The following is a 57,671-nucleotide window of genomic DNA, read 5'->3' as shown; positions in this document are numbered from 1 at the left end:
TACAGGGCACGCTGAGCTACGGTTTACCCTGGGATAGCACGATATATGGCGGCACGCTGGCATCCGCAGATTACTGGGCCGGAGCACTGGGGATCGGAAAAGGGTTCGGTGAATTCGGCTCGCTCTCTTTTGACGCCACTTTCGCCCGTACGCAAATGCCCGGTAAGACAGAAGAAGGCGTGTCGCTACGCGCGCAATACGCCAAAGACTTTGCTTCGACAGGCACCTCATTCAGTTTGATGGGCTATCGCTATTCCTCATCAGGTTTTCGTGATTTCCAGGAAGCGAACGGGGACGTGAATACCTTTCGAATGGGGAGCGACACAATACGTGAAGGCAACAACTGGCGCTATGAACGGAACAAACGCAGCAAGGCGCAGGTGACGCTGAGCCAGCGACTTGACGACTGGGGAAATATAAACCTCTCCGCCTGGCAACAGGATTACTGGGGCGGCGACACCGAGCGCAGCGTTAACGTGGGTTACAACACCAGCATAAACAATATCAACTACGGCCTGAACTACAGCTATTCACGCGGCCCCTGGCACAATGAAAACGATCATATCGTCTCTCTGACGATGCAGATTCCGCTCTCACGTTTCCTGCCAGACAGCTGGATGACGGTATCCGGGAACAGCAACAAAAAAGGCGATACGACTTCGCAGGTGGGGTTATCCGGTTCAGCGCTGGAAGATAAAAACCTGAGCTGGAACGTACAGCAGGGCTACAACAGCAAAGGCTCGGATGCGATGGGAAGCGCTTCCGTCAATTACAAAGGCCGTCATGGCGAGTATCAGCTTGGTTACAACTACTCTCGCGATAACCGCCAGATGTCGGTTGGGGCGATGGGCGGCATTGTGGTTCACCCTTACGGCGTCTCGGCCACGCAGCCTCTTGGCGAAACTATGGCACTGGTGAAAGCGGACAACGCGGCGGATGTAAAAGTGGCGAATAACAGCGGGATTTACACCGACAGCAGAGGTTTTGCCGTGGTGCCGTATGTCACGCCGTATCGGCAGAACAGTCTGTCATTGGATACCGCATCGCTGAACCCGCATACCGATGTGCTGAATGACACCTACACCGTTGTACCGACCAAAGGCGCGCTGGCGCTGGCTGATTATCCTACCGTCACCGGTTATAAGGTCATGCTTCAGTTCACCGGGAAAGAGATTCCGTTTGGCGCGACGACCCGTATTAAAAATCACGACAACATTCCAGAAGGAATGGTTGACGATCGCAAACGCGTCTGGCTCAACGGCGTACCGGAAAACGGGACTGTGATCGTTAACTGGGCCGAGGGAAGTTGTCAGGCAACGTATCAGATAACGCAGATCGCTGACAAACCGCAAACAGTCATCGCGCAATGCCACTGATCTGGAGAGAAAGAAAAATGTATCGAATTTTAATCAGCTTAATTTTTACCTCGCTGGGATTATTTTCACACACCGCCCTGGCGTGGAACTGCACTACGGTTACGTCAACAACAACGATCTCACCGCAGAATGTAACTATCTCGCGGGATCTCCCTGTAGGCTCAATAATAGGAACACAGGTTATTACACCGACAATTAATGCCTTTAACTGTTGGGACTCCGCTGAGGGCGTTATATCCAGGCAGATTTTTGGTATCAGAGCCATCGGCACATTCGATTCGTCACTCAACGGGCGTCAGATATATAAAACGAACATTAGCGGCGTGGGGTATTCCCTGTCCGCCGCAACGACAAAATGTGCCGCAGGCATCGTGACCGTTACGGGAAGCAATACCATACGGGGAGACATAAATACCGCTAAGCTCTGTGAAAATATGGCGGGGATGGTGAACAGCAATTTGGATGGCGTGGTTATCGTGACGTTTTATAAGACGGCAGCCGAAACCGGGTCTGGAACCATAACGGCAAGAACCGTGGGATCGCTGGTTATGTTAAATAACGCGCTGCTGTGGCATTCACCCGAATCTTCCGTCAATATCAACGCGTTCACGGTTACCACGCCAGCCTGTAATCTACAAACGACGTTTATCCCCGTGAATATGCAGGACGTGGATAAACAAGCCTTTAATGGCAAAGGCACCACGCCGGGAGACGCACACACGCAGTCTTTCGATCTGCCGATGGTTTGTAACGCCGGAACAAAGGTCAGCGTTAAGATGGAAGGCGATATTTTTGATGCGAGCAAAGGCGTGCTGAAAACCATTGGCGGAAATAATGCCGCCACGGGCGTGGGAATCCAATTACTTTATAACAATCAGCCGATGGCGCTGGGTTCTGACGTCGCCGTTGGCACTTCATCCTCCGGCGGCGGATTCACGGTACCGCTGAAAGCGCGTTATTACCAGACCGGAGACACCATCACGACCGGTGCAGCGAATGGCGTTTTGTCATTTACCATGACATACCAATAAGACAGTGAGGGGGCGGCAAGACCGAAGCTGAACCACGTCCCCCCGCCATTTATTTTACCGGTTTTCCGTGGCGGTCGCCGGATTACGCAATTGCCCTATCAGCCGCTGCATGTTGTCCTCACAGGAAATCCCGTCAGGCCGGTTTGCAATACTGGCGATCAGACTCAGCAACTCGCTCTTGCTCTCTTCAAGCTGCTTCTGCATGAGTTCGATCTCCGCGATACGCCTCTCCAGGGATTGTATCAACCCCTCGTGATCCCACTTTTTCTGCTCCTGCGGTAAAAAGCAGCGGATCTGCCCAAGTGAAAAACCGGCACGCTGAGCGTTATCAATAATCTTCAGCAGATTCGCCACCTCCGCCGAATAATTACGATACCCGTTGCTCTGACGCTGAGGAGGACTGATCAGCCCTTCTGCTTCGTAAAACCGAATACGGGAGGGCGTAAGCCCCGTTACTTTTGCCAGTTCACCAATCTTCATACCGTTTACAGACCTCTCTTGACCTTAAAGTTAACTTTAAACTTATACTCTCTAAACGGTCAACAGAAGATCGTTGCCGGACGCGCGCGCAGACCCTGACGTTTCTCCTTTTTCCGGGAGCCAACGACCTGGCGCTACGCGCAAGACAAGTCTCTCCCTTTAACAACTTACTGAACCGGAGAAACGATATGGGTTACGTAACAACCAGCGATGGCGTTGATATTTTCTATAAGGACTGGGGACCGAAAGAGGGAAAAGTGATCTTCTTCCACCACGGCTGGCCGCTCTCCAGCGACGACTGGGATGCTCAAATGCTGTTTTTCGTGGACAAGGGGTTCAGGGTCGTCGCGCACGACAGGCGTGGTCATGGACGTTCCAGCCAGGTGTGGGACGGTCATGACATGGATCATTATGCCGATGACGTTGCCGCAGTCGTTAAGCATTTAGGCGTCCAGGGCGCAATGCACGTCGGGCATTCAACCGGCGGTGGCGAGGTCGTGCGCTATATCGTGCGTCACGGCGAAGATAACGTCTCCAGGGCCGTGCTGATCAGCGCAGTTCCGCCATTGATGGTAAAAACCGACAGCAATCCGCAGGGTACGCCCCGGTCGGTGTTTGACGACTTCCAGGCACAGCTGGCCGCCAGTCGGGCGCAGTTCTATTACGATATCCCTGCGGGTCCCTTCTATGGCTACAACCGTCCGGGTTCCAGTCCGTCTGAGGCGGTCATCTGGAACTGGTGGCGTCAGGGAATGATGGGGGGAGCCAAAGCGCACTACGACGGTATCGTCGCGTTCTCGCAGACGGATTTCACGGAAGATCTCAAGCGCATCACTATCCCGGTTCTGGTTATCCACGGCGATGACGATCAGGTCGTTCCCTACCATGATTCCGGCGTACTTTCAGCCGGGCTGCTCAAAAACGGTACGCTGAATACGTACAAGGGAGCCCCGCACGGCATCCCCACCACGCATGCAGATCGGGTTAACGCCGACCTGCTGGCCTTTGTGAATAGCTGATATACCAACCACGACGGATGGGCTGGCAAGTCAATTAGCAAAAAAAGGAGTCGCGGGCGGCTGCATTCCAGTTTAAAACATACGAACCTATGTTGAGGAGTCTGACCATGCTGGATCACCGCCCGAACTCACAGGATGATCGCCTGCGGCAGGACACCGCATCGTTGCGTCACGAAATTACCGCAAAAGTCAGAACATATACCGAACATCAGGAGCGGGTCGTCTGCCCGTTCCCCGGTCTGAGCGTAGCTGAACTCCACGGCCCAATGCCGCCGCTTTCTTATATTTACCAGCCCAGCGTGTCGCTGATCCTCCAGGGAGAAAAGCGCGTCACGTTAGGCGATACGGCCTATGTGTACAACGAATCCCGTTTTCTTCTGACGGCGGTCAATCTGCCAACCGTCGCCGAAGTGATGCAGGCCAGCACCGAGCGTCCTTTTATATCGCTGTTGCTGGAACTGGATTTATCTGTTGCGCGCGAAGTATTGGTTGATATGGAACAGCACGGCAATGACGTGGGATTCGCAGGCGAAGGACTTTCGCTCAGCCATGCCGACCGCTTTTTGTTTGACGCCATACTGCGCTACATCACGCTCGCAGAACACCCGCAGGATAAAGGGTATATCGGCAACCTGATTCATCGGGAAATTCTGTATCGCATTTTAACCAGCCCGGCAGGTATGACGCTGCGGGAAACCGTACTGACGGGATCGAGCAGCCAGAGGATATCTTCCGCAATCAACTGGTTACGCACGCACTATTCCCAACCGTTAAAAATGGAGGATCTGGCCGGGATTGCAGGAATGGGCGTTTCGACGCTGCATCACCACTTTCGTCGCATGACCAACATGAGCCCGTTGCAGTATCAGAAGCAATTACGGCTCCATGAAGCCAGACGCCTGTTGTTGTCAGATAATGTGGATGCCTCGACAGCGGCCATCAGAGTGGGTTATGAAAGCGTCAGTCAGTTTCACAGGGAGTACAAACGCCTGTTCGGCATCACGCCAATCGGCGATAAAGTGCAGTCGCTGAAAGGCGCAGAACGCGTCCGGGAAGCGGGAACGCTGACCGGGATACCGCGCTGATACACGCATATCGGACCGCAAAACAGCCGATCCGATATGCGTTGCTTACCGTCAGTTCGACAGTGAAGCCATATCAATCACAAAGCGGTATTTCACATCACCCCGCTCCATACGCTCAAAAGCCTGGTTAATCTGCTGGATATCGATGATCTCACACTCCGGGTACACACCTTTGCGGGCGCAGAAATCCAGCATCTCCTGCGTTTGTGCAATCCCGCCAGACGGTGAACCCGTGATGCGACGACGCCCCAGAATCAGCGGCAAGGTACTGAACCCTTCCATATTCCCCAGATTACCGACAATAACCAGCGCCCCTTCCACATCAAGTAGCTGAACGTAGGGTGAAACATCATGGCGCGTCGGGATGGTGTCAATAATCACATCAAAAGAGGACGCCGCGTTATTCATCGCCTCTGCGGAAGTCGAGAGCAGAACGTGTTCGGCGCCCAGCTCATGCGCCTCTTTCGCTTTTGACTCACTGCGGGTGATAACCGTCACCTCTGCGCCCAAAGCGGCCGCCAGACGAACCGCAAGGTGCCCCAGGCCACCGATGCCAATCACCCCTACGCGCGAGCCGGGGCCAACGTTCCAGGTCCGCAGCGGCGAGTAAACGGTGATGCCCGCGCAGAGCAACGGCGCCGCTCTGGCCGGATCAAGGCCTTCCGGCAGATTCAGGACAAACTCCTCGCGAACCACGATATGTTTCGAGTAACCGCCGTAAGTGACGTCTCCTGAGATGCGGTCACGCCCGTTATAGGTCACCGTCGGAAACTCACGGCACATTTGCTCTTCGTGCCTGCGGCACTGATCGCACTCCTGACAGCTATCGACAAGGGTTCCGACCGCCACCTGTTGCCCGACCTGATAACGCGTCACTTTACTGCCGACATCAATCACCCGGCCAATAATTTCGTGTCCGGGAATACAGGGGTAAATCGTCGCGCCCCACTCTTTCCAGTCGTCACGGGTTTGATGCAGATCGCTGTGACAGACGCCTGACCACAGGATCTCGATCGCCACATCATTGGCACGCAATGCGCGTCGTTCAAACGTAAAAGGGGCCAGTGGCGTAGTCGCGTTTAATGCAGCATAACCGATGGTTTTCATAGCAGCTCCAGTTGTTTGTTTTCCACCTGAAACTGTAGCGGCTTGATGAATGGCAGAGTGAGCCTAATCCTGCCGGATGATTGCCTGATACTCCCGACAGAACGTCTGTCACGAATCTCCGGGCATTGAATGGCCAGGGCGGACGCTGGCGCATCACGCCCAAGGCTCTTTTTCAGAAGAGGCTATTCCCCTTTTTCCACAATTAACGGCTCGATATCGCTTTCTTTTTTGATAACCAGCGAATCATCGCCACGCAGACACGTACCGCCATAGTTGCCGCCAACGGTGAAAGTGCAGACCTGAATATACTTCCCGGCCACGTTTGGCAGACACCACAACTGCTGATAAATGTTTTTCTGCGCGGCAAATTTCCCACTGGTTTTATCGAGTAACTCTTCCTGATGGCTCACCAGATCGATATTGCTGCCGCAGCGCCCGGCGATCGGTTTCACCGCATAACCGGTGCGCGCCAGTTCGTCATTAACCGTGAAATCGGTATCCAGCAAATAGCGGTGATGCGGGAAGAGCGACCACAGGATAGGCAAAATAGCCTTATTGCCGGGGATCACCGTCCACAGCGGTTCAAACACCAGCACTTCCGGTCGCAATAGCACATCAATCAACCGCACTTCATTTTCAGGATGGCCGGTACGAATCGGCACGGCGGCGTATTCCGTCTCGCTGACTTCACGCACCTGTTCAATTGCGGTTTCCCACGCCCAGGTTTTCCAGACGCAGTTCACCAGGCGGCCATCGCCGTCAATCAGCTGACCGGCATCGTCCCAACGCAGCGCATCCAGTCCCCGGAGAATTTTGCTTTCAAACCCGGCCTGGCGCAGCGCCTGCTGCATAAACTGGGCGTGATAGTTCTCCTCAATGTCCTTATCCTGCATGATGTGGACGAAAGGACGCGCGAGGCTGTGTTTCCATGCACCCGCCAGTTCGTTGATCAACCCTTCCGCCGGATTATGCCCCTTCCCGGTGTAGCCCTTTTCGGCCCAGCGTTCGAGGATCAGCCCCGCTTCGGTATGGCATGATGCGGAATCGGCGTTGTACTCGTACACCTTCAGGCCGCGTTCATCCATACAGAAATCCATACGACCGGTGATCATATGGTGGCGACGACGCTGCCAGGAGAGGCGCAAACGCGGCCAGAGGATTTTCGGAATGTCGAACAGCGCCAGCAGGTTATCGTCTTTCAGCACCTTGTCGGTGGCATGCAGGTACATCAGATGCAGCTCGTTGGTGGCTTTAATCAGCTCCTGCTCGGCGCTTTCCGTAATGGTGAAATACTGATGCGGGTCCTGATTAATCACATGCCCGTTCGCCAGCACATAGGCTTTTTGCAGCGGGTCCCGCTCATCCAGCCATTTGCCGTCAAACTGCCCTTTCTCTTCCAGCCGCGCGCCGCGAATCTTCAGTGAATCGTTGGCGATGTCTGGTTGAGGCAGGCTGTACTGCGTGTCCTCGGTCTGAATCATCCAGCCGAGGATCGTGGTGTCGTCAAAGGTATCGCGCAGGGTATAGCAGCCGTTTTCCACCACCATATCCAGCTCGCGGGTCCACTGTTGCCCTGGAGGCAGCGGCGTGTGGATCACATTCTGTTCGGCGATACGGATCTTGTTGTCCAGCAACTGGGTAATGATCGCCACATGGCCGGTATCTTTAAACTCGCCGCCGTTTTGCCAGATAAGCAGCGCGCCAGCGACCGGCGCACGGGGCGAACCATTGGGAAACGCCTGTAACGGCAGGATGTTGTCGTTCACCACTTCGCGCAGGAAACGCAGCGAGAAGATCTCCCACGCCATGCCGACATCCGTGAACACAACCCCATAATTGAGAAAGAGAAAGCGGCGGGCGAACTCAACGCACTGCCATTTATGGCCCATATACTCGTTGCCGATGTAGCTGCGAAACGCGGCATCATCGCTGTATTCCCGTGGGTCGAGGGAGCTGTAATCTGAAGAGTAGATTGCTACGCCACCGGGGGCGTAGCCCAATAATGTCCCGAATGGGGCATCCTGACGGGTCGTTCCTTTGCTCATGCACCTTACCTCAAAACAATACAGCCTGAGCAGTATGGCGTGAATTTTTCGCTCTGCTTGCCTGCTCAATAACACTAACCGGACAGAGGTCGATTCATCATACACCTCTACCCGGCCAGACGGCGCACAGAGACAAAAAATTCATAGCGGGAACGATGTTATGTTTTATTGATAACCACCGGCACGCTCTTATAGGCTGGCGTCAGGCTTTCGCTATCGACCGCATCCAGAGACAACAGCACATTCGCTTCCGGTAGATAGGCGCCAATCGATCCTGCCGCCATGTTGTAGATCACGACCGTCAGCCCGCACATCGCGCGATCCTCACAGGGGCGGCCATGATCGTCCAGCGCCTGAATGGTCACCACATCGCCCTGCGCCAGCCCGCGCGCCCTGGCTTCCGCCGCATTTAAAAACGCGACGTCACGGCGGCCGGTAATGCCGCGATAACGGTCATTCAGGCCATAAATGGTGGTGTTGTACTGATCGTGGCTGCGCAGCGTTGCCAGCACCAGCGCATCAGCGGGTTGCTGCTGACGCTCAACGGCGCGCTGCTGGCTAACGACAAAGTTGGCTTTGCCATTCCCGGTATGCCACTCACGGCGCGAGGCAGGCGTGTCCATGCGAAATCCGCCCGGCGCGGCAATGCGGGCATTGTAGTCATGAAACGCCGGAATAACGGCTTCAATGGCGTCGCGGATCAGAGCATAGTTTCCCACCATCTCTTCCCAGTTCACCGGCGAGCGCGCAAGCGTGGCGCGTGCCATTCCCGCCACAATCGCAGGTTCCGATTTCAACCACGGCGAAGCCGGTTTCAGAGAGCCGCAGGAGGCGTGCACCATCGACATCGAATCCTCGACGGTGACGGACTGAATCCCCGTCGCCTGAAGGTCGCGCTCCGTTCTGCCCAACGCGGGCAGCAGATAGTTATGTTTCGCCAGCAGCAGGTGCGAGCGGTTCAGTTTGGTTGCCACATGCACCTGCATATCCAGCTTTTGCATCGCCGCAAACGTCCGCTGCGGCTGCGGCATCGCCACGGCCAGATTGCCGCCCATGCAGATTAACGCCTTAGCCTCGCCCCGCTCTATCGCCCGAATGCTCTCCACGCTGGCGCGGCCATGTTGACGAGGAACGGTAATGGCAAAACGCGCTTCAAGGCGTTGCAGGAAGGCGTCTGACACCGCTTCGTTAATCCCTACCGAACGGTCGCCCTGCACATTGGAATGCCCACGCAACGGGCAGATACCCGCGCCCGGCTTTCCGATATTGCCTTTCAGCAACAGCAGGTTAACCAGCTGCTGCACATTCCCGGTGCCGTTTTTATGCTGGGTGATCCCCAGGCCGTAGCAAATGATGGTGGCGCGCGATTTATTGTAGCTGTGCGCTAAATCTTCCATCTGGCTGCGCGTCAGACCTGAATCTGCTTCCAGTTCCGCCCAGTTGCACTGGCGCAGGTCATCATACAGCGCCTGATAACCGGCGGTATGCGCAGCAATAAACTCATGATCGAGGCAAGGCTGCTGGTTTAGCAGCACCCGCGCCTCATCCATTTCAATCAGCGCCTTCATCATGCCTTTGAGCAACGACGCATCGCCGCCCATTTTCACCTGGTAGTAGCTGCTGCTGAGTTCGGTCGCCTGGCCGGTGAGCATCTCTTTAGGGCTTTGCGGGAAGCTAAAGCGTTCAAGTCCTCGCTCCGCCAGCGGATTGATGGCGATAATTTTGGCGCCGCGCTTTGCCACATCGCGCAGCGTGGTCAGCATACGAGGATGGTTGGTTCCCGGATTATGCCCGATGCAAATCACCAGATCGCAGTGGTCAAAATCCGCCAGTTCAACGGTGCCTTTCCCCAGACCAATAGCGCGCGTCAGCCCTGCGCTGGTCGGGCCGTGGCACATATTGGAACAGTCCGGGAAGTTGTTGCTGCCGTATTCGCGGGCAAACAGCTGATACAGGAACGCCGCTTCATTCGAGGTTCTACCGGAGGTATAAAACTCTACCTGTTCCGGGGAATCGTAGCTGCGCAGGCGTTCGCCGATTTCCTGAAACGCGATGTCCCATTCCACGGCTTGCCAGGTATCGGTTACGGCATCATATTTCATCGGGTGCGTCAGGCGGCCAATATTTTCCAGCTCGTAATCACTGTACTGCCATAAGGTGGACACCGGATGACGACGGAAAAACGCCGGTGAGGCTTTCTTGCTGGTGGTTTCCCAGGAGACCGCTTTGACGCCATTCTCACAAAGTTCCATCGGCGCCCGATGGCCAGGGTCAGGCCATGCGCAGCCAGGGCAGTCAAAGCCTTTGACCTGATTCATTTTGAACATCGCGATAATATCGCGCGTGACGGCCTTTTGGGAAAACACCGACGCAGAGACCGCTTTCACAGCTCCCCAGCCGCCCGCCGGGCCCTGATAACCGCTTACTCCTGGAACACCATTTTTCATTGTTACTGCTTATTCACTGCCAATTTTTAATGGCGAGTACGGTAACAATTTCCGTCTGATATTGATTTCCTCTTGATGGAGTACAGGCGGGCTACAATTAACGAGTTATATTGTGTTCCCCTTCCAGCGAAAAAACCGGCGCTTAATGTCCCAATCTGTTAAACCGCATGGCCTCCGACTGCTACACTGCTTCAACACACCAACCCAGAAGGCAGGTCAACATGTCAGAGAATACTTATCAACCCGCGAAAGTATGGACGTGGGATAAATCCGCAGGCGGCGGCGCATTCGCCAATATCAACCGTCCCGTTTCTGGCCCGACTCACGACAAGACGTTGCCCGTCGGCAAGCATCCGCTACAGCTCTACTCCCTGGGAACGCCAAACGGCCAGAAAGTGACCATCATGCTGGAGGAGTTGCTGGCGCAGGGCGTGACGGGCGCAGAGTATGACGCCTGGCTGATTCGCATTGGCGACGGCGATCAGTTCTCCAGCGGTTTTGTCGATGTGAACCCAAACTCAAAAATCCCGGCGCTGCGCGACCACTCGCAAAACCCGCCGCTGCGTGTCTTTGAGTCCGGCGCAATCCTGCTCTACCTGGCGGAAAAATTTGGTTATTTCCTGCCGCAGGATCTCGCTAAACGTACCGAAACCCTGAACTGGTTATTCTGGCTCCAGGGGGCGGCGCCGTTCCTCGGCGGCGGCTTTGGTCACTTCTACAACTACGCGCCGGTGAAAATAGAGTACGCGATCAACCGTTTTACGATGGAAGCCAAGCGTCTGCTGGACGTGCTGGATAAGCAGCTGGCGCGTCATCCGTATGTGGCGGGCGATGAATACACCATTGCCGATATGGCTGTCTGGCCGTGGTTTGGCAGTGTCGTGCTCGGCAACGTGTATGACGCCGCAGAATTTCTGGATGCGGGAAGTTATAAGCACATACAGCGCTGGGCGAAAGAGATTGCGGAACGTCCGGCGGTCAAACGCGGGCGCATTGTGAACCGCACCAACGGGCCGCTCAACGAGCAGCTTCATGAGCGTCACGACGCCAGCGACTTCGACACACAAACCGAAGATAAGCGTCAGAGCTAAACCGTGATGCCGGATGAGATTTTAATGTCGCCATCAGGCGTTATATTGACTGATGGCGCTTCGCTTATCAGGCCCACGGGTTTGTAATAGTCGGCGTTTAATTAAACCCATGTTGCATGAGAATCAGTCCTGCCGGAGTGGAAAGCAGAAATTCGGCAAGCGGTTTTCCGCGCGCCGTCAGACAGGCAAACGCGTACTCAGCGATCGGATTATACGGTTCAGGAATATCAACCACGCGCAGGGTACTGATTTGCCGCAGTCTGGGGGCATAGCTGGCATAACCAATAAAAACATCCGTGTGATCGTGGTCGATTAACCATTGCGCCGCCAGCGCTCCGGCGGGAAGCAGCAAAGAATCCCGGCCGCCGACCAGCGCCACAGCACGCGAGCGGATCGCCTCGCCGACGGCTCCCATTCGCGAAAAAAGCTGTTGCGTGTAATCACCGGAAGGATCGCAGCCCGGCGTTGATGTGCCAATTCGCAGATCCTCGCGCATCAGCAACGACCGCCAGTCGTCGCCCTCCCGCATAACGTCAGCACGCACGGTCAGGCAGAGGCGATTCAGCGCAAAGGACGAAACCGACAGCGCCCGCCCGCTCGCCAGCAGCGCCTGCGGATGCGCCACATTAGCCGAGGCGAAAAAGTCGCACGGCTCACCGGCTTCAATCCGTTCACGCAGCAATCCCGCCGGGCCGAAATCACAGCGGATCGTCTCTGCCTGAAAACAGGCCATTAGCGGTTGCCAGACGGCACGCAGACTGCCTGCGGCAAGGATTTTCATCAGTCAACGCCCTGATAGTCAGTGCGATAAAAACGCTGATACCAGTCATTCGCGACCTTGCGCATATCAATATCCTGGAATTTCTGCGGATAGAGTTTTTTCGCCATCCACAGCTCGCCAATGCCCATCGCTTCCGGCATCGGATAGCCCCAGGCCTTCGCGTAGTCCGGCATCAGATAGACGCGATGATTTTTCACCGCATCAATCACCTGCCACTGCGGGCTTTGCAGGATCTCATCCACCACTTTCGGATAGCGATCCTGAACAAAAATCACCTGCGGATTCCAGGCGATAACCTGCTCCATTGCGACCTGCTTAAAGCCTTTGATGGTCGATGCCGCCACGTTCAACGCCCCCGCGTGCGCCATCATCAGGCCAGTATATTTACCGGAGCCGTAGGTGGTCAGTTCCGGGTTCGCCATATAGGCGCGAACGCGTTGATCTTCCGGGATGTCTTTCAGGCGATCGCTCACCATCTTGCGCCCCTTATCCGTTGCGGCAATCAGCGCTTTTGCTTCGTCAGGTTTATTGACGATATCGCCAATCAGCGTGATCCCTTCACGCAGCCCTTGATCGTAAGCCTGCTCTTCATCCGTCATTGTCGGGTTCATTTTAGCCTGTTCGCCCGCCGCATCATGGCGCAGAGAAATCGCCACCACCGAAATGCCCAGGCTGCTGATTTTGTCGATCATTTCCTGCGGCGCATAGTTAGTGACAAACACCACCTGCGGATGCAGCGCGACCAGTTTTTCCGCATCAACGTGGGTTAAATCACCCAACGCGGCTTTCGTTGTCAGCTCCGGCGCCAGGCGGGCATAACCGTCGCCAAGCTGTTGTTTCCAGTTCGCCATCACGCCAACAATTTTGTCGGTGGCGTTCATCTGCACCAGCAAATTCAGCGTCTGATGCTGGAGTACCACCACGCGATCCACCGTATCCGGGACGGTAACCTGGCGACCAATCTGATCGGTAAACGTACGCTCGGCCTGAGCCATAAACGGCAGGGAAAAAAGCAACGCCAGCAGGGAGAGCTGGCGTAAGGATTTAAACATGGGAGATGTCCTCACAATCGATATATATATTAGTATACAACGATTGCAAGGCCGCTTGATAGATTGCCTTCAGGGATTATCAGGCGCTGGTAACGTCATACTCCATTCGGCGTAGCGCGTCTAATGTGGCTTTGGCTTCCTCTTCATCAATGATGCTCATGGCAAATCCCACATGCACCAGCACCCACTGCCCCACCAGCGTTGCAGGGCTGTCTTCGCAGATCAGGGCAATATTCACATCACGCTTGATGCCGCACACTTCAACCTGCGCAAGCTGGTGAATATCTTCACCAACGGACAGAACCTGCCCCGGGACTCCAATACACATAGTTAACCACCTGGACGTTATTCCACTTCAATACTTTTCACTTTCAGCGAGTCGCCGGTATCCACCCGCAGACGATCGCCCTGACAGTGTGGGCACTGCGCGTCATGCTGCGTGATTTCAACCGCCTGGCTGCAATCCCAGCACCACGCCTGAGCGGGTTTATAGTCGATGTGCAACGTACACCCCTGCGCGAGCGTACCCTGGCAAACGATATCAAAGCTGAAGCGCACGGCGCTCTCTTCAACGCACGAGAGCGCGCCAATTTCCAGCCATACGCCAGTGACTCGCGTCACGCCATGCTGTTCCGCCTGCTGCTGGATAATCTCAACCGCGCTCTGGCACAGGGACAGCTCATGCATGCTCGCCGCTCCGGCGTCCAAACAGCAACGCACGACGCCCTGCCAGCTGCGGCGCATCGGGATCGCTGACCGGCAGCGACAGCAGCATCCGCGCGCAGTCGTCCGCCAGACGCATCCCCTCTTGTGCCGACATACCGTGGTTGAGCGGCGACATCAGCGAGCAGGAGAGGTATTGCGAAACCCCGTCCAGTTCACCAACGGTAAAGGTCATCGCGCCATACGGCAGACGCAATCCGAGTTTTTCACTGACTTTGCGTACCGGCCAGAGCTGATCGGGGCCGGGGAAAATCAGCGCGCTCAGCATCCACGGCGCGATCACGCTGCCCGTCCACTGCCCTTCAAACAGGGTGAAGTCAGAGACATACACCGGCATATTCGGGTGCAAAAACGAGAGATCGTGCATTGAGCGTCGGGCAATCTCTTCAAACGCCGCCTGAACCTGCATTCTCGGGGAGGACGGGAACCCTGAAATCTCCTCAGACATGCGCAGCCTCCCGTGGAATAGCCTCAACGCCTGACTCGCGCAGCGCGGCAAGAACCTGCGCCAGAGCAGGTTCAATCATCGCTTCAACCGTTGGCGTCAGGCCGATATGCGGCTCCAGCGATTCCGGGATCACGCCGATCAGCGTCAGCTTTTTCGGAAACTCGCCAGTGAAGCGCAGGGCCGACAGAACGTCGGCCAGACCAAGCTGATGCGGTGAGATTTTGTTGGTGAACAGCGCAGGCACCTCATCATCACGCAGGATCATAAGGGTTCCCGGCGTGTTCTTTCTCGACACAATGGCGTCCGCGATGATCAGGTGATCTCTGTCCGCCATATCGCCGAGAAGCTCCATTCCCGCCGTGCCGCCATCAAGGATCTCCACGAAATCCGGCAGGATGTAGCGCTGTTCTAATGCTTCAACGATACGCACCCCGATGGCTTCATCGGTCAGCAAAATATTGCCGACCCCTAACACTAAAATCCGCATTACAGAACCTTAACTGAGACGACTTCGTTCCCGTCAGCGTCCACTACGTGCACCGCGCACGCCATGCAAGGGTCGAAGGAGTGAATGGTACGCACCACTTCCAGCGGTTTTTCTGGATCGGCGATCGGCGTCCCCACCAGCGACTGCTCGTACGGCCCCACTTCATCGTTAAAGTTACGCGGACCGGAGTTCCAGGTGGACGGAACCACCGCCTGGTAATTGCTGATAATGCCGTCTTTAATGACCATCCAGTGAGAGAGCATACCGCGCGGCGCCTCAAGGAAGCCCACCCCTTTAAACTCACCCGTCGCCGGGATATCCGGTTTAACGAACGTAGTGTGGTCGCCTTTTCCGATATTGGCGATCAGCGCGCTGTACTGGTTTTGCAGAATACCCTGCAATTCGCAGCAGTGAACGGTGCGGCCAATGATACGCCCCAGCGTGGAATGCAGTTGCGCCACTTCCAGCGTTTTACCGGTCAGTTTCTGGTAGATCGCGATGATTTCATTCAGTTTGGCCTTCGTGGACTCGCGTCCCGCCGCCAGTTTAACCAGCATATTGGCCAGCGGCCCCACTTCAACGGTTTTGCCGTAAAAGGTCGGGGACTTAACCCACGAGTATTTACCGTCATCAGACCAACCGGTGTATTCCGGGACGGTAGTCCCTTCCCACGGTTCCTGCGGCGCTTCGTCTTTGTACCAGGCGTGCTTCGCGCTCTCCTGAATCCCTTTAATCAGGTATTCATCGGAATGCGAGGCGATCGGGCGATACGTCGACAGATCCGCATTCTGGATATAGCCGCCAGGGAACAGGAAGCTGCCGTTTTTACCGTCGGTCGGAAATTCCGGCGCGCTCAGGTAGTTAACCGCGCCTTTACCGCGTTCCAGCCATTCTGGATAGAACGCCGCGATTACCGCCGTATCCACCTTGTAAACCTGCTCAACAAAGTCGCTCAGCTTGTCGATGAAGGACTTGATGTACATCAGGCGTTCAAGGTTCAGCACGCCGAGACCGTCGAGGTTGATCGGGTTCGCCACCCCACCCACCGCCAGGTTCTGGATGTGCGGCGTTTTACCGCCCAGCAGCGCCACCACGCGGTTGGCGTCACGCTGACATTCCAGCGCTTGCAGATAGTGCGCGACCGCAATCAGGTTCACTTCCGGCGGCAGTTTCATCGCCGGGTGTCCCCAGTAGCCGTTAGCGAAAATCCCTAACTGGCCGCTGGCAACGAGGTCTTTGATCTTGTTCTGCACCTTCGTGAACTCTTCCGCGCTATTCAGGTGCCAGCTCGACACGCCGTTCAACAGCGCCGACGCTTTCTCCGGATCGGCTTTCAGCGCAGAGGTGATATCCACCCAGTCCAGCGCAGAAAGCTGGTAGAAGTGCACAATATGGTCATGGGTAGTATGCGCCGCCAGAATGATGTTACGGATGTACTGCGCATTGACCGGAACGTCAATCTTCAGCGCGCTCTCCGCCGCACGAACGGAAGAGATCGCGTGGGTCGTGGTGCATACGCCACAGATACGCTGCACAATCATCCAGGCATCGCGCGGATCGCGATTCTTCACGATCTCTTCCATGCCGCGCCACATGGTGCCGGATGCCCATGCTTTTGACACCACACCGTTTTCGATTTCGCAGTCGATGCGTAAATGACCCTCAATACGGGTTACCGGATCAATAGTAATTCTCTGGCTCATGCTTTGCTCGCCTCATGACGATTGTGATCGTTTTGTTTTAATGGAGGAAGTATCGGCAGTAGACGAATGAGTAAGATGTATGCACAAATCTCAATAGCCACAAAACCAATAGAAATCAGCAGTTCTTCCCAGGTGGGAAAGTAGTGGTAGCCGCCGCCGGGATTGAACGCCACCAGCGAGTAGGACATACGCCACGTTGCGCAGCCCAGCAGCATACTGAGGGCGGACAGATACAACATCCGCGAGTCGCCGCGCAGTTTCGGCAGACGGAGCACCACCAGCGGGAAGACCATCAGCAGGACTTCAACCCAGAACAGCAAGGAGTAGTAGTCACCGGCAAACGCATAAGAGAGCTTGTCGCGGTAAATCAGTTCACCAAAACGGCACACGAGGAACAGCGCGATGAAAACGCTGATAGTACCGGTCAGCTTGATAAACAAACTTTTCTCATCCGGGCCGTTGCCTTTTAAGCCGCTCTGCACCAGAGAGCCTTCAAAAATAACGATGGAGAAACCCATGATGAAAGCGGTGAACAATGAGAACAGCGGCAGCATTTCATAGCTCTGCCACAGCGGATGTACTTTAATACCGGCGGCAATCATCAACGATCCCATTGACGACTGGTGCATGGTCGGCAGCAACGCCCCGAGAGCGATAACAAAGAACATCACTTTGTTCAGACGCTTAAGCGAGACTTTCCAGCCCAGGCGTTCAAACAACGCGGGGGCAAACTCCAACGCCATCACGCCGATGTAGATGGTCATACAGACCGCCGTTTCAAACAGCACCGAGTTCACATTGAAGTGCCCTGGGATGTAGAAATACGGCAGGTTCCAGTAACGACCAACGTCAATGGTGATCGACAGCCCGCCCAAAGAGTAACCGAACAGGCTTGCCAGCAGCGCCGGGCGCACCAGTGGATGGTATTGCCCCCGGTTGAAGACATACACCGCCCACGCCAGCGCCCAACCGCCGCACGCGAAGCCGGTGCCGATCAGCAGGTCAAAAGCGATCCACACGCCCCAGGGGAAGCCGCCGTTCAGATCGGAGACCGATCCCAGCCCGAAGACCAGACGTTTCACAATGAGAAGCATGCACAGGACGACAAGCGGCCCGAAGATGATGATCGGTTTACTGATTATTTTCCCGCCCAGCGGTTTAGGATCATGACTCATGATCGTCTCCTCCGTCGTGATGCTCGTTTTTCGTATTACGACGAACCATCACGGTTAAGCCCGCCAGCACAGCCAGTGGCAGCATCATGCCTTTATACAGGGTGTGTTGAATGTGTTCAGAACGCGCGCCAGTTGACAGATCGGCCAGTTGAGGGAGATCCAGATTCTGGTAAGGAACGCCGGTCAGCACCAGCACCTGCGTGCCGCCGCCCTCTTTTTCACCGTACAGATGCGGGTAATACTTCGGTACGGTATGCAGATACGTATCGCCAGTCTGCAACGTCTGGCGCGGATAGTGGTATTCGCTGCCAGGCTTCAGCGCCAGGCGTTTTTGCGCCTCCGCCATTAGCTCTTCTCGCGTACCAAAAATCACCGCGCCCGCCGGACATACCTCAACGCACCCCGGCAGACCGCCTTTGTCCAGGCGTTCAACGCCCTTCTGGTTGCACAGTTCACACTTGTGCAGCGCGCCAAACGGGTTGTTGTAGTCGTATTTCGGCACGTTGTACGGGCAGGCGACCATGCAGTAGCGACAGCCGGTACAGACGTCTTTGTTGTAATGAACGATGCCGGTTTTCGGGTCTTTCTTCAGCGCGGATACCGGGCAAACGGAGACGCAGTTAGGGTCAACGCAATGCATACACTGTTTCTTAATGTACGCGTAGCCGTTCTCTGTCTGATCTTTATTGACGCCACTTCCGCTATGCCACACCTGAATGATGTTATTGGTGTAAGGCGACAGCTTGTCGTTATTCGACCAGGTTTGCGCCCCTTCCGGGTTACGCGCCGGGAAGTTGATATCCTGGCATTTGGTCACACACGCCTGACAGCCCACACACAGCGTCGAGTCATACAGCATCCCCAGGGAACCCGGGATAGGAGGACGGTTTTCCGCAGCCGCATGGCTGATGGACGGCGATGCGCCCAGCAGCAATGCCCCGCCAGAGGCTGCTTTAATAAAGTTACGTCTGTTCACGGTTATTCTCCCCGTGAGTCAGCGTTATCTTTCTTCTGCTGACGCCCCAGTTCACGTACCGCCATCACGCTGACACCGGCAACCAGCCCAACCACGCCGCCAAGCAGCCCAACGGCGCCTGCGGAAATGTGGCCCCCCTCTTTCAGGTTGACATCCGGCTTCTCGGAACGCGGGGTTTGATTTTCCACATGGGCAAGTTGGTGGATGCCTTTATGAAAGCCAACGCCTTCCTCGTTACAGCCGTAGCAGGGGTGTCCAATCGCCACCGGCCACACGCCGCCGACATCGCAGAACTGCAACGTCGAACAGTTGCCGTAGGTTTCAGGCCCTTTACAGCCCAGATGGTAGAGGCACCAGCCTTCACGGTGGCCTTCATCGCCGAACTCTTTGGCGAAGCGACCGGCGTCAAAATGCGGGCGGCGTTCGCAGTGTTCGTGAATCAGACGACCATAGGCGAAGGTTGGACGGTTTTTGGCATCCAGCTTCGGCGGTTTACCGTAAGTGATGATGTGGGCAACCGTTGCCAGGAAGTTATGCGGGTTCGGCGGGCAGCCCGGGATATTGATAACGGTTTTGCCCGGCAGGACTTCCTGCAACCCGACGGCGCCGGTCGGGTTCACGCCAGCGGCAGCGACGCCGCCCCACGCGGAACAGGAGCCGATCGCGATAATCGCCGCTGCGCCTTCCGCCGCCTTGCGGATGTGATCCACAATCGGCTCGCCGGCAACCATGCAGTAAATACCGTTATCTTTTAATGGGATGGAACCATCGACAACCAACACATACTGCCCTTTATACTTCTCCAGAGCGTTATGCTTGTTCTCTTCAACCTGATGGCCGAAGGCGGCGGAGAGGACCTCGTGGTACTCCAGAGAGATCGTTTCCAGAACGAGGTTTTCTACCGTTGGGTGGGTCGCGCGAAGGAGCGATTCGGTACATCCCGTACATTCCTGAGCGCCGATCCAGACGACGGGCGGGCGCTGCGGACGGGAAACCGATTCGGCCATTTCTGCGGCGGCTTTGCTACTGAGCCCCATGGTTGCGGCCAGTGCTGCACAAAGCTTCATGAAATCACGACGATTAACGCCGTGAGAAGTGATGAGAGTATTATCTCCAGTCATTTTATTGTTATTCCGTTGCAAAGACCTGGCTCTATTTTGCACCGTTCACAAATAACTTATTGCGATCGGCGCGCCATTTACCACACTTTCTTTATGGTTATTGAACCATGATACTTTGACGGAACAACAAAACGAAGGAGTAAGACAATAGTGTAATTAATTAAACCGGGGTAATACCCCCTTCGGATCAATTTTCGAGACGATAACCCGCCATAAAGAACCGGATAGTCGTATTCGATTGATTCTCCCGAAAGAAGTCCATCACCATATCTTTGTCCAAGCCATAACGGCGCGTCAGAATCCCCGCTTCCCAGGCGCTTAATTGTCGATCGCCGGTTTTTTCAAACATGCGATGCGAAAATCCTAATACGAATCCGCGCTTATAATCAGAACAAAAACCCGCCACGTTACGCGCGCTATCGGCACACGTTGCGTTTAATCCGGCCATCAGGCCCTTACCAAAATGATTGTCCATGATACCTCCAATCGCTATATAACAAATTATATAGCGATTTTTTAAGCGAACGCCAGAGGTATCACATACTTTTTTTTACCGGATCAGAAGGCGACCCATTCATCGCCTGACTTCTCGGCAGACGCCCCGCGCGGACTGGCTGGAGGGACCGTTTTCGCCGGGCTGATTTGCGCGTCATTATGAGAAAGTCGGAACTGTTGCACAGAGCGTTGCAGCTCTTCTGTTTGCCGTTCCAGCGCCGCCGCTGCCGCAGAAACTTGCTCCACCAGCGCGGCGTTTTGTTGGGTCACGCTGTCCATCTGGGTTATCGCCACGCCAACCTGGGAGATCCCTTTGCTTTGTTCCTCGGAAGCGGCAGCGATCTGCTTCATGATGGTGGTGACTTCAGTTACTCCGCGCAGAATGGCCTCCATTGTCGCGCCCGTCTCCTGCACCAGCTGCGCGCCCTGCTCGACGCGACGCACGGATTCAGCGATCAGCGTTTCAATCTCTTTGGCGGCCCCGGCGCTACGGCTGGCAAGATTACGCACTTCACCGGCGACGACCGCAAACCCACGCCCTTGTTCACCGGCTCTGGCGGCTTCAACGGCGGCGTTCAGCGCCAGAATATTGGTCTGGAAGGCAATACTGTTGATGACATTCGTAATTTCGGCGATCTGTCTGGAGCTGGCTGAAATACCGTCCATCGTCTCGACCACTTCAGAAACCAGCGTGCCGCCTTTTCCGGCCGTCGCGGAAGCGGCATCAGCAAGCTGACTGGCCTGGCGCGCATTATCCGCATTCAATTTCACCGTCGCGGTGAGCTGTTCCATGCTTGCAGCGGTCTCTTCCAGCGCCGCCGCCTGCTCTTCCGTACGGGAAGAGAGATCGTTGTTACCGCTGGAGATCTCTGTCGCACCGCGCCAGATATTGTCACTGCCTGAACGAATCGAGCTGACCGCTTCCCGCAGACTATCCTGCATCGCGCTCAGTAACGGCACCAGACGACCGACACAGTTACGGCCAAACTCTTCAATCGGCTGGCTCAGATCGCCTTGCGCAATCTGGCGGAACTGTTGGCGAATGCGCGCCAGCGGTTTCACTAACATCGTGACCAGGTAACGGTCGGTAAAGAAGAGAATCACAATTCCCAGAATAACGGCAGTGATAATCAGGGTGCGGATAATTGACGTTTTGCCGTCCACCATCACGCGGGTGCTGTCCAGCATCGTGCCGGCCGCGCTGTTAAAACGTTCTGCGCTGGCGCCGAAGGCGCGGCTCAGGGCGGGGGTGACATTATTCGCCTGTTCTGCAAATTCGGTGAGCGTACCCTGCTGCGCCAGTTGCATCTGCGGCGCGACGCCCTTATCAAGCAACGCCTGCCAGTTTGCCAATACCGCAGCGGCGATCTCCGGGTCCATCGGCCCTGGAGAGAGCGTTTTCATCTCTTCCAGCTTTTTGCTCATATTGTCCAGCGCCTGCTGTACTGGTACAAAATCGGGCGTACCGCCGCCGATTTTAACGTCCATCGCACGGCTTAAACGCGTGACAAAACGAAAATACTGATCGTTCCCCTGACTTAGCACCGTCATCTGACGCACAATATGACGATCGATATCATTTCCTTCCGCCACTTTAGATAATGCATGGACGCTGAATAAACCAACGCCCGACCAAAGAAGACAGAAGAGCCCCAATATTGTCAGCATGACAATACGAATAGTGAAGTTTTGCAGCAAACGCATAAGAATTTCCTTGCCGTACTTGAGGGATTCGCCATCAGGCGACACTTATCCTCGTTATCGGCAGAGAATGCAGAATATATACTTTCTTTATTGTTTTTTTACTTAACTAAGTATACGAATCATCGTCAGCCCGCTATTCCTGTGAATGCTTATAAAGCATAACGGCATTATTATGCCGCAAAGCAATATGCCGCACCTGAAATAATCGTTTGTTTTTCATTGTAAATATTTCTCAAACCAGGCCAGAGTGCGCGCCCAGGCCAGATCCGCTGCGGCCTTATCATAGCGGGGAGTCGAATCATTATGAAAACCATGATTCACCCCAGGATAGATATACGCTTCATAGACTTTATTATTCGCCTTCAGCGCCGTTTCGTAGGCAGGCCAACCTTCATTAATTGAGGTATCTAACTCGGCGTAATGTAATAATAAAGGCGCATTAATTTTAGGTACATCTGACGCCGGAGCCTGACGACCATAAAAAGGAACGGCGCACGCCAGTTCTGGATAGGCCACCGCCGCCACATTTGATACGCCGCCGCCATAGCAGAATCCCGTAATAGCCACTTTTCCGCTGGCCGCCGGATGACGCTGCATAAACTCAATCGCGGCAAAGAAATCATTCATTAATTTTGTGGGATCAACCTGTTGCTGTAATTCCCGCCCCTTATCGTCATTACCGGGGTATCCGCCTACCGAGCTTAATCCATCAGGCGCCAGCGCAATATAACCCGCTTTCGCCACGCGTCGTGCGACATCCTCAATATAGGGATTCAGCCCCCTGTTCTCGTGTACGACCACGACCGCAGGCGTTTTACCCGTCGCCTTCGCCGGTTTCACCAGATAGCCTCGCACCTCGCCATGCCCGTTCGGTGACGGATACGTAATGTATTCCGGCAAAATGTCCGGGTCGGTAAATTCCACCTGCACCGCCAGCGCGTAATTCGGCTTCAGGAGATTAAACAGCGCAAGCGCGGTCACGCCGCCGACGGCATACTTTGCCGCGAGGTTAAGAAACTCGCGTTTAGAGATTTTTCCATGTGCATAATAGTCATAGTAATCGAGCAACTCCTGCGGAAAGTCTTTGGCAGTCAGACGCGGCATAGTTTTACTCCTGAATTGATGTTTTTTTAAGCAAAGCATAACGACGTGTTTTTGCCCAATTTTTCGCATCAATGTGACCTAACGAACGGGATAAACCCCGCTGAGCCGCTAGAATAGAAACGTTGTTTTGAAATTCACTTTCTCTAAGGAGATGACATGGCCTGGTTAGCCAACCCCGAACGTTATGAGCAGATGCTTTATCGCTACTGCGGTAAAAGCGGTTTGCGTTTACCCGCGCTATCGCTGGGTTTGTGGCACAGTTTCGGCCACGTTCAGGCGCTGGATTCACAGCGTGCGCTGCTGCGTAAAGCCTTTGATTCAGGCATCACCCATTTTGATTTAGCCAATAACTACGGCCCGCCGCCGGGAAGCGCAGAAGAGAACTTTGGCCGTTTGCTGCGGGAAGATTTTGCGCCGTATCGCGATGAGCTGATCGTTTCCACCAAAGCGGGTTATGACATGTGGCCTGGGCCATACGGCTCCGGCGGGTCGCGTAAGTACCTGCTCGCCAGCCTCGATCAGAGCCTGAAGCGGATGGGGCTGGACTATGTCGATATCTTCTATTCCCACCGTGTCGATGAAAACACGCCGATGGAAGAGACCGCATCCGCGCTGGCGCAGGCGGTACAAAGCGGTAAGGCGCTTTACGTCGGCATCTCCTCCTATTCGCCTGAGCGAACTCAACGAATGGCGGAACTGCTGCGCGAATGGAAAATCCCGCTGCTGATTCATCAGCCGTCCTACAATCTGCTCAACCGCTGGGTGGATAAAAGCGGCCTGCTGGATACGCTGGCGGCCAACGGCATGGGTTGCATTGCGTTCACACCGCTGGCTCAGGGATTGTTAACCGGAAAATACTTAAACGGTATCCCGGAAGGTTCACGTATGCAGCGTGAAGGGAAAAAAGTTCGCGGTCTGACGGAGAATATGCTGACGGAAGCGAATCTGAACAGCCTGCGTTTACTCAATGAGATGGCGCAACGTCGCGGCCAGTCAATGGCGCAGATGGCGCTTAGCTGGCTGTTGAAAGATAATCGCGTGACGTCGGTGCTGATCGGCGCCAGTCGACCAGAGCAACTGGAAGAAAATGTGCAGGCGTTGTCGAACCTGACATTCAGCGCTGACGAGTTAGCGCAAATCGATAAACATGTCGCGGACGGCGAGCTGAACCTCTGGCAAGCCTCATCGGATAAATAACGCTTTCGGGCACGCGCGCCGGGTGGCGGTTTCGCCTTACCCGGCCAACGTCAGGCGCGTTTATTAAACCTCTTCCGGTTTGATTAGCGGCCGCTGATATTCAGGCCACACCAGAGCAACCAGGGAGGGATACGCCTCCAGGCTAAATTCCCGGAAACATTGCCGCAAGTTAAGCACATCCAGATCGGAATGCGGAACCTTTTCCCCGTTCAGACAACGCTTTTTAATGTTGTCATAATATTTATAGACCGCAGAGTTGAGATCGCTGCAACGGCGCTGTGCATCAAATAACCCCGGCGTGCCGTTTAGCTCCGCCATCGTCATCCGCTTTATCGTTGCGTGAAGAAAATCAATATATTCGTGATTGACTCGCCAGTACCATACCGGTGTAATAGTATTCATGAGCGACGAAAAATGATCTTCGCCCTCCTCTTTGGACAAGGGTTCCGCTTGATTTACTGGATTAGACGCCTCAGCAGAGCGCTGTTTATTAAATTCGTGCATCAAGAAAAGCACGCCGCCAGTGAGTAATAGCAGAGTGATAATAGAATAAAAAATGCTGTTCATATGCCGACTCCATTTTTTTTGATTTTAAAATTACACCATGCTATTGTCAACGAGACCTGCCTTATAAAAAACAATATACTATTGATAGTAAAGGACATTCCAACATGCTTCCCGAGCATCTTGTGCCAACTCGTTTTCATTTATCTGCCTCGCCAGGCGATGCTGAGACCGTAGAAAATAGTGAAAATTTGACTCAGGGAAAGAAAACGCTGAGCGATTACGAGCCAGATATTTTAATTAGCGCCACACCGACTGGTCAATCTAAAAACATGTTACTTGAAGAACGTGACCGTCATTTAAAAGACCGGCTTTATCGCGTAGCTAAAATTGAGACGTTTGCTCGTCTTATTAATAGCCTACAGGCGGAAGGCGATATTGATGCTCAGGCATTAAGTAAAATTCTGGCAGATGCCACAACAAAAATAAACGATCACGGCAATGAAATTTGGCTTAATCTCATAACCAGAGAGAAAAACTCTCCCGTTTTTTATTCTCTGGAAGAGAAATAATATGAAAGACGTTGAAGATAATAATGTTTATTTAGCTTTAGATAATAATAAAAGCGATGAATTTAGCTTAAAGCAAAATCTTAAAGCGCTTATCGCCAATAAAAACGCGACCCTCGAACAGGTGGCGCAGGAGATCGTGTCGATTCCCGCCGCGTTAGTGCGGCTGAAATGGCAAAATCGCCGTGAAATCTATGCGCTCCAGGTCAAAGAAGAGATCTACGGTTCGGTTATCAATACGATTATTGAGCAACATCCCGAGATGCGGGACAAAATCATGGCGCGCCTGGAGAGCACATATCAGCACTTACTCGCGCGAGAAACGGCGACCCTGCGCCTGACCCGTAAGCTATCCGATGGCGATTACCGAACGACCAATATCACCACCGTCGCGCTGAATGAAAAACGTTTTCCCACGACGAAGTAATCTGGCGAGTCAGCGATACCGCATCATGCAGGCCTGGTAAGCGCAGCGCCATCAGGCAATAAAAAAGCCGGGTACGGCTTGCGCCCTACCCGGCCTGTCTGTCAGCCCATCAGCAACAACGATTACTTCGCTTTTGCGACCTCTTCACCCACGAGACCAATTTTCAGGTAACCCGCCTGGTGCAGCGTATCCATCACTTTCATCATTGTTTCATAATCAACGGTTTTATCCGCACGGAAGAAGATCGTCGTGTCTTTCTTCCCTTCGGTTAACGCGTTCAGCTCGCCGATCATGGTTTCATCCGTTACCTGATCGTTGCCGATAAACATGCTGTTGTCGGCCTTCACGGACAGATAAACCGGTTTTTCCGGGCGCGGCTGCGGGGTGCTGGTGGACGCAGGAAGATTCACCTTCACGTCCACCGTTGCCAGCGGCGCGGCCACCATAAAGATAATCAGCAGAACCAGCATGACGTCGATAAACGGCGTCACGTTGATTTCATGCATTTCACCGTTATCGTCCAGATTTTCATTAAGACGCATTGCCATGGAACATTATCCTACACGTAATTTCTGCGCGGTACGTACCGGCTGAGCGGAAGCGCTCGCGTTCAGATCCAGATCGCGGCTTTGCAGCAACAGAATCTGTGCCGCCACGTCGCCCAGCGTCGCTTTGTAGCTGCCGATCTGACGTGCGAAAATGTTGTAAATCACGACCGCAGGAATTGCCGCGACCAGGCCGATCGCCGTAGCCAGCAACGCTTCCGCGATACCCGGCGCGACAACCGCGAGGTTGGTGGTCTGGGTTTGCGCGATGCCGATGAAGCTGTTCATGATGCCCCATACCGTACCAAACAGACCGACAAACGGAGAGATGGCGCCGATGGTCGCCAGGTAGCCATTGCCGCGTCCCATATGACGGCCAACCGCCGCTACGCGACGCTCCAGGCGGAACCCGGTACGTTCTTTAATACCTTCATTGTCTTCACTGCCTTCCGACAGTTCCAGCTCGTTCTGCGCTTCATAGAGCAACTGTGAGCTTAAACTTTTTGCCGCGAATGCGGAGGCAATATTGCTGGCCTGGTCTAAAGAACGCGCTTCAGCCAGCTGCTGTTGTTCACGCTTGAGCCGACGCTTCTGCGTAAAGAACTCAAGACTCTTACTGAAGAAGATAGCCCAGGTGACTACTGACGCCAGAATCAGACCAATCATCACGCACTTAACCACGATGTCGGCGTGCTGATACATACCCCAGACGGAGAGATCCGTCTGCATCAAATTATTACCCACTCTGTATCTCCAGGACGCAAATCACAAATTCTGAGCGTAATAATATCAAAACGACGTCGAATTGATAGTCGTTCTCATTACTATTTACATAGTGCCGCACCTTTGGTTTCTTTTCCTTGCGCTTACGCAGTAAAAAAGTCACCAGATGTCATTTTGAGAAAATTTTCTGCTTTATGCCGATTCTTCAGGATGCGTCACTCATCATTCATGATAGTTTAGACATCCAGACGTATAAAAATGGGTACTCCAACATGGCAGAAAAACATCTTGAAACCAAACTGGTGAGCGCAGGACGCAGCAAAAAATACACGCTGGGATCGGTGAACAGCGTCATTCAGCGCGCCTCCTCGCTGGTATTTGACACCGTAGAAGCCAAAAAGCACGCCACCCGCAACCGCGCCAATGGCGAGCTTTTCTATGGACGTCGCGGAACGCTAACCCATTTTTCGCTACAGGAAGCCATGTGCGAACTGGAAGGCGGCGCCGGATGCGCGCTCTTCCCCTGCGGCGCGGCGGCTGTCGCCAACACGATTCTGGCCTTTGTGGAACAGGGCGATCACGTCCTGATGACCAACACCGCTTATGAACCCAGTCAGGATTTTTGCACCAAAGTTCTCGCCAGACTCGGCGTGACGACCGGCTGGTTTGATCCGCTGGTCGGCGCGGATATCGTGAAGCATATTCAGCCCAATACGAAAGTAGTGTTTCTCGAATCCCCTGGCTCCATCACGATGGAAGTGCATGACATCCCGGCGATTGTCGGCGCGGTAAGACGCGTTGCGCCAGGCGCTGTCATTATGATTGATAACACCTGGGCGGCGGGCGTGCTGTTTAAGGCGCTGGATTTCGGGATCGATATCTCCATCCAGGCAGGAACGAAATACCTGATTGGTCACTCGGATGCGATGGTCGGCACAGCCGTGTCTAATGCGCGTTGTTGGGAGCAATTACGCGAAAACGCCTATCTGATGGGGCAAATGCTGGACGCGGATACCGCTTATATGACCAGCCGTGGGCTACGTACGCTGGGCGTGCGCTTACGCCAGCATCATGAAAGCAGCCTGAAAGTCGCCGAGTGGCTGGCGAATCACCCTCAGGTCGCCCGCGTTAATCATCCCGCCCTTCCTGGCAGCAAAGGCCACGAATTCTGGAAGCGCGATTTCACGGGCAGCAGCGGGTTGTTCTCGTTTGTGCTGAATAAAAGGCTGAGCAATGAGGCGCTTTCCGCTTATCTGGATAATTTCAGCTTGTTCAGCATGGCCTACTCCTGGGGCGGCTTTGAATCCTTAATTCTGCCTAACCAGCCGGAACATATCGCCGCCATTCGTCCCGAAGGCGACGTTGATTTCACCGGCACGCTGATCCGTTTGCACATCGGTTTAGAGAATGTTGACGATCTGATTGCAGATTTAGCCGCAGGATTCACGCGTATTGTGTAAAGTTTCCGGTCATGGACAGAATTGCAGACACTCCGGGCAGAAAAGTCTGCATTTGTTGCGTCCGGGATCAAGGCATCCCGGGCAATTCAGGAGTACAATAGCCCCATAAACGCGGTTCCACAGGAAAGTCCATGGCTGTCATTCAAGATATTATCGCTGCGCTCTGGCAACACGATTTTGCCGCGCTGGCGGACCCACACGTTGTTAGCGTTGTCTACTTTGTGATGTTTGCCACGCTATTTTTAGAAAATGGCCTGCTCCCGGCCTCTTTTTTACCCGGAGACAGCCTGCTCTTACTGGCAGGCGCGCTGGTTGCACAAGGTGTCATGGACTTTGTCCCCACGATCCTTATTCTGACGACAGCCGCCAGTCTCGGCTGCTGGCTGAGCTATATTCAGGGGCGCTGGCTGGGAAATACGCAAACGGTGAAAGGCTGGCTGGCGCAGCTTCCCGTTAAATACCATCAGCGCGCGACCTGTATGTTCGACCGGCACGGCCTGCTGGCGCTGCTTGCCGGGCGCTTTCTGGCGTTTGTGCGCACCCTGCTGCCCACAATGGCGGGGATTTCAGGGTTGTCCAGCCGCCGGTTTCAGTTTTTTAACTGGTTGAGCGGGCTGCTGTGGGTCGGCGTGGTGACCAGTTTCGGCTACGCGCTCAGCATGATCCCATTCGTGAAACGTCATGAAGATCAGGTGATGACGTTTTTGATGATCCTGCCGATTGCCCTGCTGGCCGCCGGTTTGATCGGCACATTATTCGTCGTGATCAAGAAGAAGTATTGCAGCGCCTGATTTGCTGATTGCCGGATGGCGCTTACGCTTATCCGGCTTACACATGATTAGCTTCCCTGCATCATTCTCATTCGTGCCGCATCCTCCCCCGGCGTTACGCCAAAATAGCGTTTGAACTCCCGACTGAACTGCGACGCGCTCTCGTAGCCAACGCGCATCGCAGCGGCGCTGGCTTTCATCCCGTCGTGAATGATCATCATCCGCGCTTTATGCAGGCGATAGGTTTTCAGGTACTGCAACGGCGAGGTACTGGTAACGGATTTAAAATTATGATGGAACGCCGAGACGCTCATGTTGGCTTCCGCAGCCAGTTGCTCAACGTTCAGGTTCTCGGTGTATTTGGTTTCAATCCGCTTCAGCACCCGGCTAATCAGGCTGAAATGGGTCTGGCGGCTGACCAGCGCCAGCAGCGCGCCGCCACGCGGCCCCATCAGAACGTGATACAGAATTTCGCGAATAATCTGTTTCCCCAGAATGCGCGCATCCAGCGGCCTTTCCATCACATCTAACAGGCGTTCCGCCGCACAAAGAATGTCATCCGACAGCGTGGCGGAGTTAATCCCGCTTGCCGCCATCGACGGTTGAAACAGATCGTCCTCACCAATGTCCATCAGCAACTCCTGCAATTGCAGGATATCAACATTCAGACGAATCCCCGCGAGCGGTACTTCCGGCGTCGCATAAGTTTCACATTCAAAGGGTAAAGGTACTGTCAGCAGCAGATATTCATTGGCATCGTACTGAAATACGCGTTCATTGATATAACCGATCTTATGCCCCGAAAAGAGAAATATGATGCCAGGCTGATACATCACAGGCGTGCGCGACCCCGGCTCCGTGCCGTAGAGCAAACGCACGTCGGGCAGGCAGTCATTCAGGTTGTTTTGATTGTTTATCAGCTGCTTAATTTTATCTGTCAGCAACAGGCAGATGGCTTCACGGTTCATGGCGCGCTTTTTTCTCATCGGTTTACGACGCTTTGATTGTGCGCAAATTTATCTTTTTTCTCCAGCGCTCTGGAGAAATGGGCAAGACATTGGCAGAAATGAGCATTGAGAGGAAGGCGGCTGGCGACCACAATGTTCACCATCAGGCAGACATTCGCCTGCCCACTTTTTTACCCACATAAGGGAACGAGCAATGAACAACTTTAATCTGCATACCCCAACCCGCATTCTGTTTGGTAAAGGCGCGATTGCCGATCTGCGCGATCAAATCCCTCAGGGCGCCCGCGTATTGATCACCTACGGCGGCGGCAGCGTGAAAAAGACCGGCGTACTGGATCAGGTACATGACGCGCTGAAAGGTCTGGACGTGCTGGAATTTGGCGGCATCGAGCCAAACCCGTCTTATGAAACGCTGATGAACGCCGTCAACATTGTACGTGATGAGAAAGTGACGTTCCTGCTGGCGGTCGGCGGCGGTTCCGTGCTGGATGGCACTAAATTTATCGCGGCGGCGGCGCAATATGACGAAGGCGTGGACCCGTGGCGCATTCTGGAAACCCGCGGCAACGACGTGAAAAGCGCCGTACCGATGGGATCGGTGCTGACGTTGCCGGCAACGGGTTCAGAATCTAACTCCGGGGCGGTAATTTCCCGTAAAACCACCGGCGATAAGCTGGCCTTTATGACGCCGTTCGTCCAACCCGTGTTTGCGGTGCTCGATCCGGTTTATACCTACACCCTGCCGCCGCGCCAGGTTGCTAACGGCGTTGTGGATGCATTCGTTCACACCGTTGAGCAGTATGTCACTTATCCGGTTGACGGAAAAATTCAGGATCGCTTTGCCGAAGGTATCCTGCTGACGCTTGTCGAAGAAGGCCCGAAAGCGCTGAAAGAGCCGGAAAACTACGATGTCCGCGCCAACGTAATGTGGGCGGCCACTCAGGCGCTGAACGGTCTGATCGGCGCGGGCGTCCCGCAGGACTGGGCAACGCATATGCTGGGTCATGAGCTGACGGCGATGCACGGCCTTGATCACGCGCAGACGCTGGCTATCGTCCTGCCTGCGCTGTGGAATGAAAAACGCGATACCAAACGCGCCAAACTGTTGCAGTACGCAGAGCGAGTCTGGAATATCACCGACGGTTCCGACGATGCGCGTATTGATGCCGCCATCGCCGCCACCCGCCGCTTCTTTGAGCAAATGGGCGTACCGACTCGCCTGTCTGATTACGGTCTGGACGGCAGTTCCATTCCGGCATTGCTGGCAAAACTGGAAGCGCACGGCGGTACAAATCTGGGTGAACATCAGGACATTACGCTGGATGTCAGCCGTCGGATTTACGAAGCGGCTCGCTAAGGTTTTTTCGCCTCTGGCTTTCGTTTTTGGACATTTCGTCCAGACTTAAGTCACACAACCTCACCGGAGTTTGCTCCGGTGAGATCGCATAAAGGAGGAACGCATGGCTAATCCAACCGTTATCAAGCTACAGGATGGCAACGTAATGCCACAACTGGGCCTGGGAGTCTGGAAGGCAAGCAACGAGGAAGCAATTTCCGCCATTCATAAGGCGCTGGAAGTGGGATATCGCTCCATTGATACCGCTGCGGCGTACAAGAATGAAGAAGGCGTCGGAAAAGCGTTAAAAGATGCCGGTATCGACCGGGAAGAACTGTTTATTACCACCAAACTGTGGAATGACGATCAGAAACGCCCTCGAGAAGCCTTGCAGGAAAGCCTGGATAAGCTCCAGTTGGATCACCTCGATCTCTATCTGATGCACTGGCCCGTTCCAGCTATCGACCATTATGTTGACGCCTGGGAAGGGATGATTGAACTGCAAAGAGAGGGGCTGGTGAAAAGCATCGGCGTGTGTAACTTTCAGGTGAACCACCTCCAGCGTCTGATCGATGAAACCGGCGTTACACCGGTGATCAACCAGATCGAATTGCATCCGCTGATGCAACAGCGTCAGCTGCATGCCTGGAATGCGACGCACAAGATCCAGACCGAGTCCTGGAGCCCGCTGGCGCAAGGCGGCGCAGGCGTTTTCGATCAGAAAATCATTCGCGATCTGGCGGATAAGTACGGTAAATCTCCGGCGCAAATTGTGATCCGCTGGCATCTGGATAACGGGCTGGTGGTGATCCCTAAATCCGTCACCCCTTCACGTATTGCGGAAAACTTCGACGTCTGGGATTTCCGTCTCGACAAAGACGAATTAAGCGAAGTGGCCAAACTTGACCAGGGTAAACGCCTGGGGCCGGACCCGGATCAGTTCGGCGGCTAACCTTCCTTTCCGGCCCGACATTTCTGTCGGGCTTTTTGACTACCAGGCGGGTTTGGTAGAAAGTGTTGAGTCTGTACGCGACGCAAATTGTGAACTCAGCAACGGAGAAAAGGAATGAGCTGTATTTTTTGCCAAATCGTTGAGGGTAAAGCCCCCTGCCATAAGATCTGGGAAGACGAGCATCATCTGGCCTTCCTCTCCATCTTCCCTAACACCGACGGTTTTACGGTGGTGATCCCGAAGAAGCATTATCCCAGCTATGCGTTCGACTTGCCGCCGCAGGCGTTGGCCGATCTGATGCTTGCCACCCAAAAAGTGGCGAAAAAGCTGGATAACGCCTTCCCGGACGTGGGACGTACGGGAATGTTTTTTGAAGGATTTGGCGTGGATCATGTGCACAGCAAGCTCAGCCCCATGCACGGCACCGCTAACCTGAACGAATGGAAGCCTATTGAATCGCGGCAGGCGAAATTCTTTGAACAGTACGAAGGCTATTTGTCATCGCATGACCACGAGCGAGCGGATGACGAAAAACTGGCAGCGCTGGCCGCCAGAATTCGTGAAGCGAACGCGTAATCCGTCCGTTTGCCGGATAGCGGTGCAGGCACCTTATCCGGCAAACAGCTAACGGGTTTAACGTCCGGCTACCTTGCTGCGTTTTTTATTGCCAGCAGGCGTCTGACGCTGATGCGCCACTGGCGTATGCTTAGTCAACGCCGGGCGCGTATTGCGGTTCTGACGACGGGCTTCACGCATCTCGTCCAGCGTAGGCGCCGGAACCAGACACTCGCGACGACTGCCAATCAGATGCTTTTTCCCCATCTCTTCCAGCGCCTGGCGAATCAGCGGCCAGTTCGCCGGATCGTGGTAACGCAGCAGCGCTTTATGCAGACGACGCTGTTTGTCGCCTCTCGGCACCACCACGTCTTCACTCTTATAGCCAATTTTACCCAGCGGGTTTTTCCCGGTGTAATACATGGTCGTCGAGTTCGCCAGCGGCGACGGATAGAAGTTCTGCACCTGATCCAGACGGAAGCGATGGCGTTTCAACCACAGCGCCAGATTCACCATATCTTCGTCCCGCGTACCGGGGTGCGCAGAGATAAAATACGGGATCAGGTACTGCTCTTTCCCGGCCTGTTTTGAGTAAAGGTCGAACAGTTCTTTGAAGCGATCATAGCTGCCCATGCCCGGCTTCATCATCTTCGACAGCGGCCCTTCTTCGGTATGCTCCGGCGCAATCTTCAGATAGCCGCCCACATGATGGCTCGCCAGCTCTTTGATATAACGCGGATCTTCAACAGCAATGTCGTAACGCACGCCGGAGGCGATCAGGATCTTCTTGATGCCTTTCAGATCGCGGGCGCGGCGATAGAGGTTGATCGTCGGCTCATGGTTGGTATCCATATGCGAGCAGATATCCGGGTACACGCACGACAGGCGGCGGCAGGTTTGTTCCGCGCGCGGCGACTTACAGCGCAACATATACATGTTGGCCGTCGGCCCGCCGAGATCGGAAATCACGCCGGTAAAGCCCGGTACGGTATCGCGGATCGCTTCGATCTCATTGATGATCGAATCTTCTGAACGGCTCTGAATAATGCGGCCTTCGTGTTCGGTAATCGAGCAGAACGAGCAGCCGCCGAAACACCCGCGCATGATGTTAATCGAGAAGCGGATCATTTCGTAAGCCGGAATGCGGCTGTCACCGTATGCCGGATGCGGCACGCGCTTATACGGCAGCGCAAAAACGCTGTCCATCTCTTCGGTAGAGAGCGGAATGGCGGGCGGGTTGATCCAGATATAGCGATCGCCATGCTTTTGCATCAGCGCACGCGCGCAGCCAGGGTTGGTTTCGTGATGCAGAATACGCGACGCGTGCGCATACAGCACCTTATCGCCCTTCACCTTCTCAAAGGACGGCAGCAGCACGTAGGTTTTCTCCCACGGCTTCGGACGCGGCGGCTGAACGGTCACGGCTTTGGCTTCCTGCTTTTTCGGCGCAACCGGTTTATTATCCGCGCACGGCAGATCTTCGCCGTACGGATGGGGGATCGGATCAATTTTCCCCGGCGTATCCAGACGCGTGGAATCAACCCCACTCCAGCCCGGCAGGGCTTCTTTAACAATAATCGCGGTGTTACGCACATCGCGGATCTGGCCGATCGGCTCCCCCATTGCCAGGCGGTGCGCAACTTCAACCAGCGGGCGCTCGCCGTTGCCGAACATCAGCATATCGGCTTTCGCATCCACCAGCACCGAGCGGCGTACGGTATCAGACCAGTAATCATAGTGCGCAGTACGACGCAGGCTGGCTTCAATACCGCCGAGAATCACCGGCACGTCTTTCCAGGCCTCTTTACAGCGCTGGGTATAGACCAGCGTCGCACGATCCGGGCGCTTGCCCGCCACGTTATCCGGCGTATAGGCGTCGTCATGGCGCAGTCGGCGATCGGCGGTATAACGGTTGATCATCGAGTCCATGTTGCCCGCAGTGACGCCGAAAAACAGATTCGGTTTCCCCAGACGCATAAAATCATCTTTGCTGTTCCAGTCCGGCTGGGCAATGATGCCGACACGGAAACCCTGCGCTTCCAGCATACGACCGCAAATCGCCATCCCAAAGCTCGGATGATCGACATACGCATCACCGGTAACCAGAATAATGTCGCAGCTATCCCAGCCAAGTTGATCCATTTCATCGCGTGACATCGGCAAAAAAGGCGCGGGACCAAAACAGGCCGCCCAGTATTGAGGCCAGGAGAAAAGATCTCTGTCTGGCTGGATCAGGGATATTGCGCTCATAATGCTTCCAAAAAAATGGTAAAAAAATAATCAAAGGCCGGGGATTATATGCCGGAACGAAAGAGAAAGGTATTCACTTCTCGCCCTTGCGGGCGAGGGAAGATTTACGGCGCCGGGTTCACCAGCATTTGTCCGATAGACCCCCGGTCGGCCATTTCCAGCGTCTGGCTGTTGAAGTAGAACGGGAAGTGCGCCCAGGATGGCTGTCCGTAATAAACCAGCAATTCCACCTGTCCGTCCACCCATACCGTATCTTTCCAGCCCCGATCTTCCGGGAACGGCATGGCGCCATTGACGTTGCGGATCAGGAAAGAGACACCCTCAATATGGAAAGGCTGCGGCATATCGGCGCGAACGGTCCAGCGCTCCCAGGAACCTTGCTGGGCGGTGATATCAATGCGGTTGACGTCCCACAATTGCCCGTTGATGCCGGGATCGTCCCCGAGGCTAATATCCCGGCTGCGAATCGGCGCGCCGCTGACAATCTCCGTGGGCAATAAACGCATCGGCAGGCTGTCAGTCACCAGCGGCAGCAGCCCGGTTGGCCGTAAGGTCAGCACTAGCGTAGAGACCAGAATGCTGGAAGGTTCAAAGAAGCCACGGATGCGATCGACAATACTGGCCGCTTCCCCGCAGGTGATCGACACCTCATCGCCATTGGTCATATCGACCAGAATTTCCCGGCGTTCACCGGGCGCCAGCGACAGTTGTTTGACGGACACCGGCGCGGGTAAAAGGCCCTGATCGCCAGAAATTACATGCAGCGCGCGACCGTCGCTCATTTGCAACTGGTAACGGCGAGAGTTTGACGCATTCAGCAAGCGCAGGCGTACCCAGCCGCGGGAAACTTCCACGTAAGGACTCTGTGCGCCGTTGACCAGCAGCGTATCGCCAACAAACCCGCCGCTGCCCGGTTCGCTGTACTCCGGCGTACCGAAATTATCCAGCCGCTTATCCTGGATAATGATCGGGAAATCATCCACGCCGTAATGATTGGGGATCGGCAGCGATTTGCTGACCTCATCCTCGATCAGCCACATCCCGGCAAGGCCGTTATAGACCTGCTGCGCGGTACGGTTTGGCGTATTGGCGTGATACCACAGCACGGCGGCGTTCTGACGAATCGGCAATACCGGCGCCCAGTCAGCGTTGGGCGACATCATCCGCGCAGGGCCGCCCATCAGCGGCCCCGGCACCTGCAATCCGCTGACGGTCATGGAGACATTTTCAGTCAGGCGGTTGCTGTAGATGAGCTTAACGTCATCCCCTTTCCAGACGCGAATCGTCGGCCCCAGGTAACGCCCGTTAATCCCCCAGACGGGCGCGCGCGTACCCTGCGTAAAGGACCAGTGCGCGCGCTGCAACGTCATAAACAACGGCTGCCCGCGACGGGACTCCAGCAGCGGCGGAACGGGCAGAGGCTGCTGCTGACCGGCTGCATTAGCCTTCAGCGGAACGGCACCGGCACACAGTGCGATCCCCGAAGCCTGAATGAACTGACGCCGACTGAGTGACATATAAGCTCCATTTAAAACAGACAAAGAGTGCGCAGGAAGTCGTTTCCCACAAAAACGCGATCACACTGATTCAGACTTTGCCGGTCGCTTCGCGCTCTGCAATTTCCTGATCGAGTTCTGCAATTTTTTGTTCCATCAACGAGCGGCAATGCGCCGCCAGTTCACGAACCTGATCCTTACCAAACTGGCTGATGTCCACCGGCGGCAGCATCTCTACAATCACCAGACCGTTATTCAGTCGGTTAAGCTTAATTTTATTCGATGTATTGGAAACACACACCGGAATCACCGGAACACCGGCGGCGATAGCGGCATGAAAGGCGCCGGTTTTAAACGGCAGCAGGCCACGGCCACGGCTGCGCGTTCCTTCCGGGAACATCCAGATAGAGATACGGCGCTTTTTAAAATGGCTCACCACTTCCGCGATTGTGCCGTGCGCTTTGGCACGATTATTTCGGTCAATCAACAAGTTACCGGTTAACCAGTACAGCTGGCCAAAAAACGGGATCCAGACCAGGCTCTTTTTGCCGACCGTCACCGTAGGCGGTTGCACAATGTTGGCTGCCGTCACCATATCGTAGTTGTTCTGATGGTTAGCAATATAGATAGCGTTGCCATAGCTTTCGGCATCAGCAGGCTTACGGCACTCCACCTTCAGGCCATAAAGCGGCGCCAGACGGCCAAACATATGGCCAAACGTCGCGACGTGCTTCGGGTTACGCGGGCTGAAAAGGCAGTAGATCGAACCGAAAATGCAGACAAGAATGCAGTAAATAACGGTAATGATTAGACGAAAGATATATAGCATAACAACCTCTGAAGGCCTAAGAGCGTCGCATTCTACGTCACCTGATATCAGGTTAGGGCTTTGTTAAGAGCGGCTCTCTGGAAAAGCGTATTGTTAATCGCAATGCGCGAATAAACAACGGTTTTACGGGAAATTTTATTGTTAATCCGGCCTGACAGCATCGTTAAAACCGCAGGCCGGACAAGGCGTTTACGCCGCCATCCGGCACAATGAGATGGCCTGATGGCGCTTAAAATCGCCTTATTCTTCGCTGTCGCCGTCGCGGGCGCGTCGTGGCGAGTCAATCTCAATACGATCGATGCGCTGCAAACCGCGCATCAGCGTACCGCGACGACCGCGCTCGCCGGTCACTTTTTGCAGCTCTTCAGGGCGCAGTTTGATTTTGCGCTTGCCGACATGAATCGTGAGCGTGCTTTGCGGCGGCAGAACGTAGAGCTGGGCCAGCGTATCGTCGCCTCTGGCCGCTTCCGCAGACGGAATGTTGATGATCTTGTTCCCTTTCCCCTTCGACAACTGCGGCAGATCGCTGACCGGGAACATCAACATACGCCCGGCGGCGGTGATCGCCAGCAGCATATCGGTTTCATCTTCAATCACCACCGGCGGCATAACGTGCGCGTTTTCCGGCAACGTGATCAGCGCTTTACCCGCGCGGTTGCGGGCGACCAGATCGTTAAAGGTACAGACGAAACCATAGCCGGCGTCCGAGGCCATCAGCAGTTTCTGCTCATCCCCTTCCATCAGCATATGCTCTACGGTCGCGCCCGGCGGCAGCGTCAGCTTACCGGTCAACGGCTCGCCCTGACCACGCGCCGACGGCAGCGTAATCGGGTCGATGGCGTAGCTGCGCCCGGTCGTGTCGATAAACACCACCGGCTGGTTGCTCTTGCCTTTCGCCGAGGCTTTCCAGCTGTCGCCCGATTTATAGTTCAGACCCTGCGCGTCAATATCATGGCCTTTGGCGCTACGCACCCAGCCCATCTGCGACAGCACGATCGTCACCGGTTCAGACGGCAGCATGTCATGCTCGCTCATCGCTTTAGCTTCTTCACGCTCGCGCAGTGGGGAGCGGCGATCGTCGCCATACGCGTCTGAATCCGCCTGTAACTCTTTCTTCAGCAGGGTGTTCATTTTGCGCTCGGAGGCCAGAATGCCCTGCAATTGATCGCGCTCTTTCGCCAGCTCATCCTGTTCGCCGCGAATCTTCATCTCTTCCAGTTTGGCGAGATGGCGCAGTTTCAGTTCGAGGATGGCTTCGGCCTGGGTTTCCGTGATGCCAAAACGCGACATCAGCGCCGGTTTCGGTTCATCCTCATGGCGGATTATCTCAATCACTTCGTCGATATTGAGAAACGCCACCAGCAAACCTTCCAGAATATGCAGGCGCTTGAGGACTTTCTCCAGACGATAGTTCAGGCGGCGGCGCACGGTATCGCGACGGAACGCCAGCCATTCGGTCAGGATCTCCAGCAGGTTTTTCACCGCCGGGCGACCGTCCAGACCGATCATGTTCAGGTTGATGCGGTAGCTCTTTTCCAGGTCCGTGGTCGCAAACAGGTGGTTCATCACCTGCTCCATATCCACGCGGTTGGAACGCGGCACGATCACCAGACGGGTCGGATTTTCGTGATCGGACTCGTCGCGCAGATCGTCAACCATCGGCAGCTTTTTGTTCCGCATCTGGGCAGCGATCTGCTCCAGTACGCGAGCGCCGGACACCTGGTGCGGCAGCGCGGTAATCACCACCGCGCCATCTTCTTTTTTCCATACCGCGCGCATACGCACGGAGCCGCGACCATTTTCGTAAATCTTACGGATTTCCGCACGGGAGGTGATGATTTCCGCTTCGGTCGGGTAGTCCGGCCCCTGCACGATATCCAGCACCTGCTCAAGCGTTGTTTTCGGCTGCTCAATCAGGGTGATCGCGGCTTTCGCCACTTCGCGCAGGTTATGCGGCGGAATGTCTGTCGCCATCCCAACGGCGATGCCGGTGGTGCCGTTGAGCAGAATATTGGGCAAACGCGCAGGCAGCATCTTCGGCTCTTGCAGGGTGCCATCAAAGTTCGGCACCCAGTCCGCCGTCCCCTGACCGAGTTCGCTCAGCAGGACTTCCGCGTATTTCGACAGACGGGATTCGGTATAACGCATCGCCGCGAAGGATTTCGGATCGTCCGGCGCGCCCCAGTTCCCCTGCCCGTCAACCAGCGGGTAACGGTAAGAGAACGGCTGCGCCATCAGCACCATCGCTTCATAACAGGCGCTGTCGCCGTGCGGATGGTATTTACCCAGCACGTCGCCGACGGTACGGGCGGATTTTTTAAATTTGGCGCTGGCGTTCAGCCCCAGTTCAGACATCGCGTACACGATGCGACGCTGAACCGGCTTCAGTCCGTCACCAATAAACGGCAACGCCCTGTCCATGATGACGTACATGGAGTAGTTCAGATAGGCGTTTTCCGTGAATTCATGCAGCGCAAGGCGCTCTGCCATATCGCTCATTAATCGTGGTTCCTCAACTGTTAGCCTGAACAATAACCCAGTATCCGTCAGGCAATATTGCCGCAGATACTACCTTATCTGGCGCGTTGAGTCACAAAGAAAAAGGGCCGCGAGTGCGGCCCTGATGGGGTTTATTTGGCGACTTTGGTGATTTGCTTCACGTCGATTTCAACGGAATTCCAGTCTTTATCCACTTCGCCCTGGATTTCAACCAGGTCCTGCGGCGTTACGGTAACGCCGTTCCAGCGTTTGTGGTCGATATCGACATTCACCGTCCCGGTGGCGTCCTTGAACAGATACAGATCGTCGGAGATACGCTCAACGATGTTACCGCGCAGGGTGACCCAGGCGTCATCACGCATTGATTTCGCGCTTTCTACGGTCGTATTACTCCCGTTCGGGCCAACAAACCCGCCGCCCTGACTTTGCGTCGCCGTCGGGCCAGAAAATCCACCTTGCTGAGCCGCCAGAACCGGAGCGGAACACAACGCCATTACGGCAACCATTGCAGCCAATTTTTTCATGACTCTCTCTCCCTTTTTACGCTGTTTCGTCTCAATTAAATAAGGTAATCCTTAACAACTTCTTAAGGCAAAAAAAGATACTTTTTTTTCTGTACAACGCGCGCCACGACAGGGTTTACTGGCGAGAGAAAGAGTCACCGCAGGGATGAACATATGCGTATTTTACTGGTAGAAGATGACGCGCTGATTGGCGACGGCATCAAGGCGGGTTTAAGCAAAATGGGATTCAGCGTCGACTGGTTCACCGAAGGTCGTCAGGGTAAAGAAGCGCTCTACAGCGCGCCTTATGATGCGGTGATCCTCGACCTTACGCTACCGGGGATGGACGGACGGGATATCCTGCGCGAATGGCGTGAACAGGGAAAACGCGAACCCGTACTGATTCTGACGGCGCGCGATGCGCTGGCGGAGCGCGTGGAGGGGCTGCGTCTGGGAGCGGACGACTATCTGTGCAAACCTTTCGCGCTGATTGAAGTCGCCGCCCGCCTGGAGGCGCTGTTACGCCGCGCTAACGGCCAGGTGAGCAACGAACTGCGCCACGGCCAGGTTACGCTCAATCCCGGTAATCTGGTCGCGACGCTGGCAGGCGATCCGCTGCCCCTGAAGCCGAAAGAGTTTGCCCTGCTGGAGCTGCTGATGCGCAACGTCGGGCGCGTGTTGCCGCGTAAGCTCATCGAAGAGAAGCTGTATACCTGGGACGAAGATGTCTCCAGCAATACCATTGAGGTACATGTTCATCACTTACGCCGTAAGCTGGGCAGTGATTTTATCCGCACCGTACACGGGATCGGCTACACCCTGGGCAACCCATGAAACTCACACAACGTCTCAGCCTGCGCGTCAGGCTCACGCTTATTTTTCTGATCCTGGCCGCCATCACCTGGGTGGCCTCCAGCTTCGTGGCCTGGAAACAGACGACCGACAACGTCGACGAGCTGTTTGATACCCAGCTCATGCTGTTTGCGAAGCGCCTTATTACTCTGGATGTCAACGAAATCTCGGCGCCTGAACGGATGGCGCAGACGCCGAAAAAATTGAAGCATGGTCATGTCGATGACGATGTGCTGGCCTTTGCGGTGTATACCGCCGACGGCAGAATGGTGCTGAACGATGGCGATAATGGCCGGGATATTCCCTACAGCTACCGTCGGGAAGGTTTTGATGACGGATACCTGAATGGCGATGATGATAAATGGCGTTTTGTCTGGCTGACCTCTGCGGATGGCAAGTACCGTATCGTCGTCGCTCAGGAGCTGGAGTACCGCGAGGATATGGCGCTGGCGATTGTCACCGCGCAGCTAACGCCGTGGCTGATCGCGCTTCCGCTGATGCTGCTCATCCTGATTGTGCTGCTTAGCCGGGAGCTCAGGCCGCTGAAAAAGCTCGCCCAGGCGCTGCATTTGCGCTCCCCGGAATCGGAAGAGCCGCTTGACGATAAGGGTGTGCCAAGTGAGGTTCGTCCGTTAGTCGGCGCGCTCAACCAGTTATTTGCCCGTACGCATTCGATGATGGTGCGCGAGCGGCAATTCACGTCGGACGCGGCGCATGAGTTACGCAGCCCGCTCACTGCGCTGAAAGTACAAACTGAGGTGGCGCAGCTCTCGGACGACGACCCGCAGGCGCGTCAAAAAGCGCTCATGCAACTGCATACGGGGATTGAGCGCGCCACGCGCCTGGTGGACCAGCTCTTAACCCTTTCACGGCTCGACTCGCTCGATAACCTGCAAGATGTCGCGGAAGTCTCGCTGGAGGCGCTACTGCAATCCGCCGTGATGGATATCTGGCAACCGGCCCAGCAGGCGCATATTGACGTGCGTCTGCACGTTAACGCCCACAACGTCACGCGCATGGGCCAACCGCTGCTGCTCAGCCTGCTGGTGCGCAATTTGCTGGATAACGCCATTCGTTACAGCCCACAGGGCAGCGTGGTGAACGTGACGCTGAATGCCCGGTATTTTACCGTCCGGGATAATGGCCCCGGCGTTTCGCCGGCGGTGCTGGCGCGTATCGGCGAACGATTCTATCGCCCGCCAGGTCAGAGCGTCACCGGCAGTGGTCTGGGTTTGTCGATTGTCCGCCGCATCGCCTCGCTGCATGGGATGAGCGTCTCGTTTGGCAATGCGCCGGAAGGAGGCTTTGAAGCCGTAGTAACCTGGTGATCGCGAGATTATTGCGCGATGAGCAAAAGACTTTGCACATTTTGCTCATTTCGCCGGGCCGCTCATCTGCGTAAAATCTGTTTCAAACGCATTCCTGAGAGGACAAATAATGAGCAACATTCTGATTATCAACGGGGCGAAAAAATTTGCGCACTCCAATGGTCAGTTAAACGACACCCTGACCGAAGTGGCGGATGGCCTTCTGCGCGACCTCGGGCATGATGTCAAAATCGTCCGCGCTGAAAGTGATTACGATGTCAAAGCCGAAGTCCAGCACTTCGTCTGGGCTGACGTGGTTATCTGGCAGATGCCTGGCTGGTGGATGGGCGCGCCGTGGACCGTGAAAAAATACATGGATGACGTCTTTACCGAAGGCCACGGTACGCTGTACGCCAGCGATGGCCGCACCCGTTCGGACGCGTCAAAAAAATACGGTTCCGGCGGTCTGATTCAGGGGAAAAAATACATGCTTTCTCTGACCTGGAACGCACCGATGGAGGCTTTCACCGACAACGATCAGTTCTTCCACGGCGTTGGCGTGGATGGCGTATACCTGCCGTTCCACAAGGCCAATCAGTTCCTCGGAATGGAAGCGCTGCCGACCTTTATCACCAATGACGTCATCAAAATGCCGGATGTCCCGCGTTATATCGCAGAATATCGCAAGCATCTGAGCGAGATTTTTGGTTAACTAGTAGCCTGGAATTAGAAGGAGTTAACCATGCTTACTGTCATTGCTGAAATCCGTACCCGTCCAGGTCAACATCACCGTCAGGCGGTACTGGATCAGTTTGCCAAAATCATTCCGACCGTGCTGAAAGAAGAGGGTTGCCACGGCTACGCGCCGATGGTCGATCACGCTGCGGGCGTGGCCTTTCAGACGACCGCACCTGACTCAATCGTGATGGTTGAACAGTGGGAAAGCGTTGTGCATCTCGAAGCGCATTTGCAAACCCCGCATATGAAAGCCTACGCCGAAGCCGTTAAAGGCGACGTGCTGGAAACAAGTATCCGTATTCTGGAGTCAGGCGTTTAAGTTTTGCGCTAAATGCCGGATGGCGCTTCGCTTATCCGGCCTACAGCGCATTCCCCGAATGTAGGCCCGGTAAACGCAGTGCCACCGGGCAATTCCGGGCAATATGGTTACCAGTACAGCTTCCAGCACTGGGTAAAACGCGTTAACGCTTCCACGTAGAAATAATCCCCCCAGCTTGCACACTCATCGACCCCTTTGTTGCTCGAAAGGTGGTACACCGAATGTTTCAACAGCCCGTTCCCCTTCTCATTTTTCGCCATCAGATAGCGCTTCGTTAGCGATGACATGATTCCCATCGCCCACTGCTGATAACGCTCACGATCCGGATCGGTCACGGGCAGGTGTTTGATCAACTCCAGCAGGCCGCACACGGCAATCGCCGCCGACGAGGCGTCACGCAGCGCGTCTGTCCCCACCAGCGCCAGATCCCAATGGCAGACCGCGTCTTCCGGCAGGCGATTAAGGAAATAGTTCGCCAGCTTTTTCGACAGCGCCACCATCTCTTTGTCGCCCGTATAGATATAGCTCAGCAGGAAGCCATAAATCCCCCACGCCTGACCGCGCGACCAGCATGAATCATCCGCATAACCCTGCTGGGTGTTGCCGTAGCGCGGCGCGCCGGTTTTCACATCCATGTAGTAAGTATGGAAGGTGGACGCATCTTCACGAATCAGGTATTTCGCGGCCTGCACCACATGGGCTTTTGCCGCCTCGGCAAAACGCGGATCGCCCGTCTGCTCGCTCGCCCAGTACAGCAGCGGCAGGTTCATGTTGCAGTCGATGATCATCCGCCCGGCCTGTTCGGGATCGTTAAGATCGCCCCACGCCTGGATAATCTGCGCCTTTTCATGGAAACGCTCCAGTAGCGCTTCCGCCGCCATCAGCGAAAAACCACGCGCATCACGGTTGCCCGTCAGTCGCCAGGCTGCGACGCAGGACAGGGTATAAAGGAACCCCAGATCGTGGGTGTTGGTGTCGTGGCGTCCGGCAATACGCAGGCCAAAAGAACGCACATGTTTTTCTGCCAGTTCACGATATTTCGCCTCGCCGCTCATCTCCCACGCCAGCCACAGTTGCCCGGTCCAGAAGCTGGTGGTCCACTCAACGTTGTCAGTTAACGGGTAATAACCTTTAACGCAGGTTTCGGCAGGAAATTTTTCACCGAATTCCGTTAAATGACGGCTAATCAGTTCGAGGACGTGTTCACGCGCGCCGATCATTTCATCCTGAAAAGTTCCGGCGTCAACCGGGCTGCCAGGAAATGCGCGCAACGTTTCCTCAACGATATGATTTAACATATTTCGGTTCCTTCTAAATTAAACCCAATGAAATTTAATGCGCCGTATTATTTTCGGCGATCTCAATAGCAGTACGATGGCGGGATTTACTCTGACATGCCGATAAGGTAAATGCCGAAATAAGCGTAAAGGTCAGTGCAATAATCCCCATGATGATATACGTTTTCTCAAAACCAATTCGGTCATACATTAATCCGGCAGGTGAAGAGATCACCACATTGCCGACATACAGCATCGCCTGATAGCCCAATAAATACATGGTCGCATTGACGCGTTTATCAAAGTGTTCAGCAATGTATTTAAAGACCGAAACCAACAGCAGACAGATTTCCAGACCATACAGCGGCTTCAGTACAGAGATGAGCAGGTGTGAATCACACAGCCCGGAAATAATCAGACGCGCGCCAACCAGCGCCCCCACAATCAACAAACCGCGTTTAGCGCCGATCGCGTTAACAAATAATGGAACCACCATATACATGACAAATTCCATTCCCGACTGCACGGTTCCCAGATAGCCAAACACCGCGTTGCCTTCATGAACGTCAGAGAAGAAGGTGACAAAGTAGCGGGAGAACTGCTGCTCTGCGATAAACATCATCCACGCCACGCCGGCGACATACAGGCAGAACGCCCAGAACTTACGGCTGCGCAACAGCGCGTAGACATCCGCCGGGACGATTTTCTCTTTTGTCAGCACGTCCGCTGCGTTTGCCGCATTCACATTCACTTTCAGACTCAGCAGTACCACCAGCATCACCACCGACGCCACGCTGCCCATAATGAAGTTATACGCCGGAGAGAGGTTAAACAGCAGGCCGGAAAACGACGACGCCACCGCCCACCCCAGCGAGCCCCACATGCGGATTTGGCCAAACTCCATGCCGTTAAGACGGCTGAAGCGGTCAGAGTAGGATTCACAAGCCGCCACGCCAGCATACCAGGCAAAGCTCAGGTAAATCGCGCCGATAACAATGCCCAGCATGGTGTTTGAAAGCAATAATGGTTGATAAACATAAATAAAGAATGGCGCCATTAGTGCCGACATCATAACAACAAAATAGAGCAGGTATTTGCTCATGCCGATTTTATCGAGAATGTAGCCATAAATGGGTTTCAGAATAACCGCAAAAATACCGTTTACTGCAAACACCGTACCAATAACCGTGCCGCTTACCTGTGCTTTCTGCCCCAGCCAGATGGCCAGTAAACCAATACTGGCAGACCAGGTAAAGAAATAGAGGAATATAAAGCTACTGATTTTATAATATTCAGTTCTGTTATTTGTTGAACAATTTTTCATACCATCCTCGCCAACGTGTAGGGGCCAGAGTTTTATAAAAAGAACGATAACTGGCGTGCGCTTTCTGGTTCGCGAATAACCACCTGGTTATCGTTTATTTGCAGTTGCGGAATTGCCGTATATTTTTTCTGTTGCCCGGAAGCAGAAACCGCGCAACACAGCCAGCTTTCGCCCTGTGCAATTTCTGCGGTAAGCAGTGGAATCGCGGCGCATTGTGCAAACATAATGCTGCTGTTCGGCGGAGTAATAATGCTGTCCGGCTGGCGGGCCAGCGCGGGCGACAGATCGACGATCGTGCTGCATCCATTCTCTGCCGCCAGGTAGCATCCGCGCTCACTGAGCTGATGCGCCGTTTTCATCACCGCAAAGCCGCCTTCCACGGTTTGCAACGTTCGCGCGCTGTGGATGCGGTGCAGGCGAAGATGCCACTCGCCGAAGGGCGCCAGCCAGGTCTCAACAGTGACGTCATGCCACGGAGACCAGCGGGAAAAAATAAAATTCTCATCGACCCGCACTTCGTCGCAGCGACGGCGGCCACGGAAATAGTTGTCGCCATCCGCCAGCAGCAGCATGGAGTCACACGCCGCATGTTTAAGGCCATAGCGTCCGCGTTCAATGGTGAAACCAAAACGGCTGGAGTAGGCAAACTTCGTGTATTTCGCTTCGGTGTTAACGTAGTTATTCAGTTCAAGCTGACCCGAAGTCAGCATCGTGACATGGTCTGAATTTTCGCTGTGCTGCAAAATTTGTGCGGCATGGGGAATAACGTGTTTTTCTGCGCATTGCGGCAACGGGAGTTCTTCGGCCTGCCAGAAGGCGTGATCGTCCGGCAAGGCGAGGATCAAAAAAACCTTCAGCGCCCAGTAAGGGGAGCCCGGCGAGTTGTAATCTTCACACATCGCCAGATTCGGATAAGCAAACCCCAGCGTCAGAATGCCGTCACGATCGACGATCGGCTGCTGCTGCCACCAGCGCAGATGCCGCAGGATCACCCCTTTAATCACGCCCGGCGAGAAGACATCCAGCTCAGCAAACGCCGCCGCGCTCCAGAACGCGACCATCGCAAAGCGATAGGTCAGACTGCGGCCAAACGGTACGGATGCGCCATCTGCTGCCGACATGTAGATAAAATCAGCGGCAAACAGGCGAGCGCGTTCGCGCAGGGTGGCGGCACGGGCAGCATCTTCCGGGTTCAGCGTGGCGTACAGCAGTCCGTAAAAATGGAAAGCCATCGAGATGTAGTAATCTTTTGGGCGACCGGGGCCATCGGCATACCAGCCGTCACCCAGGTAGTACGCTTCCATCATCGTAAAACGGCGGTCGATCGCTGCCTGATCGAACGGCAGCCCGGCACGTTTGAAACCCAACTGGACGATAATCGCAAAGTAGTTCCAGTTGCTGTCCGGCATTTGCGCGTCGGTGATCTGGTTTAGCCAGCGATGAAGATTCGCCAGTTCCGTTTCGCTGAACTGGTCGGTTAAACGCGTTTGCAGCAACGCCAGGCCGAGGCCGTAGGCGGCCATCTCGACCAGGCGCTGATCGTAAGGGTCGGTATCGCCCCAGTAGTGCGGACTGAGTGGATTGGTGCCGAGTTTAATCGCCTGAATATACTTATCAGCAAACGGCACCTCAGCGCCGCCAGCCATCAGAGGAAACAGACCCCATAACGCTCTGGAGAGCCCTTCCATGCAGGCGATATCCACACTGTAGTGCGCGCAGGTGTCACCCAGTGAAAACTGCGCCGCCCCTGCGGGAAACTGTTTATCCAGCGCGCTCAGCATCGTTGTGACGGCGCTGATTACGTCTTCACGGAATGACAATGGATTTGATTTTTCTTCAGTTGCCGACCACATACTCTGCCCCTCTGAATTAAGTGGCTAAAGGATAGTGAATCGCCGACAAGCGGAAATGTTATCTCAATCACACCAATAGAATTAAAATAAAACAGTGATTGAAAAAATTTAAAAACAAGGTTTATAAATCAGAATTCAGCGGCAAAAATTTAAATCTGTTGCACTATGAATGCACCCTCATCTCAGGAACATCTGGAACTGATCGCGCTCAATGACGCCATTGCGTCATTTAGTCGATTATTTGCTAACTCGGTTCGCTATCACCACTGGCATCAGTGTCTGGAGGTGCTGTATGTGGAGGAAGGATTTGGCGTGGTGATCGTCGATCACCAGCAATACACCATGCGACCAGGTCGATTGTTCTTTTTCCCGCCCTTTACCCTGCATAAAATCATGGTGGATGAGCAGGCGCAAGACCACTACCGCCGAACCATTATTCACCTCGATCAGCATGCGGTACTGAAAGTGCTGCGCGATTTTCCGCTTAATCAACAGCGTCTGCAAAGTCTGACCGTACGTGGCGGCGAGGCCAGAGTATTCGATGTGGCGGATATTCACCCGCACGTTGATTTTCTCTTCAGCCGTTACGAGAAAATGGCAGCGCTCAAGCCGCTTAACGCCGAACAGATTTCCTGCCTGTTATTGAGTTTATTTAGCCTGTTGCCCGAAGATAACGTCAATATGACGGAGATTGGCACCGGAATAGCAAGCCAGGTGATGTTCTGGCTGGATGAAAATTACACCCGTAAATTCAGCCTCAGCGAGCTGGCAGAAGAGTCAGGAAAATCAAAAAGCTACATTTCCCGGCGTTTTCATTTTGAAACCGGTGAAAGCATCCTCAATTACCTCAATACCCTTCGGTTACGCAAAGCCTGTGAAGCGTTGTTACACAGCGAGGAGAGTGTGCGGGAGATTGCCCGACAAGTGGGGTTTTCAGACGTGACGTACTTTATTAGCGCCTTTGGCAAAGGGATTGGCGAAACGCCGTTACAGTATCGCAAGCGGCATAGACAGTAACGCCGGATGACGCTTCGCTTATCCGGCCTACGGGCACAATGCGAGCGTAGGCCGGATAAGGCATTCAATGGTCGATTACGCGTCGAGATCCGCCATATCGCCTTTTTCCTGCAACCAGTTGCGGCGGTCTTCGGAGCGTTTCTTCGCCAGCAGCATATCCATCATGGCGTTGGTACGCTGATCGTCTTCGTCGCTGATAGTGAGCTGCACCAGGCGACGGGTGTTCGGATCGAGCGTGGTTTCGCGCAGCTGCATCGGGTTCATTTCACCCAGACCTTTAAAGCGCTGCACGTTCGGCTTGCCTTTCTTACGCTTCAACTGTTCCAGCACGCCCGCTTTCTCTTCTTCCGTCAGCGCATAGTAGACCTCTTTGCCGAGATCGATACGGTACAACGGCGGCAGCGCGACGTAGACGTGCCCGTGCTTCACCAGCGTGCGGAAGTGCTTCACAAACAGGGCGCAGAGCAGCGTGGCGATGTGCAGACCATCGGAGTCCGCATCCGCCAGGATACAGATCTTGCCGTAACGCAGCTGGCTCAGATCGTCGCTGTCTGGATCGATGCCGATCGCCACAGAAATATCGTGTACTTCCTGCGATGCCAGCACTTCATCGGAAGAGACTTCCCAGGTGTTGAGGATCTTACCTTTCAGCGGCATGATCGCCTGATATTCACGATCGCGCGCCTGCTTGGCGGAACCGCCCGCCGAGTCCCCTTCCACGAGGAACAGTTCGGTACGATTGAGATCCTGCGCGGTACAGTCCGCCAGTTTACCCGGCAGCGCCGGGCCGCTGGTCAGCTTTTTGCGCACCACTTTCTTCGCCGCGCGCAGTCGACGCTGGGCGCTGGAAATGGCCATCTCCGCCAGCAGCTCCGCAGACTGAACGTTCTGATTCAGCCACAGGCTGAAGGCGTCTTTCACCACGCCCGACACAAACGCCGCACACTGGCGAGAAGAGAGACGTTCTTTGGTCTGCCCGGCGAACTGCGGGTCCTGCATCTTCACCGAGAGCACGTAAGCGCAGCGATCCCAGATATCTTCCGCAGACAGCTTCACGCCGCGCGGCAGAATATTGCGGTATTCGCAGAATTCACGCATCGCGTCCAGCAGACCCTGGCGCAGCCCGTTCACATGAGTGCCGCCCTGCATCGTCGGAATCAGGTTAACGTAGCTTTCGGTCAGCAGCTCGCCGCCTTCCGGCAGCCACAGCAGCGCCCAGTCTACGGCTTCCGTATCACCGGCAAAATTACCGATAAACGGTTTTTCAGGAAGGGTCGGCAGGCCGTTAACCGCTTCGCCCAGATAGTCGTTCAGGCCATCCTGATAGCACCAGCGCTGCTCGCTATTGTTGACCTCATCTTTAAAGGTGATTTCAACGCCAGGGCACAGCACCGCTTTCGCTTTCAGGATATGGGTTAAGCGAGAGACGGAAAAACGCGGGCTGTCGAAAAAGGTTTCATCCGGCCAGAAGTGAACGCTGGTGCCGGTATTACGTTTACCGCATGTCCCGATAACCTGAAGATCCTGCACTTTCTCGCCGTTTTCAAAGGCGATGCTATAGACCTGGGCATCACGACGCACGGTGACTTCCACGCGTTTTGACAAGGCGTTGACGACGGAAATCCCCACCCCGTGCAGACCGCCGGAGAACTGGTAGTTCTTGTTGGAGAACTTACCGCCCGCATGCAGTCGGCAGAGGATCAGTTCAACCGCCGGAACGCCCTCTTCCGGGTGGATATCCACCGGCATACCACGGCCGTCATCAATCACTTCCAGTGACTGATCGGCATGTAAAATCACATCCACGCGTTTTGCGTGACCCGCCAGTGCTTCATCCACACTGTTATCAATCACTTCCTGCCCAAGATGGTTCGGGCGGGTTGTATCGGTGTACATCCCCGGGCGGCGGCGTACCGGCTCTAGCCCAGTGAGTACCTCAATGGCATCAGCGTTATAAGTTTGCGTCATGATTTAAATTAGCAATTCGAATTGATTGTCAGAAACTGTGCAGTCCAAGGAAATCGACAATCTGGTTGAAATAATCTTCGAAGCCCGTGAATGCATGGTTTCCGCCCTCGATAACGGTCTGGCGGCAAGAGGCGTAATACGCCACCGCCTGGCGGTAGTCCAACACTTCATCCCCCGTCTGTTGCAGCAACCAGATCAAATCCGGCGCTTCCAGCGGGTCAATCTGCATGACTTTAAGATCGTAAATATGGCGAGACTCTAGCACATATTGCTGCCCGGTGTAGGGGTTCTCGTTCTGACCGAGGTAGTCGGTCAACAGTTCAAACGGCCGCACCGCCGGGTTCACCACCACCGCAGGCAACATAAAACACTGTGACAGCCAGGTGGCGTAATAGCCGCCCAGCGACGATCCAACGACGCCGAGCGGCGCTCCACCGTGTTCAAGCACGATAGATTCCAGCAACTCTGCCGCATCGGCAGGATACGGCGGCAGTTGCGGCACGATCATCTCAACATGAGGGTGGCGCTCCGCCAGCCAGCTTTTAAGCTGACATGCCTTTGCCGAACGCGGAGAGCTATTAAACCCATGCAGATAAAGAAGCGTAGACATCAGTATCCTTCCGAAGCGGTATCGGGTCGGAATTGAGTCCCCGGCAGACGATGCACTTGCGTTTCCAGAGAACCCTCGGCGTACAGTTCCAGCGTCCGCCAGCCTGGCCCTATCGTGTCCAGCGTGAAGTTCGCGCAGTGTGGCTTGAACTGGACGCAGGTAGACGGCGTCGCCAGCAGGCGGCGGCCATTCCAGTCAAGATCCAGCTCCTGATGAATATGACCGCACAGCAGGTATTTGACGCGAGGATAGTTCGCCAGCACGCTGTCCAATTCGGCCGCGTTACGCAGGCTGTGCTGATCCAGCCAGCTGCATCCCGAAGGCAATGGATGGTGATGCAGAAGCAGCAAGGTGTGGCGCTCCGGCGCATCGGCAAGTTTACGCTCCAGCCATTCAAGCTGAAAGTCGCTCAATTCACCATGCGGTACGCCAAAAACCTGGCTATCCAGCAGCAAGATTTGCCATTGATCGCCGATAAACACGCGTTTGGCCGGGGAGATCCCCGCTTCCTGCAACGCGCTGTACATCGCGGGCTGAAAGTCATGGTTACCCGGCAACCAAACGCAAGGCGCGCGAAAGCTTGCGATACCTTCAGCAAAGTGCTGATAGGCCGCAGCCGTTTGATCCTGCGCTAAATCACCTGTCGCCACGATCAGATCGTATTCGTGCTGCCCGGCATGAATCGCATCCAGCACCGCCTGGTAACTTTCCCAGGTATTCACGCCCAGCAGCGTTTCATGTTTTTCGGCAAACAGGTGAGTATCGGTAATTTGTAAGATCCTGACTCTGGCCTCACCAGCCAGAGGAAGGGTTAACAGGCTTTCCAAATGGTGTCCTTAGGTTTCACGACGCTAATAAACCGGAATCGCCATCGCTCCATGTGCTAAACAGTAACGCAGCCAGTCGGCCAGAAACTGATTAATTTGATGCTTTTCGTCGCGTTGATGCAACTTTTTATTTGGATAATCATACCGCGCTTTGAAGCGAAAGATCTGCTGACTTGAACACACTTCGGCCACCATCGCGTCATGGTACAGGCGCACCGTAAGTGACGGCAGGCTCCAGTATGTAATGGCTGGCGCCGTCTGCTCGATCGCAACAAGCGTAGTGTATCGGGTCGATTCAACGATCGTTAACCGATATTGCGCGTTGGCCACCTGATAGCTTACTGTTTCGCCGGGTGCGTCATTGCGCGGCAACAGGCGGCGCAATTGCGAAAAATTAGTTTCGCACAGGCGCATCATTTCAGGGAAGTCAGGTGTGTAACGCTTCATTTTTTCCACTCGTGTTTTAACTCTTGATAGTGCAGTTGCAGCCATTGCAAAGCGATGACAGAAGCCGCGTTGTCGATTTTCCCCTCTTCTACCCACTGGTAAGCCTGCTCCCGACTTACCACATGAACACGAATATCTTCGTTTTCATCGGCCAGACCATGAATCCCGTTCGCGGTCGTGGCATCCACTTCGCCCACTAAAATAGAAAGACGCTCGCTGGTGCCGCCGGGGCTTGCCAGGTAACTCATGACCGGTTTCGTCCGTTTGACCTCAAGTCCGGCCTCTTCCATTGCTTCGCGACGAGCGACCTCCTCAACGGTTTCGCCCTCTTCGATCATCCCGGCGACCATTTCCAGCAACCACGGCGTCTCGCTGGTGTCATACGCCGCGATACGAATCTGTTCGACCAGTACAATTTCGTCGCGCTCAGGGTCAAAGGGTAGCAACACTGCGGCGTGGCCGCGCTCAAAAATTTCGCGTTTCACTTCACCGCTCATTTCACCGTTGAACAGGCGGTGGCGGAAACGATAGAGATCCAGTGAAAAAAAACCGCGATATAGCGTTTCTCGTGCAATAATTTCTACATCGTTTTTGGAGAAAGTCATTGGCGAGTTGTCTGGTTTATGCATTGTGCTGTCCTGGTACCAATAGTGATTAAAATGTGAATTTCAAGGGCGTTTGACTGCCGTTTCAGCGACCTTGTGATAAATTGGTGCAAATTAACGCCGGATGGCACGTAACGCCAACTTTTTGCAGTGGCGGATTCTGCTAGAATCAGCAATTATTTTTACAATTTGATCAGCGCTAAATACTGCTTCACAACAAGGAATGCAAATGAAGAAATTGCTCCCCATCCTTATCGGCCTGAGCCTGACGGGGTTCAGCACACTGAGCCAGGCAGAGAACCTGATGCAAGTTTATCAGCAAGCACGCCTGAGCAACCCGGAATTGCGTAAATCCGCCGCCGATCGCGATGCTGCATTCGAAAAAATTAACGAAGCGCGTAGTCCTTTACTGCCGCAACTGGGTTTAGGTGCCGATTACACCTACAGCAACGGCTATCGTGATGCGAATGGCATCAACTCCAACGCCACCAGCGCCTCTCTGCAATTAACCCAGACCCTTTTTGATATGTCAAAATGGCGCGCGCTGACGTTGCAGGAAAAATCCGCAGGTATCCAGGACGTCACGTTCCAGACCGATCAGCAAACGCTGATCCTCAATACGGCGAGCGCCTACTTTAAAGTCCTGAACGCCATTGACGTTCTCTCTTATACGCAGGCGCAGAAAGAAGCCGTTTATCGTCAGTTAGATCAAACCACCCAGCGTTTTAACGTCGGCCTGGTCGCTATCACTGACGTGCAAAACGCCCGTGCACAATACGATACCGTGCTGGCGAACGAAGTCACCGCCCGCAACAATCTGGATAACGCCGTAGAAGAATTGCGCCAGGTCACTGGTAACTACTACCCGGAACTGGCTTCGCTGAATGTCACGAACTTTAAAACCGATAAACCGCAGGCCGTTAACGCACTGCTGAAAGAGGCCGAAAACCGTAACCTGACGCTGTTGCAGGCGCGTCTGAGCCAGGATCTGGCGCGCGAGCAAATCCGCCAGGCGCAGGACGGCCATCTGCCAACGCTGGATTTAACCGCCTCTACCGGCGTGTCCGACACTTCTTATAGCGGCTCTAAAACCCATAACAGCACGCAGTATGACGACAGCAATATGGGCCAGAACAAAATCGGCCTGAGCTTCTCGCTGCCGCTGTATCAGGGTGGGATGGTCAACTCTCAGGTGAAACAGGCGCAGTACAACTTTGTTGGCGCAAGCGAACAGCTGGAAAGCGCGCACCGCAGCGTCGTGCAGACCGTGCGCTCTTCCTTCAACAACATTAATGCTTCTATCAGCAGCATTAACGCTTACAAACAGGCCGTTGTTTCCGCGCAAAGCTCTTTGGATGCAAACGAAGCCGGTTATTCCGTGGGTACGCGTACCATTGTTGACGTGCTGGATGCCACCACCGCGCTGTATGAAGCGAAGCAACAACTGGCGAATGCGCGTTATAACTATCTGATTAACCAGCTGAACATCAAGAATGCTCTCGGTACGTTGAACGAGCAGGATCTGGTGGCGCTGAACAATGCGCTGGGTAAACCGATCTCGACATCCCCGGACAACGTCGCGCCGGAAACCCCGCAGCAGGATGCAGCGGCGGATGGCTATAATGCCAGTACGGTTCAGCCAGCTTCAGCACGTTCCACCAGCAGCAACGGTAACAACCCGTTCCGTAACTGATGAATTGCCCGATGGCGCTTCGCTTATTGAGCCTACCTGATTGCAGGCAGGGTAAGCGTCGCGCCACCGAGCGCTAAACCTTGTCTGAACGTAAGGCAACGTAAAGATCCCGCCATTCTGCCGCATTCTCGCCTCTTCTCGCTTCAATTTCGACCAGCCATCCACTATCCTGAGCATTATTTATTGTGTTTACCACTGGGTCCTGGAAGACAAAAATGAAACGGACAAAATCTATACATCACGCCTCGTTCCGCAAAAGCTGGAGCGCACGTCATCTTACTCCGGTTGCTCTGGCGGTTACCGCTGTCTTTATGCTGGCCGGCTGTGAAAAAAGCGACGAAACGGTTTCGCTGTATCAAAACGCCGACGACTGCTCGGCGGCGAATCCGGGCAAAAACGCTGAATGTACGACCGCATTCAACAATGCTCTGAAAGAAGCGGAACGTACCGCGCCGAAATACGCGACGCGTGAAGACTGCGTGGCTGAATTCGGCGAAGGCCAGTGCCAGCAGGCGCCGGCTCAGGCAGGCATGGCGCCGGAAAATCAGGCGCAGGCGCAATCCAGCGGCAGCTTCTGGATGCCGCTGATGGCGGGCTATATGATGGGTCGAATGATGGGCGGCGGCGCGGGCTTTGCTCAGCAACCACTGTTCAGTTCAAAAAACCCGGCCAGCCCGGCCTACGGTAAATACACCGACGCCAGCGGCAAGAACTACGGCGCCGCACAGCCTGGCCGTACCATGACTGTACCGAAAACCGCGATGGCGCCGAAACCCGCCACAACCACAACCGTTACCCGTGGTGGTTTTGGCGAGTCAGTGGCAAAACAAAGCACGATGCAGCGTAGCGCCACCGGCACCTCGAATCGTTCGATGGGCGGCTAAGACGCATGGAAAGAATCAGTATTACTGAGCGCCCGGACTGGCGCGAGAAAGCCACCGAATACGGTTTTAATTTTCACACGATGTACGGGGAACCGTACTGGTGTGAAGACGCGTACTACAAGCTGACGCTCGACCAGGTTGAGAAGCTGGAAGACGTCACCGCTGAACTGCACCAGATGTGCCTTAAGGTCGTGGAGAAAGTGATCGCCAGCGACGAGCTGATGACGAAGTTTCGCATTCCTAAGCATACCTGGGGCTTTGTACGTCAGTCCTGGCAAACGCAGCAGCCGTCGCTCTATTCCCGCCTCGATCTGGCGTGGGATGGCACGGGGGAGCCTAAGCTTTTAGAAAATAACGCCGATACGCCGACCTCACTGTATGAGGCCGCGTTTTTCCAGTGGATCTGGCTGGAAGACCAGCTCAATGCGGGCAACCTGCCGGAAGGCAGCGATCAGTTTAACAGTCTGCAAGAAAAGCTGATCGAACGCTTCGCCGAGCTGCGTGAGCAGTATGGCTTCCAACTGCTGCACCTCACCTGCTGTCGCGACACCGTGGAAGATCGCGGGACGATCCAGTATCTACAGGACTGCGCCGCCGAAGCTGAAATCGCCACCGAGTTCCTCTACATTGAAGATATCGGCCTGGGTGAAAAAGGTCAGTTTTCGGACTTGCAGGATCAGGTGATTGCCAATCTGTTTAAGCTCTATCCGTGGGAATTTATGCTGCGTGAAATGTTCTCCACCAAGCTGGAAGATGCTGGCGTTCGCTGGCTGGAACCGGCCTGGAAGAGCATTATCTCCAATAAAGCGCTGCTCCCAATGTTATGGGAAATGTTCCCGGATCACCCTAACCTGCTGCCGGCTTATTTTGCGGAAGATGACTATCCGCAAATGGAAAAATTCGTCGTCAAACCGATC

At 54.7% G+C, this 57,671-nt stretch carries 55 protein-coding genes (2 of these 55 running past the window's edge); 21 read left to right on the top strand and 34 right to left on the bottom strand.

The window, feature by feature from the left end:
- Both OGX81_RS08040 and OGX81_RS08035 read left to right on the top strand, forming a co-directional pair.
- Positions 1–1,376 carry the 3' portion of a fimbria/pilus outer membrane usher protein gene (locus tag OGX81_RS08040; protein WP_104868192.1) on the top strand. It extends 1,126 nt beyond the left edge of the window, so 1,376 of the gene's 2,502 nt are visible here — the last part of the coding sequence; its start codon lies off the left edge, out of view; it ends in the stop codon at positions 1,374–1,376.
- Positions 1,367–2,407 (top strand): fimbrial protein, encoded by a 1,041-nt coding sequence (locus tag OGX81_RS08035; protein ID WP_223849107.1) that lies wholly within the window; start codon positions 1,367–1,369, stop codon positions 2,405–2,407. The genes OGX81_RS08040 and OGX81_RS08035 overlap by 10 nt, the downstream gene beginning before the upstream one ends.
- A gap of 54 nt (positions 2,408–2,461) precedes the next feature.
- Here OGX81_RS08035 and OGX81_RS08030 read toward each other — a convergent pair whose 3' ends face one another.
- Complete coding sequence (locus tag OGX81_RS08030; RefSeq protein WP_104868190.1) at positions 2,462–2,887, bottom strand: MerR family transcriptional regulator; 426 nt, start codon at positions 2,885–2,887, stop codon at positions 2,462–2,464.
- Positions 2,888–3,075: 188 nt separating this feature from the next.
- Between OGX81_RS08030 and OGX81_RS08025 the strand changes: the two genes are divergently transcribed.
- Positions 3,076–3,906 carry an alpha/beta fold hydrolase gene (locus OGX81_RS08025; protein WP_012135114.1) on the top strand — a complete coding sequence of 277 codons (831 nt, stop codon included), beginning with the start codon at positions 3,076–3,078 and terminating at the stop codon, positions 3,904–3,906.
- Between the two features lie 107 nt (positions 3,907–4,013).
- Positions 4,014–4,991 (top strand): AraC family transcriptional regulator, encoded by a 978-nt coding sequence (locus OGX81_RS08020; RefSeq protein ID WP_232103853.1) that lies wholly within the window; start codon positions 4,014–4,016, stop codon positions 4,989–4,991.
- A gap of 51 nt (positions 4,992–5,042) precedes the next feature.
- Here OGX81_RS08020 and OGX81_RS08015 read toward each other — a convergent pair whose 3' ends face one another.
- From OGX81_RS08015 to OGX81_RS08005, 3 genes are all read right to left on the bottom strand, one after another.
- The gene (locus OGX81_RS08015; RefSeq protein WP_012135116.1) at positions 5,043–6,098 is read right to left on the bottom strand and encodes an NAD(P)-dependent alcohol dehydrogenase; all 1,056 of its coding nucleotides are present in this window, start codon (positions 6,096–6,098) and stop codon (positions 5,043–5,045) included.
- A gap of 182 nt (positions 6,099–6,280) precedes the next feature.
- Positions 6,281–8,143 carry a bifunctional glutathionylspermidine amidase/synthase gene (gene gss / locus OGX81_RS08010; RefSeq protein WP_012135118.1) on the bottom strand — a complete coding sequence of 621 codons (1,863 nt, stop codon included), beginning with the start codon at positions 8,141–8,143 and terminating at the stop codon, positions 6,281–6,283.
- 158 nt (positions 8,144–8,301) lie between these two features.
- Positions 8,302–10,590, bottom strand: a complete 2,289-nt coding sequence (locus OGX81_RS08005) for an FdhF/YdeP family oxidoreductase (protein WP_104868188.1) — start codon at positions 10,588–10,590, stop codon at positions 8,302–8,304.
- A gap of 221 nt (positions 10,591–10,811) precedes the next feature.
- Here OGX81_RS08005 and yghU point away from each other — a divergent pair, with 221 nt between their 5' ends.
- Positions 10,812–11,681 (top strand): glutathione-dependent disulfide-bond oxidoreductase, encoded by an 870-nt coding sequence (gene yghU, locus OGX81_RS08000; protein ID WP_058668109.1) that lies wholly within the window; start codon positions 10,812–10,814, stop codon positions 11,679–11,681.
- Between the two features lie 97 nt (positions 11,682–11,778).
- Here the strand turns inward: yghU and OGX81_RS07995 are convergent, their stop codons facing one another.
- From OGX81_RS07995 to yghX, 13 genes are all read right to left on the bottom strand, one after another.
- Positions 11,779–12,462, bottom strand: a complete 684-nt coding sequence (locus OGX81_RS07995) for a molybdate ABC transporter substrate-binding protein (RefSeq protein WP_104868187.1) — start codon at positions 12,460–12,462, stop codon at positions 11,779–11,781.
- Positions 12,462–13,514 carry an ABC transporter substrate-binding protein gene (locus OGX81_RS07990; protein WP_104868186.1) on the bottom strand — a complete coding sequence of 351 codons (1,053 nt, stop codon included), beginning with the start codon at positions 13,512–13,514 and terminating at the stop codon, positions 12,462–12,464. The genes OGX81_RS07995 and OGX81_RS07990 overlap by 1 nt, the downstream gene beginning before the upstream one ends.
- 79 nt (positions 13,515–13,593) lie before the next feature.
- The gene (gene hybG / locus OGX81_RS07985) at positions 13,594–13,842 is read right to left on the bottom strand and encodes a hydrogenase maturation factor HybG (RefSeq protein ID WP_012135123.1); all 249 of its coding nucleotides are present in this window, start codon (positions 13,840–13,842) and stop codon (positions 13,594–13,596) included.
- A gap of 17 nt (positions 13,843–13,859) precedes the next feature.
- Positions 13,860–14,201 carry a hydrogenase maturation nickel metallochaperone HypA gene (gene hypA / locus OGX81_RS07980; RefSeq protein WP_104868185.1) on the bottom strand — a complete coding sequence of 114 codons (342 nt, stop codon included), beginning with the start codon at positions 14,199–14,201 and terminating at the stop codon, positions 13,860–13,862.
- Complete coding sequence (gene hybE / locus OGX81_RS07975; RefSeq protein ID WP_012135125.1) at positions 14,194–14,685, bottom strand: hydrogenase-2 assembly chaperone; 492 nt, start codon at positions 14,683–14,685, stop codon at positions 14,194–14,196. Before hybE ends, hypA begins: the two co-directional genes overlap by 8 nt.
- On the bottom strand, positions 14,678–15,172 hold the full coding sequence (locus OGX81_RS07970; protein WP_058668111.1) for a HyaD/HybD family hydrogenase maturation endopeptidase: 495 nt from the start codon (positions 15,170–15,172) through the stop codon (positions 14,678–14,680). Before OGX81_RS07970 ends, hybE begins: the two co-directional genes overlap by 8 nt.
- Positions 15,172–16,875: a hydrogenase 2 large subunit gene (hybC, locus tag OGX81_RS07965; RefSeq protein WP_104868184.1), complete on the bottom strand. Its 1,704-nt coding sequence runs from the start codon at positions 16,873–16,875 to the stop codon at positions 15,172–15,174. Before hybC ends, OGX81_RS07970 begins: the two co-directional genes overlap by 1 nt.
- Positions 16,872–18,050: a Ni/Fe-hydrogenase cytochrome b subunit gene (gene hybB / locus OGX81_RS07960; RefSeq protein WP_012135128.1), complete on the bottom strand. Its 1,179-nt coding sequence runs from the start codon at positions 18,048–18,050 to the stop codon at positions 16,872–16,874. Before hybB ends, hybC begins: the two co-directional genes overlap by 4 nt.
- Complete coding sequence (hybA, locus tag OGX81_RS07955; protein WP_024130950.1) at positions 18,040–19,026, bottom strand: hydrogenase 2 operon protein HybA; 987 nt, start codon at positions 19,024–19,026, stop codon at positions 18,040–18,042. Before hybA ends, hybB begins: the two co-directional genes overlap by 11 nt.
- Positions 19,027–19,028: 2 nt before the next feature.
- Positions 19,029–20,147 (bottom strand): hydrogenase 2 small subunit, encoded by a 1,119-nt coding sequence (hybO, locus tag OGX81_RS07950; RefSeq protein ID WP_012135130.1) that lies wholly within the window; start codon positions 20,145–20,147, stop codon positions 19,029–19,031.
- 187 nt (positions 20,148–20,334) lie between these two features.
- Entirely contained in the window at positions 20,335–20,622 is a 288-nt protein-coding gene (locus OGX81_RS07945) for a DUF2623 family protein (protein ID WP_012135131.1), read from the bottom strand.
- Between the two features lie 83 nt (positions 20,623–20,705).
- Complete coding sequence (locus OGX81_RS07940) at positions 20,706–22,346, bottom strand: methyl-accepting chemotaxis protein (RefSeq protein WP_104868183.1); 1,641 nt, start codon at positions 22,344–22,346, stop codon at positions 20,706–20,708.
- 216 nt (positions 22,347–22,562) lie between these two features.
- The gene (gene yghX / locus OGX81_RS07935) at positions 22,563–23,450 is read right to left on the bottom strand and encodes a YghX family hydrolase (protein WP_146209168.1); all 888 of its coding nucleotides are present in this window, start codon (positions 23,448–23,450) and stop codon (positions 22,563–22,565) included.
- A gap of 156 nt (positions 23,451–23,606) precedes the next feature.
- Between yghX and OGX81_RS07930 the strand changes: the two genes are divergently transcribed.
- On the top strand, positions 23,607–24,647 hold the full coding sequence (locus tag OGX81_RS07930) for an aldo/keto reductase (RefSeq protein WP_047461193.1): 1,041 nt from the start codon (positions 23,607–23,609) through the stop codon (positions 24,645–24,647).
- Between the two features lie 63 nt (positions 24,648–24,710).
- On the opposite strand, the gene OGX81_RS07925 is transcribed toward OGX81_RS07930, so the two are convergent.
- Positions 24,711–25,214 carry an ESA_00282 family adhesion-associated protein gene (locus OGX81_RS07925; RefSeq protein WP_012135136.1) on the bottom strand — a complete coding sequence of 168 codons (504 nt, stop codon included), beginning with the start codon at positions 25,212–25,214 and terminating at the stop codon, positions 24,711–24,713.
- Positions 25,215–25,318: 104 nt separating this feature from the next.
- Between OGX81_RS07925 and OGX81_RS07920 the strand changes: the two genes are divergently transcribed.
- Positions 25,319–25,723 (top strand): hypothetical protein, encoded by a 405-nt coding sequence (locus tag OGX81_RS07920; RefSeq protein WP_104868182.1) that lies wholly within the window; start codon positions 25,319–25,321, stop codon positions 25,721–25,723.
- 1 nt (position 25,724) lies between these two features.
- A complete protein-coding gene (locus OGX81_RS07915) occupies positions 25,725–26,147 on the top strand; it encodes a cytoplasmic protein (RefSeq protein ID WP_104868181.1) in 423 nt (140 codons plus the stop codon).
- Positions 26,148–26,269: 122 nt separating this feature from the next.
- Here the strand turns inward: OGX81_RS07915 and exbD are convergent, their stop codons facing one another.
- Positions 26,270–26,695, bottom strand: coding sequence for a TonB system transport protein ExbD (exbD, locus tag OGX81_RS07910; protein ID WP_012135139.1), 426 nt, complete (start codon positions 26,693–26,695; stop codon positions 26,270–26,272).
- Between the two features lie 6 nt (positions 26,696–26,701).
- Entirely contained in the window at positions 26,702–27,436 is a 735-nt protein-coding gene (gene exbB / locus OGX81_RS07905; protein WP_024130953.1) for a tol-pal system-associated acyl-CoA thioesterase, read from the bottom strand.
- Between the two features lie 251 nt (positions 27,437–27,687).
- Here exbB and metC point away from each other — a divergent pair, with 251 nt between their 5' ends.
- Together metC and yghB are read left to right on the top strand one after the other, a co-directional pair.
- Positions 27,688–28,875, top strand: coding sequence for a cystathionine beta-lyase (gene metC / locus OGX81_RS07900; protein WP_104869103.1), 1,188 nt, complete (start codon positions 27,688–27,690; stop codon positions 28,873–28,875).
- 131 nt (positions 28,876–29,006) lie between these two features.
- Positions 29,007–29,666, top strand: a complete 660-nt coding sequence (gene yghB, locus OGX81_RS07895) for a DedA family general envelope maintenance protein YghB (RefSeq protein ID WP_012135142.1) — start codon at positions 29,007–29,009, stop codon at positions 29,664–29,666.
- A 47-nt stretch (positions 29,667–29,713) separates the two neighbouring features.
- Here yghB and OGX81_RS07890 read toward each other — a convergent pair whose 3' ends face one another.
- Positions 29,714–30,613, bottom strand: coding sequence for an AraC family transcriptional regulator (locus OGX81_RS07890; protein WP_024130956.1), 900 nt, complete (start codon positions 30,611–30,613; stop codon positions 29,714–29,716).
- Between the two features lie 193 nt (positions 30,614–30,806).
- Here OGX81_RS07890 and yqhD point away from each other — a divergent pair, with 193 nt between their 5' ends.
- The 3 genes from yqhD to OGX81_RS07875 all read left to right on the top strand — a co-directional run bounded on the left by yqhD (position 30,807) and on the right by OGX81_RS07875 (position 33,477).
- Complete coding sequence (yqhD, locus tag OGX81_RS07885) at positions 30,807–31,970, top strand: alcohol dehydrogenase (protein WP_012135145.1); 1,164 nt, start codon at positions 30,807–30,809, stop codon at positions 31,968–31,970.
- A 103-nt stretch (positions 31,971–32,073) separates the two neighbouring features.
- On the top strand, positions 32,074–32,901 hold the full coding sequence (gene dkgA, locus OGX81_RS07880; RefSeq protein WP_012135146.1) for a 2,5-didehydrogluconate reductase DkgA: 828 nt from the start codon (positions 32,074–32,076) through the stop codon (positions 32,899–32,901).
- 114 nt (positions 32,902–33,015) lie between these two features.
- Complete coding sequence (locus OGX81_RS07875) at positions 33,016–33,477, top strand: HIT family protein (RefSeq protein ID WP_049009960.1); 462 nt, start codon at positions 33,016–33,018, stop codon at positions 33,475–33,477.
- A gap of 57 nt (positions 33,478–33,534) precedes the next feature.
- Here OGX81_RS07875 and OGX81_RS07870 read toward each other — a convergent pair whose 3' ends face one another.
- The 5 genes from OGX81_RS07870 to OGX81_RS07850 all read right to left on the bottom strand — a co-directional run bounded on the left by OGX81_RS07870 (position 33,535) and on the right by OGX81_RS07850 (position 41,054).
- Entirely contained in the window at positions 33,535–35,706 is a 2,172-nt protein-coding gene (locus OGX81_RS07870) for a YgiQ family radical SAM protein (RefSeq protein WP_047461183.1), read from the bottom strand.
- Between the two features lie 104 nt (positions 35,707–35,810).
- Positions 35,811–37,223 carry a cell division protein FtsP gene (gene ftsP, locus OGX81_RS07865; protein WP_012135149.1) on the bottom strand — a complete coding sequence of 471 codons (1,413 nt, stop codon included), beginning with the start codon at positions 37,221–37,223 and terminating at the stop codon, positions 35,811–35,813.
- A 70-nt stretch (positions 37,224–37,293) separates the two neighbouring features.
- Complete coding sequence (gene plsC, locus OGX81_RS07860) at positions 37,294–38,031, bottom strand: 1-acylglycerol-3-phosphate O-acyltransferase (RefSeq protein ID WP_047461176.1); 738 nt, start codon at positions 38,029–38,031, stop codon at positions 37,294–37,296.
- Positions 38,032–38,271: 240 nt separating this feature from the next.
- A complete protein-coding gene (parC, locus tag OGX81_RS07855) occupies positions 38,272–40,530 on the bottom strand; it encodes a DNA topoisomerase IV subunit A (protein WP_012135151.1) in 2,259 nt (752 codons plus the stop codon).
- A gap of 131 nt (positions 40,531–40,661) precedes the next feature.
- On the bottom strand, positions 40,662–41,054 hold the full coding sequence (locus OGX81_RS07850; RefSeq protein WP_012135152.1) for a YgiW/YdeI family stress tolerance OB fold protein: 393 nt from the start codon (positions 41,052–41,054) through the stop codon (positions 40,662–40,664).
- 153 nt (positions 41,055–41,207) lie between these two features.
- Between OGX81_RS07850 and qseB the strand changes: the two genes are divergently transcribed.
- The 4 genes from qseB (at position 41,208) to OGX81_RS07830 (ending at position 44,249) form a co-directional block, all read left to right on the top strand.
- Positions 41,208–41,867: a quorum sensing response regulator transcription factor QseB gene (gene qseB, locus OGX81_RS07845; protein WP_012135153.1), complete on the top strand. Its 660-nt coding sequence runs from the start codon at positions 41,208–41,210 to the stop codon at positions 41,865–41,867.
- Positions 41,864–43,213: a quorum sensing histidine kinase QseC gene (gene qseC / locus OGX81_RS07840; RefSeq protein ID WP_104868180.1), complete on the top strand. Its 1,350-nt coding sequence runs from the start codon at positions 41,864–41,866 to the stop codon at positions 43,211–43,213. The genes qseB and qseC overlap by 4 nt, the downstream gene beginning before the upstream one ends.
- 109 nt (positions 43,214–43,322) lie before the next feature.
- Positions 43,323–43,904 (top strand): NAD(P)H-dependent oxidoreductase, encoded by a 582-nt coding sequence (locus tag OGX81_RS07835; protein WP_047461170.1) that lies wholly within the window; start codon positions 43,323–43,325, stop codon positions 43,902–43,904.
- A 30-nt stretch (positions 43,905–43,934) separates the two neighbouring features.
- On the top strand, positions 43,935–44,249 hold the full coding sequence (locus OGX81_RS07830; protein WP_104868179.1) for a putative quinol monooxygenase: 315 nt from the start codon (positions 43,935–43,937) through the stop codon (positions 44,247–44,249).
- Positions 44,250–44,356: 107 nt separating this feature from the next.
- Here the strand turns inward: OGX81_RS07830 and OGX81_RS07825 are convergent, their stop codons facing one another.
- From OGX81_RS07825 to OGX81_RS07815, 3 genes are read right to left on the bottom strand one after another with little or no spacing between them, the layout of a single operon-like run.
- Positions 44,357–45,547 carry a glycoside hydrolase family 88 protein gene (locus OGX81_RS07825; protein ID WP_012135157.1) on the bottom strand — a complete coding sequence of 397 codons (1,191 nt, stop codon included), beginning with the start codon at positions 45,545–45,547 and terminating at the stop codon, positions 44,357–44,359.
- Between the two features lie 34 nt (positions 45,548–45,581).
- The gene (locus tag OGX81_RS07820) at positions 45,582–46,850 is read right to left on the bottom strand and encodes an oligosaccharide MFS transporter (protein WP_104868178.1); all 1,269 of its coding nucleotides are present in this window, start codon (positions 46,848–46,850) and stop codon (positions 45,582–45,584) included.
- A 32-nt stretch (positions 46,851–46,882) separates the two neighbouring features.
- Positions 46,883–48,703, bottom strand: a complete 1,821-nt coding sequence (locus tag OGX81_RS07815; RefSeq protein ID WP_012135159.1) for a DUF2264 domain-containing protein — start codon at positions 48,701–48,703, stop codon at positions 46,883–46,885.
- 165 nt (positions 48,704–48,868) lie between these two features.
- Here OGX81_RS07815 and OGX81_RS07810 point away from each other — a divergent pair, with 165 nt between their 5' ends.
- Positions 48,869–49,720: a helix-turn-helix transcriptional regulator gene (locus tag OGX81_RS07810; protein WP_012135160.1), complete on the top strand. Its 852-nt coding sequence runs from the start codon at positions 48,869–48,871 to the stop codon at positions 49,718–49,720.
- Positions 49,721–49,795: 75 nt separating this feature from the next.
- On the opposite strand, the gene parE is transcribed toward OGX81_RS07810, so the two are convergent.
- From parE to nudF, 5 genes are read right to left on the bottom strand one after another with little or no spacing between them, the layout of a single operon-like run.
- The gene (gene parE / locus OGX81_RS07805) at positions 49,796–51,688 is read right to left on the bottom strand and encodes a DNA topoisomerase IV subunit B (RefSeq protein WP_104868177.1); all 1,893 of its coding nucleotides are present in this window, start codon (positions 51,686–51,688) and stop codon (positions 49,796–49,798) included.
- Between the two features lie 28 nt (positions 51,689–51,716).
- Positions 51,717–52,298 (bottom strand): esterase YqiA, encoded by a 582-nt coding sequence (yqiA, locus tag OGX81_RS07800; protein ID WP_012135162.1) that lies wholly within the window; start codon positions 52,296–52,298, stop codon positions 51,717–51,719.
- Positions 52,298–53,125 (bottom strand): 3',5'-cyclic-AMP phosphodiesterase, encoded by an 828-nt coding sequence (cpdA, locus tag OGX81_RS07795; RefSeq protein ID WP_012135163.1) that lies wholly within the window; start codon positions 53,123–53,125, stop codon positions 52,298–52,300. Before cpdA ends, yqiA begins: the two co-directional genes overlap by 1 nt.
- A gap of 24 nt (positions 53,126–53,149) precedes the next feature.
- Complete coding sequence (locus OGX81_RS07790) at positions 53,150–53,572, bottom strand: DUF1249 family protein (protein ID WP_012135164.1); 423 nt, start codon at positions 53,570–53,572, stop codon at positions 53,150–53,152.
- Entirely contained in the window at positions 53,569–54,201 is a 633-nt protein-coding gene (nudF, locus tag OGX81_RS07785; protein ID WP_024130957.1) for an ADP-ribose diphosphatase, read from the bottom strand. The genes OGX81_RS07790 and nudF overlap by 4 nt, the downstream gene beginning before the upstream one ends.
- 199 nt (positions 54,202–54,400) lie before the next feature.
- On the opposite strand from nudF, the gene tolC reads away from it, so the two are divergent.
- The 3 genes from tolC to OGX81_RS07770 form a co-directional block, all read left to right on the top strand.
- Positions 54,401–55,870, top strand: a complete 1,470-nt coding sequence (gene tolC, locus OGX81_RS07780) for an outer membrane channel protein TolC (RefSeq protein ID WP_012135166.1) — start codon at positions 54,401–54,403, stop codon at positions 55,868–55,870.
- 215 nt (positions 55,871–56,085) lie between these two features.
- Positions 56,086–56,754, top strand: a complete 669-nt coding sequence (locus OGX81_RS07775; protein WP_012135168.1) for a DUF1190 family protein — start codon at positions 56,086–56,088, stop codon at positions 56,752–56,754.
- 5 nt (positions 56,755–56,759) lie between these two features.
- Positions 56,760–57,671, top strand: partial view of a glutathionylspermidine synthase family protein gene (locus OGX81_RS07770; protein WP_012135169.1) — the 5' portion only. 249 nt of this gene lie beyond the right edge of the window; 912 of the gene's 1,161 nt are visible here — the first part of the coding sequence; its start codon is at positions 56,760–56,762; its stop codon lies beyond the right edge, outside the window.

The organism is Citrobacter sp. CK206, from assembly GCF_030333125.1.
In the GTDB taxonomy this organism is placed as follows: domain Bacteria; phylum Pseudomonadota; class Gammaproteobacteria; order Enterobacterales; family Enterobacteriaceae; genus Citrobacter_B; species Citrobacter_B koseri.
The sequence above is the reverse complement of the archived record's forward strand: the minus strand, read 5'-3'. Positions and strand labels throughout refer to the sequence as shown.

Bases quoted from the DNA above. Each gene is read 5' to 3' on its own strand.
- OGX81_RS07915 (WP_104868181.1), top strand. From the start codon at position 25,725: ATGAAAGACGTTGAAGATAATAATGTTTATTTAGCTTTAGATAATAAT.
- OGX81_RS07775 (WP_012135168.1), top strand. From the start codon at position 56,086: ATGAAACGGACAAAATCTATACATCACGCCTCGTTCCGCAAAAGCTGG.
- plsC (WP_047461176.1), bottom strand. From the start codon at position 38,031: ATGCTATATATCTTTCGTCTAATCATTACCGTTATTTACTGCATTCTT.
- hybE (WP_012135125.1), bottom strand. From the start codon at position 14,685: ATGTCTGAGGAGATTTCAGGGTTCCCGTCCTCCCCGAGAATGCAGGTT.
- yghU (WP_058668109.1), top strand. From the start codon at position 10,812: ATGTCAGAGAATACTTATCAACCCGCGAAAGTATGGACGTGGGATAAA.
- yqhD (WP_012135145.1), top strand. From the start codon at position 30,807: ATGAACAACTTTAATCTGCATACCCCAACCCGCATTCTGTTTGGTAAA.
- OGX81_RS07995 (WP_104868187.1), bottom strand. From the start codon at position 12,462: ATGAAAATCCTTGCCGCAGGCAGTCTGCGTGCCGTCTGGCAACCGCTA.
- OGX81_RS08025 (WP_012135114.1), top strand. From the start codon at position 3,076: ATGGGTTACGTAACAACCAGCGATGGCGTTGATATTTTCTATAAGGAC.
- parE (WP_104868177.1), bottom strand. From the start codon at position 51,688: ATGACGCAAACTTATAACGCTGATGCCATTGAGGTACTCACTGGGCTA.
- OGX81_RS08005 (WP_104868188.1), bottom strand. From the start codon at position 10,590: ATGAAAAATGGTGTTCCAGGAGTAAGCGGTTATCAGGGCCCGGCGGGC.
- OGX81_RS07810 (WP_012135160.1), top strand. From the start codon at position 48,869: ATGAATGCACCCTCATCTCAGGAACATCTGGAACTGATCGCGCTCAAT.
- OGX81_RS07890 (WP_024130956.1), bottom strand. From the start codon at position 30,613: ATGAACCGTGAAGCCATCTGCCTGTTGCTGACAGATAAAATTAAGCAG.
- parC (WP_012135151.1), bottom strand. From the start codon at position 40,530: ATGAGCGATATGGCAGAGCGCCTTGCGCTGCATGAATTCACGGAAAAC.
- OGX81_RS08035 (WP_223849107.1), top strand. From the start codon at position 1,367: ATGCCACTGATCTGGAGAGAAAGAAAAATGTATCGAATTTTAATCAGC.
- metC (WP_104869103.1), top strand. From the start codon at position 27,688: ATGGCAGAAAAACATCTTGAAACCAAACTGGTGAGCGCAGGACGCAGC.
- qseC (WP_104868180.1), top strand. From the start codon at position 41,864: ATGAAACTCACACAACGTCTCAGCCTGCGCGTCAGGCTCACGCTTATT.
- ftsP (WP_012135149.1), bottom strand. From the start codon at position 37,223: ATGTCACTCAGTCGGCGTCAGTTCATTCAGGCTTCGGGGATCGCACTG.
- OGX81_RS07825 (WP_012135157.1), bottom strand. From the start codon at position 45,547: ATGTTAAATCATATCGTTGAGGAAACGTTGCGCGCATTTCCTGGCAGC.
- OGX81_RS07830 (WP_104868179.1), top strand. From the start codon at position 43,935: ATGCTTACTGTCATTGCTGAAATCCGTACCCGTCCAGGTCAACATCAC.
- OGX81_RS08020 (WP_232103853.1), top strand. From the start codon at position 4,014: ATGCTGGATCACCGCCCGAACTCACAGGATGATCGCCTGCGGCAGGAC.
- dkgA (WP_012135146.1), top strand. From the start codon at position 32,074: ATGGCTAATCCAACCGTTATCAAGCTACAGGATGGCAACGTAATGCCA.
- OGX81_RS07875 (WP_049009960.1), top strand. From the start codon at position 33,016: ATGAGCTGTATTTTTTGCCAAATCGTTGAGGGTAAAGCCCCCTGCCAT.
- OGX81_RS07920 (WP_104868182.1), top strand. From the start codon at position 25,319: ATGCTTCCCGAGCATCTTGTGCCAACTCGTTTTCATTTATCTGCCTCG.
- OGX81_RS07790 (WP_012135164.1), bottom strand. From the start codon at position 53,572: ATGAAGCGTTACACACCTGACTTCCCTGAAATGATGCGCCTGTGCGAA.
- OGX81_RS08030 (WP_104868190.1), bottom strand. From the start codon at position 2,887: ATGAAGATTGGTGAACTGGCAAAAGTAACGGGGCTTACGCCCTCCCGT.
- hybC (WP_104868184.1), bottom strand. From the start codon at position 16,875: ATGAGCCAGAGAATTACTATTGATCCGGTAACCCGTATTGAGGGTCAT.
- gss (WP_012135118.1), bottom strand. From the start codon at position 8,143: ATGAGCAAAGGAACGACCCGTCAGGATGCCCCATTCGGGACATTATTG.
- OGX81_RS07930 (WP_047461193.1), top strand. From the start codon at position 23,607: ATGGCCTGGTTAGCCAACCCCGAACGTTATGAGCAGATGCTTTATCGC.
- OGX81_RS07835 (WP_047461170.1), top strand. From the start codon at position 43,323: ATGAGCAACATTCTGATTATCAACGGGGCGAAAAAATTTGCGCACTCC.
- OGX81_RS07940 (WP_104868183.1), bottom strand. From the start codon at position 22,346: ATGCGTTTGCTGCAAAACTTCACTATTCGTATTGTCATGCTGACAATA.
- hybB (WP_012135128.1), bottom strand. From the start codon at position 18,050: ATGAGTCATGATCCTAAACCGCTGGGCGGGAAAATAATCAGTAAACCG.
- OGX81_RS07820 (WP_104868178.1), bottom strand. From the start codon at position 46,850: ATGAAAAATTGTTCAACAAATAACAGAACTGAATATTATAAAATCAGT.
- OGX81_RS07870 (WP_047461183.1), bottom strand. From the start codon at position 35,706: ATGAGCGCAATATCCCTGATCCAGCCAGACAGAGATCTTTTCTCCTGG.
- yghX (WP_146209168.1), bottom strand. From the start codon at position 23,450: ATGCCGCGTCTGACTGCCAAAGACTTTCCGCAGGAGTTGCTCGATTAC.
- hypA (WP_104868185.1), bottom strand. From the start codon at position 14,201: ATGCATGAGCTGTCCCTGTGCCAGAGCGCGGTTGAGATTATCCAGCAG.
- OGX81_RS07970 (WP_058668111.1), bottom strand. From the start codon at position 15,172: ATGCGGATTTTAGTGTTAGGGGTCGGCAATATTTTGCTGACCGATGAA.
- nudF (WP_024130957.1), bottom strand. From the start codon at position 54,201: ATGCATAAACCAGACAACTCGCCAATGACTTTCTCCAAAAACGATGTA.
- yghB (WP_012135142.1), top strand. From the start codon at position 29,007: ATGGCTGTCATTCAAGATATTATCGCTGCGCTCTGGCAACACGATTTT.
- OGX81_RS07945 (WP_012135131.1), bottom strand. From the start codon at position 20,622: ATGGACAATCATTTTGGTAAGGGCCTGATGGCCGGATTAAACGCAACG.
- OGX81_RS07815 (WP_012135159.1), bottom strand. From the start codon at position 48,703: ATGTGGTCGGCAACTGAAGAAAAATCAAATCCATTGTCATTCCGTGAA.
- tolC (WP_012135166.1), top strand. From the start codon at position 54,401: ATGCAAATGAAGAAATTGCTCCCCATCCTTATCGGCCTGAGCCTGACG.
- OGX81_RS08015 (WP_012135116.1), bottom strand. From the start codon at position 6,098: ATGAAAACCATCGGTTATGCTGCATTAAACGCGACTACGCCACTGGCC.
- OGX81_RS07990 (WP_104868186.1), bottom strand. From the start codon at position 13,514: ATGTTTAAATCCTTACGCCAGCTCTCCCTGCTGGCGTTGCTTTTTTCC.
- yqiA (WP_012135162.1), bottom strand. From the start codon at position 52,298: ATGTCTACGCTTCTTTATCTGCATGGGTTTAATAGCTCTCCGCGTTCG.
- exbD (WP_012135139.1), bottom strand. From the start codon at position 26,695: ATGGCAATGCGTCTTAATGAAAATCTGGACGATAACGGTGAAATGCAT.
- hybO (WP_012135130.1), bottom strand. From the start codon at position 20,147: ATGACTGGAGATAATACTCTCATCACTTCTCACGGCGTTAATCGTCGT.
- qseB (WP_012135153.1), top strand. From the start codon at position 41,208: ATGCGTATTTTACTGGTAGAAGATGACGCGCTGATTGGCGACGGCATC.
- OGX81_RS07925 (WP_012135136.1), bottom strand. From the start codon at position 25,214: ATGAACAGCATTTTTTATTCTATTATCACTCTGCTATTACTCACTGGC.
- OGX81_RS07850 (WP_012135152.1), bottom strand. From the start codon at position 41,054: ATGAAAAAATTGGCTGCAATGGTTGCCGTAATGGCGTTGTGTTCCGCT.
- hybG (WP_012135123.1), bottom strand. From the start codon at position 13,842: ATGTGTATTGGAGTCCCGGGGCAGGTTCTGTCCGTTGGTGAAGATATT.